This is a genomic window from Leucobacter muris (genome assembly GCF_004028235.1).
In the GTDB taxonomy this organism is placed as follows: Bacteria; Actinomycetota; Actinomycetes; order Actinomycetales; family Microbacteriaceae; genus Leucobacter; species Leucobacter muris.
In genome coordinates this window covers 1,919,035-1,976,705 of the sequence record NZ_CP035037.1, presented here as the reverse complement: position 1 = coordinate 1,976,705, position 57,671 = coordinate 1,919,035, and the positions used below count along the sequence as shown (strand labels likewise).

42 protein-coding genes, 3 rRNA genes and 1 pseudogene (2 of these 46 only partly in view) are annotated in these 57,671 nt (G+C 69.2%); 39 read left to right on the top strand and 7 right to left on the bottom strand.

Annotated features, from left to right (window positions below; translation table 11 throughout):
• The 5 genes and pseudogenes from Leucomu_RS15500 to Leucomu_RS09245 all read left to right on the top strand — a co-directional run.
• Window positions 1-358, top strand: a pseudogene (locus Leucomu_RS15500) (MFS transporter); its annotated part reaches 239 nt to the left of the window's first position; the annotation flags it as partial.
• A gap of 226 nt (window positions 359-584) precedes the next feature.
• On the top strand, window positions 585-1,112 hold the full coding sequence (locus Leucomu_RS15495; protein WP_228407049.1) for an MFS transporter: 528 nt from the start codon (window positions 585-587) through the stop codon (window positions 1,110-1,112).
• A gap of 218 nt (window positions 1,113-1,330) precedes the next feature.
• Window positions 1,331-2,857, top strand: a complete 1,527-nt coding sequence (gene gltX, locus Leucomu_RS09255) for a glutamate--tRNA ligase (protein WP_128387034.1) — start codon at window positions 1,331-1,333, stop codon at window positions 2,855-2,857.
• A gap of 2 nt (window positions 2,858-2,859) precedes the next feature.
• On the top strand, window positions 2,860-3,915 hold the full coding sequence (locus tag Leucomu_RS09250) for an NAD(P)/FAD-dependent oxidoreductase (RefSeq protein WP_228407048.1): 1,056 nt from the start codon (window positions 2,860-2,862) through the stop codon (window positions 3,913-3,915).
• Window positions 3,908-4,648 carry a queuosine precursor transporter gene (locus Leucomu_RS09245; RefSeq protein ID WP_194294543.1) on the top strand — a complete coding sequence of 247 codons (741 nt, stop codon included), beginning with the start codon at window positions 3,908-3,910 and terminating at the stop codon, window positions 4,646-4,648. The genes Leucomu_RS09250 and Leucomu_RS09245 overlap by 8 nt, the downstream gene beginning before the upstream one ends.
• Before the next feature lie 135 nt (window positions 4,649-4,783).
• Here the strand turns inward: Leucomu_RS09245 and tgt are convergent, their stop codons facing one another.
• Window positions 4,784-6,121 carry a tRNA guanosine(34) transglycosylase Tgt gene (gene tgt / locus Leucomu_RS09240; RefSeq protein ID WP_128387033.1) on the bottom strand — a complete coding sequence of 446 codons (1,338 nt, stop codon included), beginning with the start codon at window positions 6,119-6,121 and terminating at the stop codon, window positions 4,784-4,786.
• Between the two features lie 644 nt (window positions 6,122-6,765).
• Here tgt and Leucomu_RS09235 point away from each other — a divergent pair.
• The 9 genes from Leucomu_RS09235 (at window position 6,766) to mnhG (ending at window position 18,690) form a co-directional block, all read left to right on the top strand.
• Window positions 6,766-8,294 (top strand): 16S ribosomal RNA (locus Leucomu_RS09235).
• Between the two features lie 479 nt (window positions 8,295-8,773).
• Window positions 8,774-11,880: ribosomal RNA gene (locus Leucomu_RS09230) — 23S ribosomal RNA — on the top strand.
• A gap of 163 nt (window positions 11,881-12,043) precedes the next feature.
• A 5S ribosomal RNA gene (gene rrf / locus Leucomu_RS09225) occupies window positions 12,044-12,160 on the top strand.
• Together the 16S, 23S and 5S rRNA genes form the textbook arrangement of a ribosomal RNA operon.
• 194 nt (window positions 12,161-12,354) lie before the next feature.
• Complete coding sequence (locus Leucomu_RS09220; protein WP_267128407.1) at window positions 12,355-15,231, top strand: Na+/H+ antiporter subunit A; 2,877 nt, start codon at window positions 12,355-12,357, stop codon at window positions 15,229-15,231.
• The gene (locus Leucomu_RS09215; RefSeq protein ID WP_017884479.1) at window positions 15,228-15,779 is read left to right on the top strand and encodes a Na(+)/H(+) antiporter subunit C; all 552 of its coding nucleotides are present in this window, start codon (window positions 15,228-15,230) and stop codon (window positions 15,777-15,779) included. The genes Leucomu_RS09220 and Leucomu_RS09215 overlap by 4 nt, the downstream gene beginning before the upstream one ends.
• Window positions 15,776-17,434, top strand: coding sequence for a Na+/H+ antiporter subunit D (locus Leucomu_RS09210; RefSeq protein ID WP_128387031.1), 1,659 nt, complete (start codon window positions 15,776-15,778; stop codon window positions 17,432-17,434). Before Leucomu_RS09215 ends, Leucomu_RS09210 begins: the two co-directional genes overlap by 4 nt.
• Window positions 17,431-17,997 carry a Na+/H+ antiporter subunit E gene (locus Leucomu_RS09205; RefSeq protein WP_128387030.1) on the top strand — a complete coding sequence of 189 codons (567 nt, stop codon included), beginning with the start codon at window positions 17,431-17,433 and terminating at the stop codon, window positions 17,995-17,997. The genes Leucomu_RS09210 and Leucomu_RS09205 overlap by 4 nt, the downstream gene beginning before the upstream one ends.
• Window positions 17,994-18,311 carry a monovalent cation/H+ antiporter complex subunit F gene (locus tag Leucomu_RS09200; protein ID WP_017884482.1) on the top strand — a complete coding sequence of 106 codons (318 nt, stop codon included), beginning with the start codon at window positions 17,994-17,996 and terminating at the stop codon, window positions 18,309-18,311. Before Leucomu_RS09205 ends, Leucomu_RS09200 begins: the two co-directional genes overlap by 4 nt.
• Window positions 18,304-18,690: a monovalent cation/H(+) antiporter subunit G gene (gene mnhG / locus Leucomu_RS09195; protein ID WP_128387029.1), complete on the top strand. Its 387-nt coding sequence runs from the start codon at window positions 18,304-18,306 to the stop codon at window positions 18,688-18,690. Before Leucomu_RS09200 ends, mnhG begins: the two co-directional genes overlap by 8 nt.
• A gap of 36 nt (window positions 18,691-18,726) precedes the next feature.
• Here mnhG and aceB read toward each other — a convergent pair whose 3' ends face one another.
• Window positions 18,727-20,379, bottom strand: a complete 1,653-nt coding sequence (aceB, locus tag Leucomu_RS09190) for a malate synthase A (RefSeq protein WP_017884484.1) — start codon at window positions 20,377-20,379, stop codon at window positions 18,727-18,729.
• Window positions 20,380-20,528: 149 nt separating this feature from the next.
• On the opposite strand from aceB, the gene Leucomu_RS09185 reads away from it, so the two are divergent.
• From Leucomu_RS09185 to Leucomu_RS09170, 4 genes are all read left to right on the top strand, one after another.
• Window positions 20,529-22,067 carry an XRE family transcriptional regulator gene (locus tag Leucomu_RS09185; RefSeq protein ID WP_017884485.1) on the top strand — a complete coding sequence of 513 codons (1,539 nt, stop codon included), beginning with the start codon at window positions 20,529-20,531 and terminating at the stop codon, window positions 22,065-22,067.
• Window positions 22,068-22,169: 102 nt separating this feature from the next.
• Window positions 22,170-22,634 carry an FHA domain-containing protein gene (locus Leucomu_RS09180; RefSeq protein WP_017884486.1) on the top strand — a complete coding sequence of 155 codons (465 nt, stop codon included), beginning with the start codon at window positions 22,170-22,172 and terminating at the stop codon, window positions 22,632-22,634.
• A gap of 1 nt (window position 22,635) precedes the next feature.
• Window positions 22,636-23,316, top strand: a complete 681-nt coding sequence (gene ftsR, locus Leucomu_RS09175; RefSeq protein ID WP_128387028.1) for a transcriptional regulator FtsR — start codon at window positions 22,636-22,638, stop codon at window positions 23,314-23,316.
• A 156-nt stretch (window positions 23,317-23,472) separates the two neighbouring features.
• Window positions 23,473-24,105: a MerR family transcriptional regulator gene (locus Leucomu_RS09170; RefSeq protein WP_017884488.1), complete on the top strand. Its 633-nt coding sequence runs from the start codon at window positions 23,473-23,475 to the stop codon at window positions 24,103-24,105.
• An 83-nt stretch (window positions 24,106-24,188) separates the two neighbouring features.
• Here Leucomu_RS09170 and Leucomu_RS09165 read toward each other — a convergent pair whose 3' ends face one another.
• On the bottom strand, window positions 24,189-25,034 hold the full coding sequence (locus tag Leucomu_RS09165; protein ID WP_051066202.1) for a ParA family protein: 846 nt from the start codon (window positions 25,032-25,034) through the stop codon (window positions 24,189-24,191).
• A 205-nt stretch (window positions 25,035-25,239) separates the two neighbouring features.
• On the opposite strand from Leucomu_RS09165, the gene Leucomu_RS09160 reads away from it, so the two are divergent.
• Together Leucomu_RS09160 and def are read left to right on the top strand one after the other, a co-directional pair.
• A complete protein-coding gene (locus Leucomu_RS09160; protein WP_128387027.1) occupies window positions 25,240-28,638 on the top strand; it encodes a pyruvate carboxylase in 3,399 nt (1,132 codons plus the stop codon).
• Window positions 28,639-28,812: 174 nt separating this feature from the next.
• Window positions 28,813-29,304 (top strand): peptide deformylase, encoded by a 492-nt coding sequence (gene def, locus Leucomu_RS09155; protein ID WP_128387026.1) that lies wholly within the window; start codon window positions 28,813-28,815, stop codon window positions 29,302-29,304.
• A 128-nt stretch (window positions 29,305-29,432) separates the two neighbouring features.
• Here def and Leucomu_RS09150 read toward each other — a convergent pair whose 3' ends face one another.
• Window positions 29,433-31,283, bottom strand: a complete 1,851-nt coding sequence (locus tag Leucomu_RS09150; protein ID WP_051066211.1) for an AMP-dependent synthetase/ligase — start codon at window positions 31,281-31,283, stop codon at window positions 29,433-29,435.
• A 117-nt stretch (window positions 31,284-31,400) separates the two neighbouring features.
• On the opposite strand from Leucomu_RS09150, the gene Leucomu_RS09145 reads away from it, so the two are divergent.
• Window positions 31,401-32,072: a lysophospholipid acyltransferase family protein gene (locus Leucomu_RS09145; protein WP_128387025.1), complete on the top strand. Its 672-nt coding sequence runs from the start codon at window positions 31,401-31,403 to the stop codon at window positions 32,070-32,072.
• Window positions 32,073-32,168: 96 nt separating this feature from the next.
• Window positions 32,169-33,530: a class II 3-deoxy-7-phosphoheptulonate synthase gene (locus Leucomu_RS09140; protein ID WP_128387024.1), complete on the top strand. Its 1,362-nt coding sequence runs from the start codon at window positions 32,169-32,171 to the stop codon at window positions 33,528-33,530.
• A gap of 156 nt (window positions 33,531-33,686) precedes the next feature.
• Here the strand turns inward: Leucomu_RS09140 and pknB are convergent, their stop codons facing one another.
• The gene (gene pknB / locus Leucomu_RS09135; RefSeq protein WP_128387023.1) at window positions 33,687-35,636 is read right to left on the bottom strand and encodes a Stk1 family PASTA domain-containing Ser/Thr kinase; all 1,950 of its coding nucleotides are present in this window, start codon (window positions 35,634-35,636) and stop codon (window positions 33,687-33,689) included.
• 94 nt (window positions 35,637-35,730) lie between these two features.
• Between pknB and Leucomu_RS09130 the strand changes: the two genes are divergently transcribed.
• Complete coding sequence (locus Leucomu_RS09130) at window positions 35,731-36,078, top strand: Rv2175c family DNA-binding protein (protein ID WP_128387022.1); 348 nt, start codon at window positions 35,731-35,733, stop codon at window positions 36,076-36,078.
• 94 nt (window positions 36,079-36,172) lie between these two features.
• Here the strand turns inward: Leucomu_RS09130 and Leucomu_RS09125 are convergent, their stop codons facing one another.
• Window positions 36,173-37,273: a polyprenyl synthetase family protein gene (locus tag Leucomu_RS09125; RefSeq protein ID WP_128387021.1), complete on the bottom strand. Its 1,101-nt coding sequence runs from the start codon at window positions 37,271-37,273 to the stop codon at window positions 36,173-36,175.
• Between the two features lie 73 nt (window positions 37,274-37,346).
• On the opposite strand from Leucomu_RS09125, the gene Leucomu_RS09120 reads away from it, so the two are divergent.
• From Leucomu_RS09120 to Leucomu_RS09070, 11 genes are all read left to right on the top strand, one after another.
• Window positions 37,347-37,736 carry a DUF3040 domain-containing protein gene (locus Leucomu_RS09120; protein ID WP_128387020.1) on the top strand — a complete coding sequence of 130 codons (390 nt, stop codon included), beginning with the start codon at window positions 37,347-37,349 and terminating at the stop codon, window positions 37,734-37,736.
• Between the two features lie 674 nt (window positions 37,737-38,410).
• On the top strand, window positions 38,411-38,842 hold the full coding sequence (gene mraZ / locus Leucomu_RS09115) for a division/cell wall cluster transcriptional repressor MraZ (protein WP_017884501.1): 432 nt from the start codon (window positions 38,411-38,413) through the stop codon (window positions 38,840-38,842).
• 12 nt (window positions 38,843-38,854) lie between these two features.
• A complete protein-coding gene (rsmH, locus tag Leucomu_RS09110) occupies window positions 38,855-39,841 on the top strand; it encodes a 16S rRNA (cytosine(1402)-N(4))-methyltransferase RsmH (protein WP_128387019.1) in 987 nt (328 codons plus the stop codon).
• Complete coding sequence (locus Leucomu_RS09105) at window positions 39,838-40,434, top strand: hypothetical protein (RefSeq protein ID WP_017884503.1); 597 nt, start codon at window positions 39,838-39,840, stop codon at window positions 40,432-40,434. Before rsmH ends, Leucomu_RS09105 begins: the two co-directional genes overlap by 4 nt.
• A 56-nt stretch (window positions 40,435-40,490) precedes the next feature.
• The gene (locus Leucomu_RS09100) at window positions 40,491-42,287 is read left to right on the top strand and encodes a peptidoglycan D,D-transpeptidase FtsI family protein (RefSeq protein ID WP_128387018.1); all 1,797 of its coding nucleotides are present in this window, start codon (window positions 40,491-40,493) and stop codon (window positions 42,285-42,287) included.
• A 26-nt stretch (window positions 42,288-42,313) separates the two neighbouring features.
• A complete protein-coding gene (locus tag Leucomu_RS09095) occupies window positions 42,314-43,870 on the top strand; it encodes a Mur ligase family protein (RefSeq protein WP_128387017.1) in 1,557 nt (518 codons plus the stop codon).
• Window positions 43,867-45,288 carry a UDP-N-acetylmuramoyl-tripeptide--D-alanyl-D-alanine ligase gene (locus tag Leucomu_RS09090; protein WP_128387016.1) on the top strand — a complete coding sequence of 474 codons (1,422 nt, stop codon included), beginning with the start codon at window positions 43,867-43,869 and terminating at the stop codon, window positions 45,286-45,288. Before Leucomu_RS09095 ends, Leucomu_RS09090 begins: the two co-directional genes overlap by 4 nt.
• On the top strand, window positions 45,285-46,370 hold the full coding sequence (gene mraY / locus Leucomu_RS09085) for a phospho-N-acetylmuramoyl-pentapeptide-transferase (RefSeq protein WP_128387015.1): 1,086 nt from the start codon (window positions 45,285-45,287) through the stop codon (window positions 46,368-46,370). The genes Leucomu_RS09090 and mraY overlap by 4 nt, the downstream gene beginning before the upstream one ends.
• An 11-nt stretch (window positions 46,371-46,381) precedes the next feature.
• Window positions 46,382-47,914 (top strand): UDP-N-acetylmuramoyl-L-alanine--D-glutamate ligase, encoded by a 1,533-nt coding sequence (gene murD, locus Leucomu_RS09080; RefSeq protein ID WP_194294542.1) that lies wholly within the window; start codon window positions 46,382-46,384, stop codon window positions 47,912-47,914.
• Window positions 47,915-47,985: 71 nt separating this feature from the next.
• Window positions 47,986-49,146: a putative lipid II flippase FtsW gene (gene ftsW / locus Leucomu_RS09075; protein WP_228407047.1), complete on the top strand. Its 1,161-nt coding sequence runs from the start codon at window positions 47,986-47,988 to the stop codon at window positions 49,144-49,146.
• Window positions 49,143-50,219 (top strand): UDP-N-acetylglucosamine--N-acetylmuramyl-(pentapeptide) pyrophosphoryl-undecaprenol N-acetylglucosamine transferase, encoded by a 1,077-nt coding sequence (locus Leucomu_RS09070; RefSeq protein WP_128387013.1) that lies wholly within the window; start codon window positions 49,143-49,145, stop codon window positions 50,217-50,219. The genes ftsW and Leucomu_RS09070 overlap by 4 nt, the downstream gene beginning before the upstream one ends.
• Window positions 50,220-50,678: 459 nt before the next feature.
• On the opposite strand, the gene Leucomu_RS09065 is transcribed toward Leucomu_RS09070, so the two are convergent.
• A complete protein-coding gene (locus tag Leucomu_RS09065) occupies window positions 50,679-51,344 on the bottom strand; it encodes an endonuclease domain-containing protein (protein ID WP_017884511.1) in 666 nt (221 codons plus the stop codon).
• Between the two features lie 601 nt (window positions 51,345-51,945).
• Here Leucomu_RS09065 and Leucomu_RS09060 point away from each other — a divergent pair.
• From Leucomu_RS09060 to Leucomu_RS09040, 5 genes are all read left to right on the top strand, one after another.
• Entirely contained in the window at window positions 51,946-53,148 is a 1,203-nt protein-coding gene (locus Leucomu_RS09060; protein ID WP_128387011.1) for an MFS transporter, read from the top strand.
• A gap of 315 nt (window positions 53,149-53,463) precedes the next feature.
• The gene (murC, locus tag Leucomu_RS09055; RefSeq protein ID WP_128387010.1) at window positions 53,464-54,903 is read left to right on the top strand and encodes a UDP-N-acetylmuramate--L-alanine ligase; all 1,440 of its coding nucleotides are present in this window, start codon (window positions 53,464-53,466) and stop codon (window positions 54,901-54,903) included.
• A gap of 32 nt (window positions 54,904-54,935) precedes the next feature.
• A complete protein-coding gene (locus Leucomu_RS09050; RefSeq protein ID WP_128387009.1) occupies window positions 54,936-56,249 on the top strand; it encodes an FtsQ-type POTRA domain-containing protein in 1,314 nt (437 codons plus the stop codon).
• A gap of 139 nt (window positions 56,250-56,388) precedes the next feature.
• Window positions 56,389-57,630 carry a cell division protein FtsZ gene (ftsZ, locus tag Leucomu_RS09045; protein ID WP_128387008.1) on the top strand — a complete coding sequence of 414 codons (1,242 nt, stop codon included), beginning with the start codon at window positions 56,389-56,391 and terminating at the stop codon, window positions 57,628-57,630.
• A 5-nt stretch (window positions 57,631-57,635) separates the two neighbouring features.
• Window positions 57,636-57,671, top strand: the beginning of a protein-coding gene (locus Leucomu_RS09040) for a YggS family pyridoxal phosphate-dependent enzyme (protein WP_128387007.1). 672 nt of this gene lie beyond the right edge of the window; the window shows 36 of its 708 coding nt (coding positions 1-36); the start codon lies at window positions 57,636-57,638; its stop codon lies off the right edge, out of view.

The following is a 57,671-nucleotide window of genomic DNA, read 5'->3' as shown; positions in this document are numbered from 1 at the left end:
CGCCGGCATCCCGCTCGCCCGGGTGGCGGCCCGCCACGGACGTCGCCGTGCGCTCGTCACCGGCAGCGCGATCGCGATGCTGGGAGCGGTCGTCGCGATCTACTCGACCGTGGTCGACCAGTGGTGGCTGCTTGCGGTGGGCATCGCCATGCTCGGCGTTGCGAGCTCGGTGCAGCTGATGTCGCGCTTCGCCGCGACCGATCTGGCGCTGCCGAAGAACCGCGCGCGCGACCTGTCGCTCGTGGCGTGGGCCATCACCGTCGGCGCCGTCGTGGGCCCGAACCTGATGGGCCCGGGGGCAGTCGTGGGGGAGGCGCTCGGCATCACCCCGCTCGCGGGGGTGTTCGCGTTCCCGTTCGTCGCGCAGGTCCTCGCGGTGCTCGTCAACTGGTTCGGCCTGCGACCGGATCCGCTGCTCACCGCGCGCCGGCTGCCGCCCGAGACCGACAGCGTGCCGACGGTGCCGGCCGCGCCCGTCGAGAGCGGCGGCGCGACCGCGGTCGTCGTCGACGGAGCGCCCCGGGCCGGCACTGGGAGGGGCTGGAGCCGGATCCCGATCCGCCCCGCGCTCGAACCGCCCCCAGGTGCTCACCGTCTTCATGATCGCGATGGCCCGGGCCATCATGGTGGCGATCATGGCGATGACGCCGCTGCACCTCATGCACCACGAGGGCACACCGCATCTCGTGGGCGTGACCCTCAGCCTGCACATCGCCGGCATGTACGCCCTCTCGCCCGTGTTCGGGGTGCTCGCGGGTCGCATCGGGCGACTGCAGGTGATCGGGATCGGCTGGGCCATGCTGCTCGGCGCCGTTGCCCTCGCCTACTTCGCGGGTCCGTCGCACGCCCTCGTGCAGATCGCGCTCGTGCTGCTCGGTCTCGGCTGGGGCGCCATCACGGTGGCGGGCGCAGCGCTGCTCACCGAGGTCACGCCGTCGGCCGACCGGCCCCGCTGGCAGGGGCGATCCGACACGATCATGAGCGCCGCGGGCGCGATCGCCGGAGCCCTCTCGGGCGTCGTGTTCGCGATCGGCGACTTCTCGTTCCTCGCGCTCGTGAGCGGGGGCCTGCTGGCGCTCGGCGCGCTCGCGATGCTGTGGGTGCGCCGCTGAGCCCCGGCGCTGCCCGCTCTCCCTCCGTTCCGCCCTGCTCCCGTCGGGCCGCCGTTCCGCCGTCTCCCCGTGGTTCCGCAACACCGTAACCGCACCGATCGACGCTCAAGCACCGATGCTCTCGGAATCGGGGTGCTCTCACGTCGATCGGTGCGGGAGCGCGACGAGGGCGCGCGCGATCGCCTCTTCGCCGCCGCTCGGGCACTAGAATGGAGACGATGTCTACGAGCAGCGTTTCCCAGTTCTCCACCGCAACCGGCAGCGACGTGCGCGTGCGCTTCTGCCCGTCCCCGACGGGCACCCCGCACGTCGGCATGGTGCGCACCGCCCTCTTCAACTGGGCGTACGCCCGGCACACGGGCGGCACCTTCGTGTTCCGCATCGAAGACACCGACGCGGCGCGCGACAGCGAGGAGAGCTACGCGCAGATCCTCGACTCCCTGCGCTGGCTCGGCCTCGACTGGGACGAGGGCATCGACGTGGGCGGCCCCCACGGGCCCTACCGCCAGTCGCAGCGCGGTGAGATCTACCAGGACGTGATCGCCCGCCTCACCGAGGCCGGCTACCTCTACGAGAGCTACTCGACCGCCGACGAGATCGACGCCCGCAACGAGGCCGCCGGCCGCCCGAAGCAGCTCGGCTACGACAACTACGATCGCGACCTCACCGTCGAGCAGCGCGAGGCGTTCCGCGCCGAGGGCCGCCAGCCCGCGCTGCGCTTCCGCGTGCCCGACACCGACCTCTCGTTCACCGACCTCGTGCGCGGCGACATCTCGTTCCCCGCCGGGTCGACGATCGACTTCGTGGTCGTGCGCCCCAACGGAGCTCCGCTGTACACGCTCGTCAACCCGGTCGACGACGCGCTCATGGGCATCACCCACGTGCTGCGCGGCGAAGATCTGCTCTCGTCGACACCGCGTCAGATCGCGCTGCACGGCGCGCTCGTCGACCTCGGCATCGAACAGGCGATCCCGCAGTTCGGCCACCTGCCCTACGTCATGGGGGAGGGCAACAAGAAGCTGTCGAAGCGCGACCCCGAGTCGAACCTGCTCCACCACCGCTCGCGCGGCTTCATCCCCGAGGGGCTGCTCAACTACCTGTCGCTGCTCGGCTGGTCGCTGGCCCCGGATCGCGACGTGTTCTCGCGCGACGAGATGGTGGCGGCGTTCGACGTCGCAGACGTCAACCCGAACCCGGCCCGCTTCGACCAGAAGAAGGCCGACGCGATCAACGCCGACCACATCCGTCTCCTCTCCGAGAGCGACTTCGAGTCGCGCATCCTGCCCTACCTGATCGCGGGCGGCGCGCTGCCGGTCGAGCCCGGTGAGCAGCAGCTCGACGTGGTGCGCCGCGCGGTGCCGCTCGTGCAGAGCCGCATCACCGTGCTCTCCGACGTGGTGGGTCTCATGGGCTTCCTGTTCACCTCCGCCGACGCCCTCGTCTACGAGGACGACGCGCTGAAGTCGCTCAAGGACGACGCCCCGCAGGTGCTCGCCGCGAGCATCTCGGCGCTCGAGGCCGTGCCCGAGACCGAGTGGCAGACCGAGCGCATCCAGGCCGCGCTGCAGGCCGCCCTCATCGACGGGCTCGGCCTCAAACCGCGCCTCGCCTTCGGGCCGCTGCGCGTCGCTGCGTCCGGCCGCCGAGTCTCCCCGCCGCTCTTCGAGTCGTTCGAGCTGCTGGGCCGCGACGAGTCGTTCGCGCGCCTGCTGCGGCTCGAGGCGCAGCTCGCGGATCGGGGGTAGCAGTGTCGGCCGGCCAGCAGTCGAAGCCTTTCGAGCCGACGGGCTCCCGGACGGGCGAGCTCGCCGACGAGCCCGACGACGGGGTGAACCGCGTCGGCGTCGCGATCATCGGTGGCGGCCCCGCCGGGCTCTCGGCCGGGCTGCAGCTCGTACGCGCCAATCGGCGCATCGCGATCCTCGACTCGAACCGCCCGCGGCACTCGGCCACACTGCAGTCCCACGGCTTCCTCACCCGTGACGGCGCGTCGCCGCTCGAACTGCGTCGGCTCGGCCGCGAGGAGTTCGAGGCGTACCCCACGGCCGTCTTCTCGCAGGCGATGACGCGCGAGGTGATCCCGCTCTCCGCCGACGAAGCGATCACGGCGGGATTCCCCGACGGCATCGGCTTCCGCGTGAGGGGCACCGGCATCCGCGGCGCCGCCGATGTCGAGTACGTCGCGCGTCGCGTGCTCATCGCCGCGGGGCTCACCGAGGATCTGCCGGCGCTTCCCATGATCCGCGCCTACTACGGCACGGCCCTGCACAGCTGCGTCGAGTGCGACGGCTTCGAGAAGACCGACAAGCCGCTCGTGCTGATCGGTGAGACGAGCGATCTCTTCGCCCGCGCCCTGCTCATCAGCCGATTCAGCTCAGACCTGATCGTCTTCACGAACGGCGCCGACACCCTGCGCCCCGAGCAGGAGGCGCAGCTCGCCTCCATCGGGGTGCGGGTCGAGCGACGCGCGATCGACGACATCGTGGGCGAGAAGGCCGAGATGACGGGGGTGCGGCTCGCCGACGGCGAGGTCGTTCCCCGCGTCGGCGGTTTCGTGCGGCCGCGCTGGCACGCTCCGGTCGAGTTCATGGGCGAGCTCGAGATCGAGCGCGACGACTGGGGGCTCGTGGTGGTCGACGAGCGCGGCGAGACCTCGGTGCGCGGCGTGTACGCGGTGGGAGACATCGTGCCGCCCGGGCCGCAGCAGCTGATCATCGCGGCCGGCAACGGCGCCCGCGTGGCGGCCAAGTTGAACATGGATATGATCCGAGGCATGCTCGGGGTGGGAATGATCGATGAGTGAGACGCAGCAGATGAACGCCGTACAGGGAACCGAGGATCCGTCGAAGTACCTCACGCCCGGCGCACGCGCCGCCTCGGCGGGAGGGCGCTACGCGCTGATCTCGGCGATCTTCGTGGGCATCCTGCTCATCTCGAACGTGGTTGCGGTCAAGCCGATCGCGTTCGGCGCGATCCCCTTCGGAGAGTTCTCGCTGCCGCTCGTGTTCGACGGCGGCGTGTTCCTCTTCCCGCTCGCCTACATCCTGGGCGACGTGCTCGCCGAGGTCTACGGGCTGAAGGCCTCGCGCCGCGCGATCCTCACGGCGTTCGGGCTCGCCCTGGTCGCGTCGCTCACGATCCTCGCCGTGCAGGTGTCGCCGCCAGCCGACGGCTGGGAGAACCAGGAGGCCTTCGCCGCGGTGCTCGGCTTCGTGCCGCGCATCGTGGCCGCGAGCCTGGTCGCGTTCCTCGCGGGGCAGCTGATGAACGCGTGGGTGCTGGATCGCATGCGCCGGCGCACCTCGGGCCGGTTCCTGCGCACCCGCCTCATCGGCTCGACCCTCGTCGGTCAGCTGATCGACACGCTGCTGTTCTGCACCATCGCGTTCGCCGGCATCATCACCGGCCTCGACTTCGTGATGTACATCGTGCTCGGCTACGTGGTGAAGGTGCTCGCCGAGATCGTGCTGCTGCCGGTGACGACGCGCGTGATCCGCGCCGTTCGCGCCGCCGAGGAACGCGGCACCGCCGCGTAGCGGACGCACTGCCGGACGAGCCGCCGGGTCGGCGCGCTCGGGGCCCTGGTCGTCGGCGGCGACCCCGCGCGCCCGACTGCCCGTCGCGCCGCGCCGCTGCCGCCGCCGCCGCGGCATGCGCGGCGGTCGGTTCGATCAGCGGGCGTAGCGCGCCGCGGCCTCCCGAGCGAACTCCATCCCGTACTGGCGGCCCAGCACCTCCTCGCGCAGCTCCACGAAGGTGCCGTCGATGATCGATGCCCGGATGCGCTCCACGAGACGCACGATGAAGCGCTCGTTGTGGATCGTCGCGAGGGTCGACGACAGCATCTCCTTCGCCTTGAAGAGGTGGTGCAGGTAGGCGGCGGTGTAGTTCTCGCACGTGTAGCAGTCGCACTCGGGGTCGAGCGGCTCGAAGCGTCGGCGCTGGGTCGCCGCCTTCGCGTTGATGCGGCCCGTGCTCGAGTACATGGTGCCGCCGCGCGCCTGCCGTGACGGGGCGACGCAGTCGAACGTGTCGGCGCCGGCCGCGATGCCGGCGAAGAGGTCGTCGGGTTCGGAGATGCCGAGCAGGTGACGGGGCTTGTTCTCGGGCAGTTCGTCGCTCACCCAGCCGCAGATCGTGCCGAGCTCCGCCTTCTCGAGCGCGCCGCCGATGCCGAACCCGTCGAACTGCTGCTCGGGGGCGTCGGCGCCGCTCATCTGGGCGAGCCCGCGGGCCGCCTTGCGGCGCAGATCCTCGTACTGGGCGCCCTGCACCACGCCGAACAGGGCCTGGTAGGGGCGGTGGGACCGCTCGGCCGTCTGCCGGGCGTGCTCGTCGAGGCACCGCACGGCCCAGCGGGCGGTGCGGTCGACGGAATCCTCCTGGTAGGCGCGGGTGTTGAACAGGGTCGTGCACTCGTCGAAGGCGAAGATGATGTCGGCGCCCAGCTGGTGCTGGATGCGCATCGACACCTCGGGGGTGAAGCGGTGGCGATCCCCGTTGAGGAACGACTTGAAGGTGACACCGTCCTCGTCGACGTGCGCGAGGCGCTCCTTGTTCTTCGCGATGACGTCGTCGCTCTGGTGCATGCCCTCGGTCATCGAGATGACCTTCTTGAAGCCGACGCCGAGCGACATCACCTGGAAGCCGCCCGAGTCGGTGAAGGTGGGGCCGTGCCAGTTCATGAAGCTGCCGAAGCCGCCGGCCTCGTCGACGATGTCGCTGCCGGGCTGCAGGAACAGGTGGTAGGCGTTCGCGAGCACGGCCTGGCCGCCGAGTCGGCCGACGGTCTCGGGCAGCAGAGCCTTCACCGTCGCCTTCGTGCCTACGGGGATGAAGGCGGGGGTCTGGATGTCGCCGTGGGGGGTGCGGATCGTGCCGGCCCGGCCGAGCGGCCGGCCGTCGCCGCCGTGATCCCCGCCCTCGTCGAGGCGATGCTCGACGGCGAACCCGAAGTCTGCGGGGGAGGGGGGAAGGGGCGATGCGGTCTGCTCAGTCACGGAGTCCATCTAAGCAGGGGAGCGGTGACAGAGGGGTCGGAACACGACGAGGGGGTATGGCGAGGAAGGGGTCGAGCGCTCGCGGTCGGTGTCGAAGATCGGGGAGCGCCCGAGCAGGGGTGTGCGCCCGTCAACCTGTAGACCGCACCCGGCCGGTCGTCGCGGCGCGCCCGGGAAACCGGCGCAGTGAACGGGAAACAGCCGATATCGGGCCAGTGCGGGGCGTAGCGGTGCCGGGCGTCGAGCAGGTGGCGAAGAGGTGAATCCGCGGAATCATGCGGCGACACGCCCGGGAAACGGTCGCGTGTTGCGGGGGCTCCTGGATCTGCGTAATGTATTCCCTTGTCAGCGCAACGAAGCCGGGCCGCAGAGCGGTTCGGTTCAAACTAATGCGCAGCGGGCACAGAATATGTGCTAGCTTAGACAGGTTGCTGTTCGGAAGGCTTTGGCTGGTACGGGTGGTGTCTGGTCTTTGAGAACTCAATAGTGTGCACTTGATTGTCATATGCCAATTATTTATCCCCGGCATCGGCTGTTTTGGTTGGTGTTGGAGATTCCTTTTTTGGATAACGAGATTGTCAGTAATGATGGTCTGTTGTCAGGTCAAACTCGCAGCTGGTTGCCTTATTCCGGTGGCTGGTCTGCATTGTTTTTTTACGGAGAGTTTGATCCTGGCTCAGGACGAACGCTGGCGGCGTGCTTAACACATGCAAGTCGAACGCTGAAGCCCGAGCTTGCTCGGGTGGATGAGTGGCGAACGGGTGAGTAACACGTGAGTAACCTGCCCATGTCTCTGGGATAAGCGCTGGAAACGGCGTCTAATACTGGATACGAGCATCCACTGCATGGTGAGGTGTTGGAAAGATTTATCGGACATGGATGGACTCGCGGCCTATCAGCTTGATGGTGAGGTAATGGCTCACCATGGCGACGACGGGTAGTCGGCCTGAGAGGGTGACCGGCCACACTGGGACTGAGACACGGCCCAGACTCCTACGGGAGGCAGCAGTGGGGAATATTGCACAATGGGCGCAAGCCTGATGCAGCAACGCCGCGTGAGGGATGACGGCCTTCGGGTTGTAAACCTCTTTTGTCAGGGAAGAAGCCTTTGGGTGACGGTACCTGGAGAAAAAGCACCGGCTAACTACGTGCCAGCAGCCGCGGTAATACGTAGGGTGCAAGCGTTGTCCGGAATTATTGGGCGTAAAGAGCTCGTAGGCGGCTTGTCGCGTCTGCTGTGAAAACCCGAGGCTCAACCTCGGGCCTGCAGTGGGTACGGGCAGGCTAGAGTGCGGTAGGGGAGATTGGAATTCCTGGTGTAGCGGTGGAATGCGCAGATATCAGGAGGAACACCGATGGCGAAGGCAGATCTCTGGGCCGCTACTGACGCTGAGGAGCGAAAGCATGGGGAGCGAACAGGATTAGATACCCTGGTAGTCCATGCCGTAAACGTTGGGAACTAGATGTAGGGCCTGTTCCACGGGTTCTGTGTCGTAGCTAACGCATTAAGTTCCCCGCCTGGGGAGTACGGCCGCAAGGCTAAAACTCAAAGGAATTGACGGGGGCCCGCACAAGCGGCGGAGCATGCGGATTAATTCGATGCAACGCGAAGAACCTTACCAAGGCTTGACATATACGAGAACACTGCAGAGATGCAGGACTCTTTGGACACTCGTATACAGGTGGTGCATGGTTGTCGTCAGCTCGTGTCGTGAGATGTTCGGTTAAGTCCGGCAACGAGCGCAACCCTCGTCCTATGTTGCCAGCACGTTATGGTGGGAACTCATGGGATACTGCCGTGGTCAACACGGAGGAAGGTGGGGATGACGTCAAATCATCATGCCCCTTATGTCTTGGGCTTCACGCATGCTACAATGGCCGATACAAAGGGCTGCGATACCGCGAGGTGGAGCGAATCCCAAAAAGTCGGTCTCAGTTCGGATTGGGGTCTGCAACTCGACCCCATGAAGTCGGAGTCGCTAGTAATCGCAGATCAGCAACGCTGCGGTGAATACGTTCCCGGGCCTTGTACACACCGCCCGTCAAGTCATGAAAGTCGGTAACACCCGAAGCCGGTGGCCTAACCCCTTGTGGGAGGGAGCTGTCGAAGGTGGGACTGGTGATTAGGACTAAGTCGTAACAAGGTAGCCGTACCGGAAGGTGCGGCTGGATCACCTCCTTTCTAAGGAGCACTCGACAGCTACGCTGTCGCAGAATGGTCAGATCATCACCGAATGTGTGGTGCTGGCTGCTCATGGGTGGAACATATGACAAGCAAGCCGGTTTGCTCGCCTGTGCTAGTACGCGGCGTCTTCATTCGTGGAGATGTTGCTGGAACGTGGGGGTGTGTGAGCGGGGTTGCGGCGAGTGCATACTATTGGGTCCTGGAGGACCAGCCGATCTGCCCCTCTTTTGGGGGGTGGGTGGACTGATTTCTTCTGGCCTGTTGTCATGGAACGTGTTGTCCATGGCGGCGGGATCGGCCGTACGTTGAGAACTACACAGTGGACGCGAGCATCTAGCCGACGTCAGTACAGGGTTCCTGCTTTTGGGTGGGAGTGTTGTGTTGGGGTTGGTTGATACTTTAATTTCATTGGTCGCACACCGGCCGCGGATCTTCGGGTTTGTGGGTGGTGTGTGTTTCGATAAATGCTTATGTGATTTCAAGTTTTTAAGAGCAAACGGTGGATGCCTTGGCATCTGGAGCCGAAGAAGGACGTAGTAATCTGCGATAAGCCTCGGGGAGCCGATAAACGTGCTATGATTCGAGGATTTCCGAATGGGGAAACCCCGCCAGGGCGCGTGCGTACCTGGTGACTCCCGCCTGAATATATAGGGCGGGTAGAGGGAACGTGGGGAAGTGAAACATCTCAGTACCCACAGGAAGAGAAAACAACATGTGATTCCGGTAGTAGTGGCGAGCGAACCCGGATGAGGCTAAACCGGTCGTGTGTGATACCTGGCAGGGGTTGCACGATCGGGGTTGCGGGACATGCCGTGAGGGGCTGCTGACCCTCGGACGTGAATGTGTAGCTATAGGAGAACCGCTTGGAACGGCGGGCCGGAGTGGGTGAGAGCCCCGTATCCGAAATGGTGGCACTGCGTGGTGTGTATCCCAAGTAGCACGGGGCCCGAGAAATCCCGTGTGAATCTGTCAGGACCACCTGATAAGCCTAAATACTCCCAGATGACCGATAGCGGACTAGTACCGTGAGGGAAAGGTGAAAAGTACCCCGGGAGGGGAGTGAAAGAGTACCTGAAACCGTTTGCTTACAATCCGTCGGAGCACCCTTGTAGGTGTGACGGCGTGCCTTTTGAAGAATGAGCCTGCGAGTTAGCGATACGTGGCGAGGTTAACCCGTGTGGGGTAGCCGTAGCGAAAGCGAGTCTGAATAGGGCAATTTTAGTCGCGTGTCCTAGACCCGAAGCGAAGTGATCTATCCATGGCCAGGCTGAAGCGCGTGTAAGAGCGCGTGGAGGGCCGAACCCACTTAGGTTGAAAACTGAGGGGATGAGCTGTGGATAGGGGTGAAAGGCCAATCAAACTTCGTGATAGCTGGTTCTCTCCGAAATGCATTTAGGTGCAGCGTTGCGTGTTTCTTGCCGGAGGTAGAGCTACTGGATGGCCGATGGGCCCTACAAGGTTACTGACGTCAGCTAAACTCCGAATGCCGGTAAGTGAGAGCGCAGCAGTGAGACTGTGGGGGATAAGCTTCATAGTCGAGAGGGAAACAACCCAGATCGCCAACTAAGGTCCCAAAGCGTGTGCTAAGTGGAAAAGGATGTGGAGTTGCTGTGACAACCAGGAGGTTGGCTTAGAAGCAGCCACCCTTGAAAGAGTGCGTAATAGCTCACTGGTCAAGTGATTCCGCGCCGACAATGTAACGGGGCTCAAGCACACCACCGAAGTTGCGGCATTCAGCGTATAGACAAGCCTTCGTGGTTCAGTTCGTTGGATGGGTAGGAGAGCGTCGTGTGGCGAGTGAAGCGGCGGAGTGATCCAGTCGTGGATGCCACACGAGTGAGAATGCAGGCATGAGTAGCGAAAGACGGGTGAGAAACCCGTCCTCCGGAAGACCAAGGGTTCCAGGGTCAAGCTAATCTGCCCTGGGTAAGTCGGGACCTAAGGCGAGGCCGACAGGCGTAGTCGATGGACAACGGGTTGATATTCCCGTACCGGCGGTAAACCGTCAAAGACCTAACCAGTAGTGCTAAACAAACCAATGCTTGGACGGATCCTTCGGGTGATGTCCGGGTTGCGGCTGTGAACCCGAAGTGGGGTGGTGAGCGTGAGGTGTGACGCAGGAAGGTAGCCAGTGCCGGGCGATGGTTGTCCCGGTGTAAGCGTGTAGCCCGAATCGGTTTAAGAGATCGGTTCTTTGGGTGAGACGCGATGCGGACCCGTATGGGGAAGCTGGTGATCCTATGCTGCCAAGAAAAGCATCGGCGCGAGGTTTGCTGTTGCCCGTACCCCAAACCGACTCAGGTGGTCAGGTAGAGAATACTCAGGAGATCGAGATAATCATGGTGAAGGAACTCGGCAAAATGCCCCCGTAACTTCGGGAGAAGGGGGGCCATCCACTTATTAGGACTTGCTCCGAAAGGGTGTGGTGGCCGCAGAGACCAGTGGGAAGCGACTGTTTACTAAAAACACAGGTCCGTGCCAACACGCAAGTGGACGTATACGGACTGACGCCTGCCCGGTGCTGGAAGGTTAAGAGGAGAGGTTAGAACTTCGGTTCGAAGCTTTGAATTTAAGCCCCAGTAAACGGCGGTGGTAACTATAACCATCCTAAGGTAGCGAAATTCCTTGTCGGGTAAGTTCCGACCTGCACGAATGGCGTAACGACTTCCCAGCTGTCTCCACCGTGAACTCGGCGAAATTGCAGTACGAGTAAAGATGCTCGTTACGCGCAGAAGGACGGAAAGACCCCGTGACCTTTACTACAGCTTGGTATTGGTGTTCGGTGTGGCTTGTGTAGGATAGGTGGGAGACTGTGAAGCTCGGACGCTAGTTCGGGTGGAGTCGTTGTTGAAATACCACTCTGGTCATATTGGATATCTAACTACGGACCCTGATCGGGTTCTGGGACAGTGCCTGGTGGGTAGTTTAACTGGGGCGGTTGCCTCCCAAAAAGTAACGGAGGCGCCCAAAGGTTCCCTCAACCTGGTTGGCAATCAGGTGGCGAGTGTAAGTGCACAAGGGAGCTTGACTGTGAGACTGACAGGTCGAGCAGGGACGAAAGTCGGGACTAGTGATCCGGCAGTGGCTTGTGGAAGCGCTGTCGCTCAACGGATAAAAGGTACCTCGGGGATAACAGGCTGATCTTGCCCAAGAGTCCATATCGACGGCATGGTTTGGCACCTCGATGTCGGCTCGTCGCATCCTGGGGCTGGAGTTGGTCCCAAGGGTTGGGCTGTTCGCCCATTAAAGCGGTACGCGAGCTGGGTTTAGAACGTCGTGAGACAGTTCGGTCCCTATCCTCTGCGCGCGTTGGAGATTTGAGAGGATCTGACCCTAGTACGAGAGGACCGGGTTGGACGGACCTCTGGTGTGCCAGTTGTTCTGCCAAGGGCATGGCTGGTTGGCTACGTTCGGGATGGATAACCGCTGAAAGCATCTAAGCGGGAAGCCGGCCTCGAGATGAGATCTCCGTACACCTTTGAGTGTGTGAGGCTCCCAGTAGATGACTGGGTTGATAGGCCAGATGTGGAAGCACGGCAACGTGTGGAGCTGACTGGTACTAATAAGCCGACGACTTGATAACACCCCGCAGCAGCATCCGGTTCCCGGATGGTGTGAGCGGAAGTAAGCAATTAACGTAACGATGTATCGCGTCCACTTTGTGGTTCCCAACAGACGGCCCGCAACCCCCACACACGCCCCGAGTATCACTCCGGGGTGGGGTTGTGTCGACATGTTGATAGAGTTACGGCGGCCATAGCGTCAGGGAAACGCCCGGTCACATTCCGAACCCGGAAGCTAAGACTGACAGCGCCGATGGTACTGCGAGGGGGACCTCGTGGGAGAGTAGGACACCGCCGGACACCTTTTCAGGAAAGCCCTGATGAGCTCGCCAGAGACGGCGGAATCATCAGGGCTTTTCGCGTTTTCGGGGTGGCCGTCGACGCCGCGCCCGGGCCCCGGCGCTATCAGGAGCCGAGCCTTCGGTTCCGATAGAATGGATCGACGAGACGACCGACGTGACGGAAGCAGGCCGCCTATGGGAGCGATGACGAGCATGCTGCTCCTCCTCGCTCTCAGCGCCGTCATCGCCCACCCGATCGTCCGTCGTTTCGGGCGACGCACCTTCGTGGCCCTCGCCATCCTGGTCACGGGCGTCTTTGCGGTGCTGCTCTGGATCTCGCAGCCCGTGTTCTCGGGCGAGGCGCTCGTCGAGACGGTGCAGTGGGTGCCGCAGCTCGACTTGAGCATCACGCTGCGACTCGACTCGGTCTCGGCGCTCTTCGCCCTGCTGGTGACGGGGGCCGGCGCCCTGGTGCTGCTCTACTGCGCGAGCTACTTCGAGGACGGCGAGCAGGGTCTCGCGCGCTTCGCCGGGGTCTTCATGGGCTTCGCGACTTCGATGCTCGGGCTCGTGCTGGCCGACGACATCTACCTGCTCTTCATCTTCTGGGAGGGCACCACGGTGTTCTCCTTCCTGCTCATCGGTCACGCGACGCGTCTGCGCACGGCCAACGCGGCGTCGCTGCAGGCCCTCATGGTGACGACGCTCGGCGGGCTCGCCATGCTGGTCGGCTTCGTGCTGCTCGCGCAGCAGGCGGGCACGCCGCTGCTGTCCGAGATCGTCGCCGACCCGCCCCAGGGGGCCGTCGCGACGACCGCCGTCTATCTGCTGCTCGTGGGCGCGCTCTCGAAATCGGCGATCTTCCCCTTCCACTTCTGGTTGCCGGGCGCGATGGCAGCGCCCACGCCGGTCAGCGCGTACCTGCACGCGGCAGCGATGGTGAAGGCCGGCATCTACCTGATCGCGCGCATCGGCCCCGGCTTCAGCGACGTGCCCGGCTACCGCGAGACGCTCGTGATCCTCGGCGCGGTCACGATGATCAACGGCGGCATCCGCGCGCTCAAGCAGTTCGACATCAAGCTGATCGTGGCCCACGGCACGGTCAGCCAACTCGGCCTGCTCGTCATGGTGTTCGGCGTCGGCGATCCGCGCGCCTCCTACGCAGGCTTCGCGCTGCTCTTCGCGCACGCGGTCGCGAAGGCCCCGCTGTTCCTCGCCGTGGGCATCATCGACCACTCCACCGGCACCCGCGACCTGCGCAAGCTCTGCGGCCTCAGCCGTCGTATGCCCGTCCTCGCGGTGCTCACCATCGCGGCCGCGGCCTCCATGGCCGGCGCGCCGCCGTTCATCGGCTTCGTCGCGAAGGAGTCGGCCTTCACCGAGCTGCTGCGCATCGGCGAGTCGGAACCCCTCGCGTACTTCGCCTTCTTCGTCGCCCTGGTGGGCAGCGTGCTCACCGTCGCCTACATGGGCCGCTTCCTCTGGGGGGCGTTCGCCGACAAACCGGGAACCAGCGAGTGCTCGATCGTGCACCGCCCGGCCCCCGTGCTCTTCGTGGCACCCGCGGCGTTCGCGCTGCTGGCACTCGCCGGCGGGCTGCTCGCGTCGCCGATCGATCCGCTGCTGCAGGCCACGGTGCCGCACGCGACCGAGCACCCCGAGCACCTCGCGCTGTGGCACGGGTTCACCCTGCCGCTCGCGGCTTCGGCCGCGGTGCTGCTGCTCGGCAGCGTGCTCGCGATGCTGCTGTCGCGTATGAGGGCGGTCATCCCGGCGCTGCCCGAGCGCTTCTCGGCGTCGCACGCCTACTGGGTGATCACCCACTGGCTCGACACGGCCGCGGTGCGGATCACCGCGATCACGCAGCGCGGATCGCTGCCGTTCTACCTCGCGGTGATCCTCATCGTGATGGTCGGCGCCCTCGGCGGCACGCTGCTCGTGACGGGGGAGTGGCCCGCGGAGATCGAGCTGATGAGCTCGCCCGTTCAGGTGCCCATCGCGATCATCATGATCGTGGCCGCGATCTTCTCGCTGCGCGCCCGCACCCGTTTCCAATCGGTCGTGCTGGTGGGCGTCACCGGGTACGGCATGGCCGCGATCTTCGCCATGCACGGCGCCCCCGACCTCGCCCTCACGCAGGCGCTCGTCGAGACGGTCACGCTGATCGCCTTCGTGCTGGTGATCCGCCGCCTGCCGCAGCGCATGGGTTCGGCGTCCAGCCGCAGGGTGCGCTGGATCCGTGTGACCATCGGTGTCGCGGTGGGGCTCGTGATCGGCGCCTTCGCCGTCGTCGCGCTCGGCTCGCGCATCGCCGAGCCGATCTCGCTGCAGATCCCCGGCCTCGCCGCGGCCGGCGGGCACGGCTACAACGCCGTGAACGTGATGCTCGTCGACATCCGCGGCTGGGACACGATGGGCGAGCTCTCCGTGATCCTCGCCGCTGCGACCGGCGTCGCCTCGCTCGTCTTCCTGCGCACCCGCGCCGATCTGCGTCCCAAACTGACGCGCCGCGCCGCGCGTTCCGAGGCGCGAGCCCACCTCATGCACGTCGCCGATCCGGATCATCCGGCGCGTCGCGTCGCGTGGCTGCTCGCGGGCCGCCACCTCGATCCGGCCCACCGGTCGATCCTGCTCGAGGTCGTCGTGAGACTCGTCTTCCACGGCCTCATTATCCTCTCGATCTACCTGCTGCTGACGGGGCACAACACCCCGGGCGGCGGTTTTGCGGGCGGCCTCGTGGCTGGGCTCGCCCTCGTGGCGCGCTATCTCGCGGGCGGGCGCTACGAGCTCGGCGCGACGGTGCCGCTCGATGCCGGTCGCATCCTCGGCACGGGCCTCGCCCTCGCCGTGTCGATGGCGCTGCTCCCGATGTTCTTCGGCCAGTCGGCCCTGGCCTCGGCCTGGGTCGACGTCGACCTCGGCCCCTTCGGAGTGGTGTCCCTCGTCACGTCGACGCTCTTCGACGTCGGCGTGTACCTCGTGGTGTTCGGCCTGATCCTCGATGTGCTCCGCAGCCTCGGCGCCGAGATCGATGAGCACGAGGAAGCCGAGACCGCATCATTCGAGGAAGAGGAGGTGCAGAGCCGATGACGATGCCGCTCGTACTCGTCGCCGCGATGGTCGTGCTCTACGCCTGCGGCGTCTACCTCATGCTCGACCGTACGCTGACGCGCCTGCTGCTCGGCTTCCTGCTGGTGGGCAACGCCACGAACCTGCTCATCTTCCTGATGTCGGGCTCCTTCGGCGCGGCGCCCATCGGCGACGGTCCCGCCGACGAGATGAGCGATCCGCTGCCGCAGGCGTTCATCCTCACGGCAATCGTGATCACCTTCGGGGTGAGCGCGTTCCTGCTGGCCCTCATCTACCGCTCGTGGCGCCTCGCGCAGGACATGGACGACCGGGTGCACGACGACGAGGCCGACCTCGAGCTCGCGACCACCGAGGCGCTCACCACCGATGAGGTCACCGACGAGGATCTCGCCGAGACCCCGGAGTTCTCGGACGACGACGAAGACGACGACTCCTCCTCCGACGACGATGAGCGTGCGTCGGCGGGCGCCGCCGGTGCGGGCGCCGACGACCGCGACGAGCGGGCCGCGGATCCCGCATCCGAACGACCGGGGGAGGACCGGCGATGATCATGCTCATCCCCCTCGTGGTGCTCGTGCCGCTCGCGAGCGCCGCGCTCGCGCTCGCCGTGCCCGGGCACCGCAAACTGCAGCAGGGCATCACCCTGCTCGCACTCACGGCCGTGCTCGTGTTGAGCGGCGCGCTCATGTGGCTCGTCGACGTGAACGGCACCGTCGTGATGGAGGTGGGCGGCTGGGCCGCCCCCTTCGGCATCGCGCTCGTGGTCGACCGCGTCTCGGCGCTCATGCTGGTCGTCTCGTCGGTGGTGCTGCTCGGGGTGTTCGTCTTCTCGATCGGGCAGGGCCTCGCCGACGGAGACGAGGAGACCCCGGTCTCCATCTACTACCCGACCTACCTCGTGCTGGGCGCGGGCGTGTTCAACGCTTTCATCGCGGGTGACCTCTTCAACCTCTACGTCGGTTTCGAGATCCTGCTGGTGTCGAGCTACGTGCTCATCACCCTCGGCGGCACCGCGCAGCGCATCCGCGCGGGCGTCACCTACGTGATCGTGTCGCTCGTCTCGTCGGTGCTGTTCCTCGCCGCGATCGCGCTCATCTACGGCGCGACCGGCACGGTCAACATGGCACAGCTGACGGTGCGCATCGCCGAGCTTCCGAGCGAGATCCAGCTGCTGCTCAACCTCGCGCTGCTCATCGCGTTCGGGATCAAGGCGGCCGTCTTCCCGCTGTCGTTCTGGCTGCCCGACTCCTACCCGACCGCACCGGCGCCCGTCACCGCGGTGTTCGCGGGTCTGCTGACGAAGGTGGGCGTCTACGCGATCATCCGCAGCCAGACGCTGCTCTTCCCCCAGTCGAGCGTGGACACCGTGCTGATGGTGGTGGCCGGGCTCACGCTGCTCGTGGGCATCCTGGGCGCCGTCTCGCAACTCGACATCAAACGACTGCTCTCGTTCACGCTCATCAGCCACATCGGCTACATGATCTTCGGCATCGGCATGGCGAACGCCGCGGGCTTCGCGGCGACGATCTACTACATCGCCCACCACATCATCGTGCAGACCACGCTGTTTCTCGCGGTGGGGCTGATCGAGCGGCAGGGCGGCACCACCTCGCTCGCCGGGCTCGGCGGCATGCTGCGCGCGGCGCCCGTGATCGCGGTGCTGTTCTTCATCCCGATGCTCAACCTGGGCGGCATCCCGCCGTTCTCGGGCTTCATCGGCAAGCTCGGGCTCTTCACGGTCGCCGCGGAACTCGCGACGCCCGCCGCCTACTGGCTCATGGGGATCGGCGCCCTCGTGTCGCTGCTCACGCTCTACGCTCTGGCGCGCGCCTGGGTGCTCGCGTTCTGGCGCCCGAAGAAGCGGGCCGAGGCCGAGGCCCGCAGCCTCAAGGCTCCCACCACCGAGGCGCTCATGCTGCGCGAGCGCGAGGAAGCGCTGCTCGAGCGGCTGCAGGACGCCCCGGACGCGACGCCCAACCAGGAGCAGAAGGAGATCCCGCGCCTCATGTTCGCCGCGACTGCGGGCATGGTGACGGTGAGCATCGCGCTCACGGTGTTCGCGGGACCGCTCTACGCCTACGCCGACCGGGCGGGCCGCGACATGGCGCTGCCCGGCGAGATGGTCGAGCTCGTGCTCGGCGACAGCCCGGGCGCGCTCGGCGGCGGCAGCGGCGACACCCGACCCGAGGAGGACGGGAGATGAGCGACACCGGATTCTCGACGCCGCGCGCGGCGCGGCGCGCCGAGTGGGGCGTGCGCCTGCACGAACTGCCGCTGCTGGTGGGGCTCGTGCTGCTGTGGACGATGCTGTGGCACGAGGTCTCGCTGCTGTCGGTGGTGAGCGGCATCGGCGTCGCCGTCGTGGTGATGCGCGTCTTCTACCTGCCACCCGTCGAGCTCGCCGGCCGCTTCAACGTCTGGTACGCGCTGCTGTACCTCGGCTACTTCCTCTGGCACCTCGCGCTCGCCTCCTGGCAGGTGGCCTGGCTCGCGGTGCGCCCAGGCCCGCCGCCCCCGTGCTCGATCATCGCCGTGCGGTTGCGCACCCGGTCCGACTTCATCCTCACGATGGTGGGCCTCACCACCTCGCTGATCCCCGGATCCCTCGTGGCCGAGGTGGATCGCTTCCGGTCGGTCCTCTACCTGCACGTGCTCAACACGCCCACGCAGAAGGAGATCACCGCGATGCGCCGCGACGCGCACCGCATCGAGCGGCTGCTCGTGATGAGCGTCGGCTCCCGAGAAGAGATGAGGGCCCTGCGATGAGCACCGCGATGACGATCCTCACCCTCGCCGCGGGCGCGGGGCTCACCTTCACGGCCCTCGCCGCGATCGTTCGCATCGTGCGCGGCCCCACGATCCTCGACCGCATGGTCGCCTCCGATGTGCTGCTGACCACCCTGATGCTGGCGGTCGGCACCGATATGGTGGTGCGCGGCCACACCGATACGATTCCGCTGATGACCGTCATCGCGGCCACCGCCACCTTCGCGACGATCGTCGTGGCGCGCTACGTGAAGCGGCGCGCCGAATCGCCCGCGACGCCGCCCGAGCCGCCGAGGGGAGCCGGCCATGTTTGACCTCGAACTCGTCGAGCAGCTCATGGACATCGCCGCCGTGGTGTGCGTGCTGCTCGCAGCCGTGCTCTCTGTCGCCGCGGGGATCGGCCTGCTGCGCTTCCCTGACGCCCTGAGCCCCCTGCACGCCGCCACGAAGCCGCAGATCTTCGGGCTGCTGCTCGTCATCGCGGCCATTGCGCTCGATCAGCGCTCCGTCACGACGCTGCTCGCGCTGATCCCGGTGTTCGTGTTCCAGTCGCTCACCGCGCCCGTCGCCGCGCACATGGTCGGTCGCGCCGCCTACCGAACGGGCCAGCTCGACAATGACACGCTCGTGATCGACGAGCTCGGGCCGGCGATCGAACAGGCGGCCAGACGCGAGGAGACCTCGGGCCGCTAGGCCCGAGGTCTCCTCACCGCTCGTCCCCGTGGAGTTCTACGCGTCCACGAGGTAGCGGCTGTAGGCGGGCACCGTGAGGAACGTCGGGAAGTCGTCGCCGAGCGCCACGTCTGCGAACAGATCTGCCGCGTCGTCGTAGCGGTCGCCCTCGAAGCGATCGAAACCGGCGACGGCCTCGCGCACCAGCTCGGAGACCCACTCGCGTGTGATGCGGGTGCCCTCGGCGGTCGACTGGTCCTGGTGGATCCACTGCCAGATCTGCGAGCGGCTGATCTCGGCGGTCGCGGCGTCCTCCATGAGGTTGTCGATGGCGACGGCGCCGAGGCCGCGCAGCCAGGCCTCGATGTAGCGGATGCCGATCGAGACGTTCTCTCGCACGCCGGCTTCGGTGATGTCGCGGCCGATGTGCACGTTGAGCAGCTGCGCCGCGGTCACCTCGACGTCGTCGCGCTGACGGTCGATCTGGTTGGGCCGGTCGCCGAGCACGGCGTCGAACTCGGCCTGCGCGACGGGGATCAGGTCGGGGTGGGCGACCCAGGTGCCGTCGAAGCCGTCGGTCGCCTCGCGCTGCTTGTCGGCGCGCACCTTCTCCTCGGCGCGGCGGGTGACTTCGGGGTCGCGGCGGTTCGGGATGAACGCGCTCATGCCGCCGATGGCGTGGGCGCCGCGCTTGTGGCAGGTCTTCACGAGCAGCTCGGTGTAGGCCCGCATGAAGGGCACCGTCATGGTGACCTCGCTGCGATCCGGCAGCACGAAGCGGGCGCCGCGGCCGCGGTAGTTCTTGATGATCGAGAAGATGTAGTCCCAGCGGCCGGCGTTGAGGCCCGCGATGTGATCCCGCATCACGTACAGGATCTCCTCCATCTCGAACGCTGCGGGCAGCGTCTCGATGAGCACCGTCGCGCGGATCGTGCCGTGGTCGAGGCCCAGCGCCTGCTCGGTGTAGGCGAAGATGTCGTCCCACAGCTTCGCCTCCTCGCTCGACTCGAGCTTCGCGATGTAGAAGTAGGGGCCGCGGCCGCGGGCGACGAGCTCGCGAGCGTTGTGGAAGGCGTAGAGCCCGAAGTCGACGAGGCTGCCGGAGGCGGCGCCCGACTGGCCCTGCGCGTCGATGAAGCGCATGTGCTTCTCGACGAGGTGCCAACCGCGGGGGCGCATCACGATGGTGGGGGTGCGCTCGGCGGTGACCCGGTACTCCTTGCCCTCGGGGCTCGTGTACTCGAGCCGGTCGCGGATCGCGTCGGAGAGCGACAGCTGCCCCCCGATGACGTTCCTCCAGGTGGGGCTGGTGGCGTCCTCCTGGTCGGCGAGCCAGACGCGCGCGCCCGAGTTCATCGCGTTGATGGTCATCTTCGGGTCGGTGGGACCGGTGATCTCCACGCGGCGATCCTCCAGGCCGGGCCCGGCGCCGGCGACGCTCCAGCTCGCGTCCTCGCGGATCGAGCGGGTGTCGTCGCGGAACTTCGGATCGCGGCCGTTGCCGATCTCGTAGCGTCGGCGCTGGCGGTCCGCGAGGCGCTCGTGCCGGGTGCTCGCGAAGCGGCTGTGCAGCTCGGTGAGGAACTGGAGGGCCTCGGCGGTGAGGATCTCGTCGCTGCGGTCGAACGGGCGGCCGATGACCTCGATGCGGGGGCCGGCGGTGGAGGAGGTGGCGGTCTGCTGCTGCGGGGCCGCCTGCGTGGTGATCATGATCGTGTCCTTTGCGTGGGAAGTCGGGAACGGATTGCGGTGTAGTTCCATCTTGAGGGGCCGCAAGCGGGTGCACGCGGTCGTTCCGGGGGTGAAGATTCGCAGTTCTTCTGCTTGTCGAAAGATTTTCGGTCTGGCACCATGGGGGCATGACGCTTCTCGACAGTGCTGAATCGCTTCGCGGCCCGCGAACGCTCGGGGGAGCCGCCGCGCTGCGCGATCCCGACGCCCTCCGCACCGCGGGCGCGGCCGCCGATCCCGACGAGGGCGGCGACGCCCTCACCCTCGGCCGCCGCATCCGCGAGCGCCGCATCCAGTTGGGTCTCACGCTCGAGCAGCTCGCCGCGGCGGTCGACCGGGCCCCCTCGCAGCTCTCTGCGATCGAGAACGGCAAGCGCGAGCCGCGCCTGCCGCTGCTGCGCGCACTCGCCGCCGAGCTCGACTCGACGGTCGACGAGCTGCTCATCGACGAGGCGCCGAGCGAGCGCGCGGCCCTCGAGATCGCGGTGGAGCGCGCGCAGCGCGGTTCGGTGTTCCAGTCGCTCGGTCTGCAGCCGATCCGGGTCTCCAAGGCGACGAGCGACGAGACGCTGCGCGCGATCCTCGGCCTGCATCAGGAGGTGGAGCGGCTCAACCACGAGCGCGCGGCGACCCCCGAGGAGGCGAGGCGGGCGAACACCGAGCTGCGCGCCGAGATGCGAGTGGCCGGCAACTACTTCCCGGATCTCGAGCGGGCGGCCTCGCAGCTGCTCGACAGCGTCGGCTACGGGGGAGGGCCGGTCTCGCAGCAGACCATCTCGGCGGTGGCCGAGCGCCTGGGGTTCAGGCTGCACTACGTCTCCGACATGCCGCACTCGACGCGATCCGTGATCGATCGGCGCAACGGGCGCATCTACCTCAGCAGCAACCTGCCGTCGCGCGACGCGCGCGCGCCGATCCTGCGCGCGCTCGCCAGCCTGGTGTGCGGGCACGAAGAGCCGCGCAGCTACGGCGACTTCCTGCGCCAGCGCGTCGAGGCCAACTACCTCGCCGGCGCCGTGCTGCTGCCGGAGAACGCGGCGGTCGAGCTGCTTTCGGAGGCGAAGCGGCAGCGGCAGATCTCGATGGAGGATCTGCGCGACGCCTTCGCGGTGTCCTACGAGATGGCCGCTCACCGCTTCACCAACCTGGCGACCGAGCGGCTCGGGCTGCAGGTGCACTTCATGAAGGCGCACGAGTCCGGCACGCTCATCAAGGCCTACGAGAACGACGGCGTGCGGTTCCCGTCGGACGCGCTCGGCAACCTCGAGGGGGCCACCGTGTGCCGCAACTGGACGGCGCGCACGATCTTCGGGCAGCCCGATCGTTTCAACCCCTGGTACCAGTACACCGACATGGCTTCCGGCGGCACCTACTGGTGCACGTCGAGGGTCGAGAAGGCGAAGGAGGGCCTCTACTCGGTGAGCGTCGGGGTGCGCTTCGAAGACGTGAAGTGGTTCCGTGGCCGGGAGACGCCGCATCGCTCGCAGTCGTTCTGCCCCGACGACCGGTGCTGCCGGCGGGCCTCGAGCGAACTCACCCGCAAGTGGGAGGCCGCGGCTTGGCCGGAGGCCGCCACCCCGACGAGCCTGCTCGCCGCGCTGCCGGTGGGCACGTTCCCGGGCGTCGATACGAACGAGGTCTACGAGTTTCTTGAGTCTCACGAGTGAATGCGGCCGCACGGGATGCGCGGGCGCCCGCGGCTGCGATAGCGTAGAGGGATCAGGCTGAACGACCGGCTCGTCGTTCCGAGAAGAGGAAATGGGTGAGACATGACTACTGAGAATCATGCCCGTCGCGCCGACCACACCGAGGCGCGCGCCACCCAGCAGTTCCGCGAAGATCTGGGTGCGATGATCCGCGCTCGCGCGACCGATCTGACGATCGACGAGCGCGAGGCCGTGGAGGCCCTGCCCTCGGGTGCGGCGCTGCTCGTCGTGCGCCGCGGCCCCGACCTCGGCGCCCGGTTCCTGCTCGACCAGGACGTCACGGTCGCGGGGCGCCACCCCGCCGTCGACATCTTCCTCGACGACGTCACGGTGTCGCGCCGTCACGCCGAGTTCCGCCGTCAGGGCACGAGCTTCTCGGTGGTCGACCTGGGCTCGCTCAACGGCACTTTCTGCGACGGCTCCCGCATCGATGGCGAGGTGCCGCTCGAGGACGGGGCCGAGGTGCAGGTGGGCAAGTTCCGCTTCACGTTCTTCGCTTCGCGCTTCGACCTGGGCGAGGTCGCCTAGTATGGCGGCCGCCGCCTCGGCCCAGTCGCAGGCAGCAGGCCTCCTCAGCATCGGGCAGGTGCTGGCGCGCCTGCAGGACGACTTCTCCGATCTCACTCCTTCGAAGCTGCGCTTCCTCGAGGAGCAGGGGCTCGTCACCCCCGAGCGCACCAAGTCGGGGTACCGCAAGTTCTCGCAGCAGCACATCGAGCGCTTGCGACTGATCCTCACGCTGCAGCGCGACCACTATCTGCCGCTGAAGGTCATCGCCGAGGTGCTCGACGAGATGGACGAGGGGCGCGATCCGATCATCCCGGGCGCGTCGCCGCGCAGCGCGTCGATGATCCTCGCACCGCAGCGGGTGCTCAGCAGCGATGAGCTGCGTCGGGCGACGGGTGCGAGCGCCCGCTTCCTGGGCGAGGCGATCGCGGCGGGGCTGCTGCCGGCGGCGGAGGTGTTCCCGCACGATGCGGTGGCGCAGCTGTCGGCTCTGCTGAAGCTCGCGGAGCGGGGGATCACCCCGCGCCATCTGCGGTCTCTGCGGGTCTCGGCCGAGCGCGAGGCCGAGCTCATCGCGCGTGCGGTCTCGACGCGCGGCGTGAAGAGCGGCACCCCGCTCGGCACGGAGGACTCGCTGGAGCTGGCGGGGCATCTCGACACGGTGCGCTCCGGCGTGTTGCGGCGGTGTTTCGCGAGCTCCTGATCCGCTCGAGTTCGGCGTGATTTCAACCTTCAAGTTCAAGTGGAGGTCGACACCCCGAAATTGACCCTCGGCGGTCGTTGCACGGTGCCGGGCATCTGGGTACCGTTAGGGGAGTTCGGTGCCCTGCGCCGCTCGGTCCGTGAAGAAAGGAAGACGATGGAGAACACTCAGCAGCCGTCTGGCGAGACGGCTTCTCCGTCGTCGGAGGCCGCGCCCGAGAGCGCGCAGAGCGCGCCCATCAGCGGCGCCGAGCCCCTCACGATCGATCCCGAGCTGCTCTTCGACGACGGGCTGCCGAAGCCCAATCAGGAGGGCGGCTTCAAGGGCGCCACCGCAGCCCGAGCCGCGGGCATCACCTATCGCCAGCTCGACTACTGGGCGCGCACCGGGCTCGTCGAGCCCACCGTGCGCGGCGCCCAAGGGTCGGGCTCGCAGCGCCTCTACGGCTTCCGCGACATCCTCGTGCTGAAGCTCGTGAAGCGGCTGCTCGACACCGGCATCTCGCTGCAGCAGATCCGCACCGCGGTCGCGCAGCTGCACGAGGCAGGCGTGCACGACCTGTCACGCACCACCCTCATGAGCGACGGCGCGAGCGTCTACCTGTGCACCTCGAACGACGAGGTCATCGACCTCGTCAGCCGCGGCCAGGGCGTCTTCGGCATCGCCGTCGGCAAGGTGCTGCGCGAGGTCGAGACCTCGCTCGTCGACATGGACGAGCACCGCGAGCAGGCCGAGAGCGCGGTCGACGAACTCGCGGCCCGCCGTCAGGTGCGCAAGAAGATCTCCTAGGCCCGGGGCGCTCCCGCTCGGCCGCAATAGCAAAGCCCGGCTCGAGACGAGCCGGGCTTTTCCAGCGTGTGACGGCTTCGCGCTCAGTCTTCGACGACCGTGGCGGTGCGCGCCGGCCGCGCCTTCGCCTCGCGCGCCGCGTCCATGCCCGCCGAGCGGAGCACACGATCGAGCACCAGGTCGAAGTTGCCCGCCATCTCCTGCGAGGCCTCGCCCGGCCACATGTGCACCGGCTTCGCGGCGCCCTGCGCCTGCTGCAGCGAGGGGCGCTCGGGCAGCTGCGGGTTGAGCACCAGCGGGCCGAACATCTCGCGCAGCTCGCGGATGCGGAACTGGTGCTCCATCGACTGCGGCTGCGTACGGTTGATCAGGATGCCGAGGGGCTGCAGCCGCGGGCTCACGCCGCGGCGGATCTCCTCGATCGCGCGCAGGGCGCGGTCGGTCGCGGCGACCGCGAAGAGGCTCGGCTCCGCGACGACGAGCACGCGGTCGCTCGCGGCCCACGCGGTGCGGGTGAGCGCGTTGAGCGACGGGGCGCAGTCGATCAGCACCAGGTCGTACTCCGCCTCGACGACCGCGAGGGCCTCCTCGAGCTTCCAGATGTCGCGGGTGGAGGGGTGCGGCCCGTCGAAGTTGATGGCGGACGGGCTGCCCACCAGCAGATCGATCGAACCGCCCTCGTGATACTCGTTCCAACCGCTGCTGGCGATCGCCGAGCGCACGGTCTTCTCTTTCGGACTCTCGAGGATGTCGGCGACCGTCGCGTACCCGTCGGGGTCGACGGCGAGGCCGGTCGAGACATCGGACTGAGGATCGAAGTCGACGACGAGCGTGCGCAGGCCCCGCGAGAAGGCGGCCGAGGCCAGGCCGAGCGTCACGGTGGTCTTGCCCACGCCGCCCTTGAGGGAACTCACACTCAAAACATGCACGTGGCAAGTTTAGTCGATACCGCACTGTGATCATCCAGAGTATGCGTGCGGCGAACGGATGAGAGCCCGATTTCACCCTGCTTTGCACCCGGCGAGGCCGTGTCGGGGTGAAGTGCGGGCGAGCCTGCCCGAGCGTGTATCTTGATATCGAACGATCCTTCGGCCTGGGCAGCCGGCAACGCTTGATACAGAGGGGTACTTCCGCATGTTCAATAAGGTTCTGGTTGCCAACCGCGGTGAGATCGCCATCCGCGCATTCCGCGCCGCTCACGAGCTGGGCGCGTCGACGGTGGCGGTGTTCCCGTACGAGGACCGCAACTCGCTGCACCGGCTGAAGGCCGACGAGGCGTATCAGATCGGAGAGGTGGGGCACCCGGTGCGCGCCTACCTCGACGTGGCCGAGATCGTGCGCGTGGCGGTCGAATCCGGGGCCGACGCGATCTACCCCGGCTACGGCTTCCTGTCCGAGAACCCCGAACTCGCCGCCGCGGCCGAGGCCGCCGGCATCCGATTCATCGGGCCCGGGCGCCAGGCGCTCGAGATGGCGGGCAACAAGGTCGCCGCGAAGGAGCACGCGATCGCGGCCGGCGTGCCCGTGCTGCAGTCGACGCCGCCCTCGACCGACGTCGACGAGCTGATCGCCGGAGCGCGCGAGATCGGCTTCCCGGTGTTCGCGAAGGCGGTCGCGGGCGGCGGCGGCCGCGGCATGCGCCGCGTGGAGCGCGAGGAGGATCTGCGCGACGCGCTCGAGGCTGCCATGCGCGAGGCCGAGTCGGCGTTCGGCGATCCGACCATGTTCATCGAGCAGGCCGTGTTGCGCCCCCGCCACATCGAGGTGCAGGTGCTGGCCGACAAGACCGGTGCGACCGTGCACCTCTTCGAGCGCGACTGCTCCGTGCAGCGCCGCCACCAGAAGGTCGTCGAGATCGCGCCCGCGCCGAACCTCGATCCCGCAGTCCGCGACGAGCTGACGCGCGACGCGATCGCGTTCGCCAAGTCGATCGGCTACGAGAACGCGGGTACGGTCGAGTTCCTGCTCGACACCGAGGGCGAGCGCGCGGGCAAGCACGTGTTCATCGAGATGAACCCGCGCATCCAGGTGGAGCACACCGTGACCGAGGAGGTCACCGACGTCGACCTGGTGCGCGCGCAGATGCGCATCGCCGCGGGCGAGACGCTCGAGCAGCTCGAACTGCGCCAGGAGGACATCCAGCTGCGCGGCGCCGCACTGCAGTGCCGCATCACCACCGAGGATCCCGCGAACGGCTTCCGCCCAGACCTCGGCCGTATCACCGCGTACCGCTCGCCGGGCGGCGGCGGGGTGCGCCTCGACGGCGGCACGATCAACGCGGGCGCGCAGATCAGCCCCCACTTCGACTCCATGCTCGCGAAGCTCACCTGCCGCGGGCGCAGCTTCGAGGACGCCGTGGTGCGCGCCCGCCGCGCGCTCGCCGAATTCCGCATCCGCGGCGTCGCCACGAACATCCCCTTCCTGCAGGCCGTGCTCGCCGACCCCGCGTTCCAGGCCGGCGACATCGCGACCTCGTTCATCGAGGAGCGCCCCGAGCTGCTCGAGATGAACAAGCCGAAGGATCGCGCCACGCGCCTGCTGCAGCACGTCGCGAACGTGACGGTCAACCAGCCCCACGGTGCGCGGCCCGGGGCCTTCGACCCGGCCGCGAAGCTGCCCGCGGCCGACTTGGGGCAGCCGGCACCGGCGGGCTACCGGCAGCGCCTGCTCGAGCTCGGCCCCGAGGGCTACGCGAAGAGCCTGCGCGAGCAGACCGCGCTGGCGGTGACCGAGACCACGTTCCGCGATGCGCACCAGTCGCTGCTCGCGACGCGCGTGCGCACGCGCGACCTCGTGCGGATCGCTCCCTACGTCGCGCGGCTCACGCCCCAGCTGTGGTCGGTCGAGGCGTGGGGCGGCGCGACCTACGACGTCGCGCTGCGCTTCCTGGGAGAGGATCCCTGGGAGCGCCTCTCGGCGCTTCGCGAGGCGCTGCCGAATGTGCCGATCCAGATGCTGCTGCGCGGCCAGAACACCGTCGGCTACACCCCCTACCCGAAGCAGGTCGCCCAGGCGTTCGTGCGCGAGGCCGCCGACACCGGGGTCGACGTGTTCCGCATCTTCGACGCGCTCAACGACGTGAACCAGATGCGGGTCGCGATCGACGCGGTGCGCGAGACCGGCACGGCGGTCGCGGAGGTCGCCATGGCATACACGGGCAACCTGCTCGACCCTGCAGAGGACAAGTACACCCTCGATTACTACCTGCGCCTCGCCGACGAGATCGTGGAGGCGGGCGCCCACGTGCTCGCGATCAAGGACATGGCCGGCCTCCTGCGACCGGCCGCCGCGGCGAAGCTCGTGGCCGCCCTGCGCGACCGCTTCGAGCTGCCCGTGCACCTGCACACCCACGACACGCCGGGCGGTCAGCTCGCCACGCTGCTCGCGGCCTCCGCGGCAGGCGTCGACGCGGTCGACGCCGCGTCGGCTCCCATGTCGGGCACCACGAGCCAGCCCTCGCTCTCGGCGCTCGTCGCCGCGCTCGCGAACACCGAGCGCGACACCGGTCTCGACGCCCGCGCCGTCTACGAGCTCGAGCCCTACTGGGACTCCGTGCGCAGCCTCTACAAGCCGTTCGAGTCGGGGCTTCCCTCGCCCACGGGGCGGGTCTACACTCACGAGATCCCGGGCGGCCAGCTCTCCAACCTGCGCCAGCAGGCGATCGCCCTCGGGCTCGCCGAGAACTTCGAGAAGATCGAGGACATGTACGCGGCGGCCGATCGCATCCTGGGGCGCATCCCCAAGGTGACCCCGTCGTCGAAGGTGGTCGGCGACCTCGCGCTGCACCTGGCGGCCGTCGACGCGGACCCCGCCGATTTCGAGCAGAACCCCGCCGGTTACGACGTGCCCGACTCGGTCGTCGGCTTCCTCGCGGGCGAGCTGGGGGAGATCCCCGGTGGCTGGCCCGAACCCTTCCGCTCGAAGGTGCTCGCGGGGCGCCGCGTCGATATCGAGGTGGCCCCGATCACCGACGAGGATCAGGCGCTGCTCGGCGGCACGAGCGTCGAGCGCCGCTCGACGCTCAACCGGCTGCTGTTCCCCGCTCCGACCCGCCAGTACGAGGCCTCTCGCGAGCAGTTCGGCGACCTGTCGGTGCTCGACACCCCCGACTACCTCTACGGGCTCGAAGCCGGTGAGGAGCGCGCGATCGACCTCGCGAGGGGCGTGCGCCTCTACGTGGGGCTCGAAGCCATCGGCGAGGCCGACGACAAGGGCGTTCGCACCGTCATGGTGCGCGTCAACGGGCAGCTGCGCCAGGTCTTCGTCAAGGATGAGAGCGTCGCGGTCGACGCGCCCGTCGCCGAGAAGGCCGACCGCACGGTTCCCGGCCACGTCGCGGCGCCCTTCTCGGGCACGGTCACCGTCAAGGTCACACCGGGCGAGAGCGTCGAGGCCGGCCAGCCCGTCGCCACCATCGAGGCGATGAAGATGGAGGCGGCGATCACCGCGCCCGTCGCGGGCACCGTCGAGCGGGTCGTCTTCACCGGCACGCGTTCGCTCGAGGCCGGCGACCTCATCGCCGTCATCGGCTGATCGCGCGCGGTCCTCTCGAGGCCGCGACCGGGTGTGCCGCGTGCGGCGTCCGCCGCCGCACGCGGCACGCCGGAGGAGGCCGGTTCGCGACGCACCCGGACGAGCGCCCCTCGACGGGCACCCTTCGACGGGCCGCGGAGCCGCGGCGACCCGGCTCGACTAAGCTGGGAGACTATGGCGATTCGAGAGATCCGACTGTTCGGCGACCCCGTGCTGCGCACCGTGTGCGACCCCATCACCGAGATCGACGACGGCGTGCGCCAGCTCGTGACCGACCTCTGCGAGACCGTCGACATGGACGGCCGCGCCGGGCTGGCCTCCACCCAGATCGGCCACACGCAGCGCGCGTTCAGCCTCAACATCGACGGCCGCGTGAGCTACGTGCTCAACCCCGAGATCGTCGAGTTCGAGGGCGAGCCGGTGCCGACGGGGGAGGGCTGCCTGTCGGTGCCCGACCTCTGGTTCGAGGTGATGCGCCATCCGCGCGCGACCGTGCGCGGCATCGACCTCGACGGCCGCGAGATCCTGATCTCGGGTGAGGGGCTGCTCGCCCAGGCGCTGCAGCACGAGTGCGACCATCTCGACGGCAAGCTCTACATCAGCCGCCTCGACCGCGACGCCCGCGGGGAGGCGATGCGCCAGATCCGCACCTCGGCCTGGTTCTGAGGCGCTGCGGCGCGGGGTGGGCCCGTCGCGGGCGCGCGCCGTTCTCGCAGGTGTGCCCGGAGACGGGCTCGCCCCGCTCTCCGGCCCGTCATCGCGGGTGCAGGAGCGGGGCGAGCGAGCCGGCCGGGTCAGCGCTGCGTGCTGACCGCCTCGGTCTGCGGGTTGTCGCCGTACAGCTTCGCGATCTCACCCGCGAAATCTCGCAGAATGTTGTCGCGCTTGATGCTCATCTTCGGGGTCAGGTGCCCGTTGGCCTCGATGAACTCGGTGGGCAGGATCACGAACTTGCGGATCGACTCGGCCCGCGAGACGTGGCGGTTGCCGTGGTCGATGGCGTTCTGCACCTCGGCGAGCACCTTCGGGTGGCGCGCCGCCTCTTCGAGCGTCATATTCGGATCCTCGCCGTTGTTGTTCAGCCACGCGGGGAGCATCTCGGGGTCGAGGGTGATGAGGGCCGAGATGAACGGCTTCTGATCGCCGACCACCACGACCTGCCCGATGATCGTGTTCGAGCGGATCGGATCCTCGAGCGCGGCCGGGGCGACGTTCTTGCCGCCGGCGGTGACGATGATCTCCTTCTTGCGGCCCGTGATCGACAGGTAGCCGTCGGAGTCGAGGGAGCCCAGGTCGCCCGTGCGGAAGAAGCCGTCATCGGTGAACACCTCGCGGGTGGCTTCGGGGTTGTTCCAGTACTCCTTGAACACGTCGATGCCCTTGACCTCGATCTCGCCGTCCTCTGCGATGCGCACGGTGTGCCCCGGGAGGGCGGGGCCGACGGTGCCGATCTTGAACTTGTCGGGCAGGTTGACGGTGACCGGCGCGGTCGTCTCGGTGAGGCCGTAGCCCTCGAGGATCTTGACGCCGAGGCTGCGGTAGAAGTGGCCGAGGTAGTGGCTGAGCGGCGCCGAGCCCGAGATCGCGTACTTGACGCGGCCGCCGAGGCGCTCGCGCAGCTTGCCGTAGACGAGCTTGTCGAACAGCTTGAACTTGAGCCCGAGCATGAAGGGCACCTTGCCGGCGTCGAGCGCCTCGGAATGCTCGACCGCCACCTTCGCGGCGGTGCGGAAGATCTTGCCCTTGCCCTCGGCCTCGGTCTTCTGCTCGGCCGAGTTGTAGACCTTCTCGAAGACGCGGGGCACCGCGAGCAGGAACGTGGGCTGGAATGAGCCGAGCGCGGGCAGCAGCTGCGTGGTGTCGGCCTGGTGCCCGACGCGCACGCCCGCATGCACGGCGAGCACCGAGATGAATCGGGCGAAGACGTGCGCGAGGGTGACGAAGAGCAGCGTCGAGGAGCCCGGCTGCTGCACGACCTCGGAGAGGGCGGCGGCCGAGTTGCGCGAGAGGTCGACGAAGTTCGAGTGCGTGAGCACGCAGCCCTTCGGCCGGCCGGTCGAACCCGAGGTGTAGATGAGGGTCGCCATGTCGGCGCCCACCGCGAGGTTGCGGCGGCGCTCGATCTCGGCGTCGTCGACCGCGAGGCCGCTCTTCGGCAGCGCCTCCAGCGCGCCCTCGTCGAAGCGCCAGTGCAGATCGACGCCGGGCGCCTCACTGCTGATCTCCTCGTAGCGCTCGGCGAGATCGGCGGTCGCGGTGATGATCGCGCGAGCGCCCGAATCCTCGAGGATCCAGTGGATCTGCAACGGAGACGAGGTCTCGTAGATCGGCACCATGACGGCACCCGCGTAGTGGATCGCGAAGTCGACGAGCGACCACTCGTAGCTCGTCTTGCACATGAAGGCGATGCGATCGCCGGGCTCGATGCCGGCCGCGACGAGGCCCTTCGCGAGGGCGACCACCTCGGCCCGGAACTCGCTCGCCGTGATGTCGCGCCAGCCGTCGCCCTGGGGCACGGCGAAGATCGCGCGGTCGGGTGTGGCCTCCACCCGCTGCTCCAGCAGGTCGGTGATGTTGTCATCCGGAACGGGCGGGATCAGAATGGGGGTCTCGGACAGATTCACGGCAGCTCCCTTGATACTCATGCATCGGTCTTCTGCGATGCGGGCGTTCCGCATCTGCTCGTATTTCACCCTATACGCATACCCGCGCACGCCTCGGGCTCGGCTATTGTGTTCGAAGTCGAGAGAAAGCTGCGGGTTGTGCTGTATTGGATCTTCAAACACCTGATCATCGGGCCGTTCCTGAAAACCGTGTACCGTCCGTGGGTAGAGGGTGCCGAGAATATTCCGGCTTCGGGCCCGGTAATTATTGTGGGAAACCACCTCTCGGTGATCGACTCGTTCTTCATGCCGCTCATGATCGATCGACGGGTCTACTTCCTCGCGAAGAGCGACTACTTCACGGGGAAGGGCCTCAAAGGCTGGCTCGTGAAGAACTTCATGCTCGGGGTGGGGCAGCTGCCGATCGACCGCTCGGGCGGCAAGGCCTCCGAGGCGTCGCTCAACACCGGCCTCGCGGTGCTGGATCGCGGCGACGTGCTCGGCATCTACCCCGAGGGCACCCGCAGCCCTGACGCGCGCCTGTACCGCGGGCGCACCGGCGTCGCCCGCCTCGTGCTCGAATCGGGCGCGCTCGTGGTGCCCGCCGTGATGATCGACACCGAGAAGGCCATGCCGATCGGCGCGAAGTTCCCGAGAATCCGCCGCATCGGCACGGTGATCGGCAAGCCGCTCGACTTCAGCCGCTTCTCCGGCATGAGCGCCGACCGCTTCGTGCTGCGCAGCGTCACCGACGAGATCATGCTCGAGATCCAGCGCCTCAGCGGTCAGCAGTACGTCGACGTCTACGCCTCCAGCGTACGCAACCGCTGAGCCGGTCCGATCCGTGCCCCGTCCCTAGTAGGCTGGAAGGGTTGCAGTCTCCGACTGCGGCGTCAGCATACCCACTCATCGACTAAGGGATCGAAGATGACGAGCCAGAACACCGATACTGCTGCCCGCGCGTTCGCGGAGCTCGACGCGTATCGCGCGCTCGAGGCGAAGCAGCAGCCCACGTGGCCCGATCCCGCAGCCGTGCAGGTGGCATCCGATGAACTCGCCGCGCAGCCCCCGCTCGTGTTCGCGGGCGAGGCCGATCAGCTGCGCACCCGCCTCGCCGCGGCCGCGCGCGGCGAGGCGTTCCTGCTGCAGGGCGGCGACTGCGCCGAGACCTTCGCCGCCGCCACGGCCGACAAGATCCGGGATCGGGTCAAGACGCTGCTGCAGATGGCCGTCGTGCTCACCTACGGCGCCTCGATGCCCGTCATCAAGGTGGGCCGCATGGCGGGCCAGTTCGCGAAGCCCCGCTCGAGCGACTCCGAGACGCGAGACGGCGTGACGCTGCCGGCGTTCCGCGGCGACCTCGTGAACGGCTACGAGTTCACGCCCGAATCCCGCACCGCCGATCCGTCGCGCCTCGTGCAGGGCTACCACGTATCGGCGTCGACCCTCAACCTGATCCGCGCCTTCACGCAGGGCGGCTTCGCCGACCTGCGCCAGGTGCACGCCTGGAACCAGGGCTTCGTGTCGAACCCGGCCAATCAGCGCTACGAGTCGCTGGCCGCCGAGATCGACCGTGCCGTGCGCTTCATGGACGCGTGCGGAGTCGACCACAGCGAGCTCAAGCAGACCGAGTTCTACGTGAGCCACGAGGCCCTGCTGCTCGACTACGAGCGCCCCCTGACGCGCATCGACTCGCGCACCGGCAAGCTCTACGACACCTCGGGCCACATGCTCTGGATCGGCGAGCGCACCCGAGAGCTCGACGGGGCGCACGTCGAGTTCCTCTCGCACGTGCGCAACCCGATCGGGGTGAAGCTCGGCCCGACCGCCTCGGTCGACGACGCGCTGCGCCTCATCGACAAGCTCGATCCCGAGCGCGAGCCCGGCCGCCTCACCTTCATCACCCGCATGGGCGCCGGCAAGATCCGCGACGTGCTGCCCGGGCTGCTCGCGGGCGTGCGGGACGCGGGGGCGACCCCGCTGTGGGTCACCGACCCCATGCACGGCAACGGCATCACCTCGTCGACGGGCTACAAGACCCGTCGCTTCGACGACGTGATGGACGAGCTGCGTGGCTTCTTCGAGGCGCACCGCGAGGTGGGCACCTTCCCCGGCGGCATCCACGTGGAGCTCACCGGCGACGACGTGACCGAGTGCCTCGGCGGCTCCGAGAACATCGACGAGCAGGCGCTGGCGACCCGCTACGAGTCGGTCTGCGACCCACGGCTCAACCACATGCAGTCGCTCGAACTGGCCTTCCAGGTCGCCGAGGAGTTGAAGCGGCTCTGACGCGCTGAGCCACCCCGTGGCCGATCTCGGCGCCCCGCTCCCTTGCGCTGCAGGAGGCGGGGCGCCGTTCTCTTCGAAGGCGGGGCGGAGCGCCGGCTTCGCGCACGATCGGGCGAGGACGAGGGCCCGGGCGAAGCTCGCGGGCGCGGGCCGCGGCTAGAGCGAGATGGTGCTCTTGACGCGGATCTCGGTGCCCGCCGGCACGCGCTCGCCGGCCGCAGGATCGGTGCCGGTCGCCTTGGCGAACCCGCGCAGCGCGTCGGGCACGAGCGTCGTGGGGGAGAAGCCGGCCGCGGCGAGCGTGTCCATCGCCTCCTGCAGACCCAGATCTGCGATGTTCGGGATCTCGAACAGCTCGGGGCCGAGCGAGACGTTCAGGCCGACGGTGTCGCCGGGGCTCACGGGATCGGTCGAGGGGATCATCGCGATGACGTGTCCCTCCGGGATCTCGGCGTGGTGCTCTTCCGCGCCGAGCCCGGTCTCGACCGAGAGGCCGCTGGCCTTGAGAGCCCGAGTCGCCTGCTCGACGGTGAGGCCCGACACCTCCGGGACGGGACCGGCCGAGACGACGAGGTCGACGCGACCCCGCTCTGCGTACGTCTCGCGCAGCGGCTCGCCGTCGTCGCCGAGCGCGGCGAGCACGGTGCCGGCCTCGGAGGCGTCGAAGCGCTCGTCGAGCACATCGCCGAACGTGAAGCCCGCCGATCTGATGGTGCGCTCGGCCTCGTCGCGCGAGAGACCGACGATGGTGGGAACCGGCAGCTGCTGGGGGCCGGTCGACTGGCACAGCCGCACCGTGCTGCCCCGGTCGAGGCGCGCCCCGGACTCGGGATCGGTGCTCACCGCCAGACCGACGGGCACGTCGAGGCTCGAGCACTCGGAGACCTCCACCAGCAGCGAGCGATCCTCGAGCGACGCCCGGGCCTCGGCCATCTCCTGACCGGCGACGTCGGGAACGGTGACGCGCGATCCGGGGCCCTGCCCGAACCACCAGCCGGTTCCCCCGGCGAGCACGACGAGCAGCGCGAGCAGGGCGGCGGTTGCGCGGCCCTTGCGGCTGCGGCGCCTGGCCGAGGCCGCGGCGCGGTCGATCGGCGAGGCGGCGGCCAGCTCGGGCTGCGGGGCCGTGCCGTCGAGCTCGTCCGGGGTGCCGGGCAGGCTCTCCAGCAGCGCCTGCTGCTGGGCTCCGTCGAGCACCGTGGTCGAGGGGGCGGGCGACTCCGCGGCGAGGTCGCGGGGCAGCACGCGGGTCGCGCCCGCCGGGGCCGCTCCCGGAATGAGCTCGGCCATGAACTCGAGCGCCTCGCCGGCGTCGCGCGGCCGGTCCTCGGGTTCCCGCCGTGTGGTCCAGCGCACCAGCTCGTCGAGCTCGGGCGTGGCCTCGGACGACTTGAGCGATGGCGCGGGCACCTCGGAGTGCGCGTGCTGATACGCGATCTGCATCGGCTGTTCGCCGGTGAACGGCTGCGAGCCGGTCAGCATCTCGTACATCATGATGCCGAAGGCGTAGAGGTCGCTGCGGGCGTCGGCCACCCCCCGGGTGACGAGCTCGGGGGAGAGGTAGGCGATCGTGCCGAGCAGCGCCTGCCCCGTGGTCGTGTTCGCACTGACCGCGCGGGCGAGGCCGAAGTCCCCGAGCTTGATGCGGCCGTCGTCGGCGAGCAGCACGTTCTCGGGCTTGAGATCCCGGTGCACGATGCCCGCGTGGTGAGCGGCCGCGAGACCCGATAGCACCGCCTCGCCGATCTCGAGCGCCTGCTCGGCGGTGAGGCGCTTCTGCTGCTTCAGCAGCTCCCGCAGTGTGATGCTCGGCAGGTACTCCATGACGAGGTAGGTGCGGCCGAGGTCGTGGCCCTGGTCGAAGACGTTCACGAGGTTCGGGTGCGAGAGGCCTGCGGCGCTGCGCGCCTCCTGCTCGAAGCGGCGCGTGAAGTTCTCGTCTTCCGCGAGGTGCTCGTGCATCACCTTCACGGCGACGCGGCGCTCGAGCCGCAGGTCGTTCGCGAGGTAGACCATCGCCATCCCGCCACGGGCGATGCGCGAACGAATCACGTATCGTCCGTCGAGCGTTTGCCCGATCAACGGGTCGGCAGGCGCAGAGGTCACGCCGAGATTCTACGGAAGAAGCATGCGCTCCCGTCGGATGCGCGCCGCGCGGCTGCGGATTGCGATCCGTCGATGACGCTGGCAGAGTTGAAGCGTGCCCCAGAACATCGCACCCGATACGCCGTTCCTCACCGTCCCGGATCTCGTCGAGCGCTTCGGCCTCGCCCCCGGAAAGATCCACCGACTCATCGAGGACCACCACCTCGCCGCCGTGCGCGTCGACGGCGTGCTCCGCGTGCCTGCCGAGTTCGTGCAGGACGACCACCCGCTGCCCCCGCTGCGCGGCACGATCCTTGTGCTGCTCGACGCCGGCTTCTCGATCGACGAGACCGTGGCGTGGTTGCTCGCGCACAACGACGAGCTGGGGGAGCGGCCGATCGACTCGCTGCGCGCCGGGCGCAAGAGCGCCGTGCGGCGGGCGACGCAGGCGCTCGCCTTCTGACGCCCGATGTCGCAGATCCCGCCTCGGTGAGGCGGAGATGCCGCATCCGATCTCACCGAAGCGGGATCCCTCACCGAAGCGCGTTCTGAGGCGCTTAGAACGTGCGCCGCGCCGCGCGCTCCGACAGGCCGATGAGTGACTGCGCCGCGTCGGGGCGGATCTGCGCCCGCTGCAGCGACGAGGTCGCCCGGTCGAGGTTGCGCGTGATCATCTCCTCGACGCGCTCGACGGCCCCGCTCTCGCGGATCGTGCGCTGCAGCATCGAGACCTGCTCACGGTCGAGCTCGCTGCCGAGCAGGTCGTCGAAGATGCGCCGCTGGGTCGTGGGCAGGTTCTCTCGGGCGAGCGTGACGAGCACCGTGCGCTTGCCCTCGCTGAGGTCGTCGGCGATCGGCTTGCCAGTGATCTCCTCGTCGCCGAACACGCCGAGCAGGTCGTCGCGCAGCTGGAAGGCGACGCCCACGGGCAGACCGAAGTCGGCGAGCGCCTGCTCGTGCTGCTCGTCGGCGCCGGCGAGCGCCGCCCCGATGAGCAGGGGCGCCTCGACGCTGTACTTCGCCGACTTGTAGACGAGCACGCGGGTGGAGCGTTCGAGCTGCTCCTCGTGCGAGGCGAACGCGGCGTACTGCTCCTCGAGCACGTCGAGGTACTGCCCGGCGGCGACCTCGCTGCGCATGCGGTTGAAGTGGTGCCGGGCGCGCCGAGCGGCTCCGCGATCGGCCGTCGCGTCGCCCGCGGCTTGCATGAGCTCGTCGGCCCACGACTGCAGCAGGTCGCCGAGCAGGATCGCGCCGGCCAGGCCGAAGTGGTCTGCCGAGCCGCGCCAGCCGTGCTGCTGATGCATGGCGGCGAAGAGCCGGTGGGTGGCGGGGCGGCCGCGGCGGGTGTCGGAGCGGTCGATGACGTCGTCGTGGATGAGGGCTGCGGCGTGGAAGAGCTCGAGTGCGCACGCGGCGTCGAGCACGGCGCCGAACTCGGCGTCGACCTCGGCCGTCAGATCGAGCGGGCGCAACGCACGGTACCCGAGCACCGCGAACTGGGCGCGGAAGCGCTTGCCTCCGGAGAGGAAGCCGAAGGCCTCGTCGAGCAGGGGCTTCGCGTCGGCTCCGAGGGGCTCGAGAGCGCGGCGGTGCCGGCCCAGAGTATCGTTGATCCGCTCCTGAATAAGGCCTGCGAGTCGCGTCGTTTCTTGCACGCGACTAGCCTAGCCGCGGCTCGGAGACAGTAGACTGTGGGAAAAGAGGTATTCGAGCGCGGGAGGGGTCGTCATGGCGTTGTCAGAACATGAACAGCGGCTGCTCGACGAGATGGAGCGCAGCTTCTATCAGAGCGAAGCCGATGTGATGCAGACCGTTCCCGGCGCTCGCCGCCGCATGAACTACCGGTCCCTCGTGCTCGGCATCGTCGTGGTGCTCGTGGGGTTGGGGGTGCTGGTCGGTGGTGTCGCGGCGCAGCAGCTGTGGCTGGGCCTCATCGGCTTCGCCGCGATGCTCGGCGGAGTGATGCTGATGTTCGTGCGCGGCTCCGAGACCAATTTGAGCGCCGATACGGTACCCGGCGAGAACCCCGGTGATTCCGGCGCCCAGAGCGCGGCCCGCGAGTCATTCAGCGAGCGCATGGAGCGCCGCTGGGACGAGCGCATGGAGGGCGAGCGCTAGCCGAAAACGCGCCAGCGTTTTCGGGTCGCGTTCGGCGGCGCTGCTGCGCCGGCCGACCGAGCGAAGCGTGAGGAGCGACTGAGCCTGGAGCAGTCTCGAGAGGGGCCGTGGTTTCGACCGCGGCCCCTCTGCTGCTGTTCGCCCGGGTCTCGGCGATGCCTCGCGGGTGCCGCGTGCTCCGCGCTGGGCCGGGCCCGCTGCCGCTGCCGCGCCGTGCCCGCCCTGCGCCGGGCCTGCGAGAGGCGCTGCCGGCCGGGGTGTCTGCTGAATCGCGAGGAGCTCCCTGCGAAGCGGGGGCGAGGGGTATGGAGCCGCCCGGGGGCGTCGGGTGAGGGGATTCGGGCCTCGGGCCCGACCTGCTTCGCGTCTTCGTGCCCGACCTGCTTCGCGTCTTCGTGCCCGTCCCTCCACTTCCCTCCACTCTTGGCCGGTGATTGCCCTGTCGAGCTGCCTCGGCGGCCGATTCGGCGTGTTCCAGCGCGCTTGCGGGGCGCGTAGCCGGCTCCCGCAGCGGGTGGCGCGCGCTCGGGAGTGTCGCCGGGAGGCCCGGTATTTCACCGGAGTTGTGGTCCTTTGGGCCAAGGGTGGCGGCTCGGTGGAGAGAAAGATCACTGAAGTGGAGGAAAGTGGAGTAGTGTGGGATTCCACAGTCGAGTCGGCGAGAGGGGGGATCCGTGTTTCTCGGTACCTTCACGCCCCGCCTCGACGAGAAGGGCCGGCTGATCCTCCCCGCCAAGTTCCGCGACGAGCTCGCCGAAGGCCTCGTCATCACCCGCGGGCAGGAGCGCTGCCTCTACGTCTTCAGCGAGAGCGAGTTCGCCGAGATGCACGACCGCATCCGGCAGGCGCCCGTCACCTCGAAGCAGGCGCGCGACTATCTGCGCGTGTTCCTCTCCGGCGCCCACCCCGAGACGCCCGACAAACAGAGCCGCATCACCATTCCGCAGGCCCTGCGCGAGTACGCCGGCCTCGACCGCGAACTCGCCGTGATCGGCGCGGGGAGCCGCGCTGAGATCTGGGACGCCGAGGCCTGGCAGACCTACCTGACCGAGCAGGAATCGGCCTTCTCCGACATCGAGGAGGAGGTGATCCCGGGCATGTTCTAGCCCGGACGCGTCATGACTCAGCACGACAACACCCACCACGACGAGCGGGATGCGAGCGAGCTGCACGTGCCCGTGCTGCTCGAGCGCTGCCTCGAACTGCTCGCGCCCGCGCTCGAGCGGCCCGGCGCCGTGGTCGTCGACGCCACCCTCGGCATGGGCGGTCACACCGAGGCCATGCTCGAAGCCCACCCCGCGCTCACCGTCATCGGGCTCGACCGCGACACTGAGGCCCTCGCACTCGCGGGCCGTCGGCTCGAACGGTTCGGCGACCGCGTCATCCGCGTGCACGCCGTGTACGACGAGATCGGAGGAGCGGTGCGCGACGCAGGCTTCGACCGCATCGACGGCGTGCTGTTCGACCTGGGCGTCTCGTCGTTGCAGCTCGACGAGGCCGACCGCGGCTTCGCCTACGCGCAGGACGCTCCGCTCGACATGCGCATGGACCAGAGCCGCGGAGAGACCGCGGCCGAGGTGCTCGCGTCGGCCCCCGAGGGCCGCCTGCGGGCGATCTTCGAGCGCTACGGAGAGGAGCCGCTCGCGGCCCGCTACGCCCGCGCGATCATCGCGGCGCGGGCCGAGGCGCCGATCGAGCGTAGCGGCCAGCTGGTCGAGGTGCTGCAGCGGGCCACGCCCGCGGCGGTGCGGGATCAGCGCCACCCGGCGAAGCGCGTCTTCCAGGCGCTGCGCATCGAGGTGAACGGCGAGCTCGCGGTGCTCGAGCGAGCGATCCCCGCCGCACTCGACCTGATCGGCCTCGGCGGGCGCGCGGTGATCATGTCCTACCAGTCGCTCGAGGACCGCCTCGTGAAGCGCGAGCTCGCGAGGCGCAGCAAGTCGACCGCCCCTCCCGGGCTTCCGGTCGAGCTGCCCGAGCACCGACCCGAGTTCCGCCTGCTCACCCGCGGCGCCGAACTCGCCGACGAAGCAGAACGGGCCCGCAATCCGCGGGCGATCCCGGTGCGGCTGCGAGCCGCTGAGCGTACGAGGGAGGTGCGATGAACAGCACGGTTCCGATCCGATTCGACGCCGCCCCCGCAAGCGGTGCTCCGGCGACCGCTCCCGCCCGCCCGGGCGCCGGTGAGCGCCACCTGCGCATCGCCGAGTCTCCGAGAGCGGTCAAGCGACGCATGGCGAGCCCGCTCATCGGCGGGCTCGTCGCCGTGGGCGTGATCCTCGTGATCCTCGCGACCCAGCTCGGACTGAGCATCGCGATCTCCCAGGGGGCCTACGAGGCCCGCGCGCTCGAGATCGAGCAGCGGGATCTCGCCCGCGTCGAGCGGGTGCTCGCGCAGCACGTCGACAAGCTCTCGTCGCCTCAGAACCTCGCCGAGAACGCCGCGGCGCTCGGCATGGTGCAGAACTCCAGGCCGGCTACGCTGCGCCTCAGCGACGGCGCGGTGCTCGGCGCCCTCGACTCGCCCACCTCCGAGGTGCGCGGCAACCTCGTGCCGAACTCGACGCTGGAGTCGATGCCCGTCGTCGACGCCGAGGGCCTGCTGGTTCCCCGCAGCGCGGTCGGCGGTGCGCAGCAGGAGCCCATCGATCCGCCGGTACGTTGGAAGGGCAAGCTGCCCGCACCGGAGACCCGCTGAGCGGCGAACCGCTGACGGGACCCGACTGAATACCGCGTACGAGAGGGAGACGGAAGATGCGACCACTCCGCGGCGCCGCTCTGAGGCGCACGATCGCGCTCGCGATCATCGTCGTGGCGGCCCTCGTCTTCCTCGTGCGCCTCGTCGACGTGCAGATGGTGTCCGCCGCCGCGCTGAACGAGGATGCGCGCGACAAGCGCGCCGTGCCGGTCAAGATCCCGAGCGTGCGCGGCGACATCGTCGACCGCGACGGCGAGGTGCTCGCGACGACCGATGAGCGCTACGACGTGCAGCTCTCGCCGAAGAACACGAAGCTGAACGGCGGCAAGTTCCCCCGCCCGGACCTCGAGCGCGGCGTGGGCACGGTCACCGTGACCGCGAAGGATGCGTTCGCCGAGATCGGAGCGATCACCGGGCAGTCCTCCGAGGAGATCCAGAAGATCGTCGACGACGCGCTCGCGGAGAACCCGAAGTCGGACTTCGCCTACGTGAAGCGCGGCATCGACCTGCCGACGCTCAACAAGCTCAAGAAGCTGCAGATCCCGTGGCTGACCTTCGACCAGCACCACACCCGCGACTACCCGAACGGCGCGGTGGCCGGCAACCTGATCGGCTTCAACGGCTTCGAGGGGGTGCCGCTCTCGGGCGTCGAGGTGTCGCAGGACGAGTGCCTCACTGGCGTCGACGGCCAGGAGACCTACGAGCGCGGCGCCGACGGCGTGGCGCTTCCGGGCAGCGTCGTCGTGACCGAGAAGGCCGTCGACGGCGGCACCGTCGACCTCACCATCGACCTCGACCTGCAGTGGGAGGCGCAGCAGGCCATCAACGCGCAGGTGCAGCGCGTGGCGGCCGACTGGGGGCTGCTCGTGGTCATGGACGTGAAGACGGGCGAGCTGGTTGCCGTCGCCGAGGACGGCTCGGTCGATCCGAACGACGTCGACGCCTCGGACCCGGCGAAACGCGAGGCGCGATCCTTCACCTCCCCCTACGAGCCCGGCTCGACCTTCAAGACGATCACGGCGGCGGCCCTCATCGATCAGGGCGTCGCCACACCGTACACGCGCAACCTCACCCCCGACTACCTCGAGCCCGAGCCCGGCGTGCGCTTCGGCGACTCCTTCAACCACCCGCCGATGCAGTGGACGCTCACCGGTATCCTCACGCAGTCGTCGAACGTGGGCACGGCGACGCTCGGCACGATGCTCGCCCCCGAGGTGCGCTACGACTACCTGCAGCGCTTCGGCGTGGGCATCGGTACGCAGGCCGGCCTACCGGTCGAGGACTCGGGCATGCTCTACGCGCCCGAGCAGTGGGACCGGCAGACCTCGTACAACACCACCTTCGGTCAGGGCCTCTCGTCGACCATCGTGCAGACCGCGGGCGTGTACCAGACCATCGCGAACGGCGGCGTGCGCGTGCCGCCGAGCCTCGTGCGCAGCTGCACCGACGGCGAGGGAGAGCGCACCGAGCTCGACCACGGCGAATCGCAGCGCGCCGTCTCCGAGGACACCTCGGCGCAGATGATGCAGATACTCGAGACCGTCGTGACCGAGGGCTGGTACAACGACATCGTCGCGATCCCCGGCTACCGCATCGCGGGCAAGACCGGAACCGCCGAGCAGGTGGATCCGGATACCGGGCGCTACCGCACCGACTACGTGCACTCCTTCGCGGGCATCTTCCCCGCCGACGATCCCCGGTACGTCGCGGTAGCATCGATAGCATTCCCGTCGGCGGGCGACGGCAGCGTCGCGGCCCTCACGGCGTTCCGCGAGGCAGCCGAGGCGACGATCCGCACCTTCCGAATCCCGCCCTCCACGGGCACCTTCGAACCGCTCCCCACGGAGTACTGACCAGACGCCCGCAGGAGGCCCCCGCAGTGAGTACCGGAGATGCCCTGAGCATCCGACCGCAGCACCCCGCACCCGTCAGGCTCGACGAGCTGGCGGTGCGCTTCGCCCTCGAACCGCGCGGTGAGACGGCGGGTCTCGCCGCGAACGGCGTCACCCTCGACTCCCGCGACGTGCGGCCCGGCGACCTCTACGCGGCCCTGCCCGGTGCGCGCCGCCACGGCGCCTCCTTCGCCCGGCAGGCCGAGGCCGCCGGGGCGGTGGCGCTGCTCACCGATGCCGAGGGGGCCGGGATCGCCCGCGAGACCGGATCCGCGCTGCCGATCCTCGTATCGGAGCAGAACCCGCGCGAGATCCTCGGCGAGGTGGCGGCGAGCGTCTACGCCACGGGCGACTTCGGCGCCAAGGTGTTCGGCATCACCGGCACGAACGGGAAGACGAGCGTGGTCTACCTGCTCGCCGAGCTGCTGCGGGCGGCCGGCTTCACGCCGGGCCTCAGCTCGACGGCCGAGCGGCGCATCGGCGACGAGGTGATCGTCTCCGACCTCACGAGCCCGGAGGCGCCCGAACTGCACGCGCTGCTCGCACGCATGGGTGAGAAGGGCGTCGACGGCGTCGCCATCGAGGTCTCGGCGCACGCCGTGGAGCGGCACCGCATCGACGGCGTGCGATTCGACGTGGTGGCCTTCAACAACTTCTCGCAGGACCACCTCGACGACTTCGGCGACATGGAGAGCTACTTCGCGGCGAAGCTCGCGCTCTTCGCCCCCGAGCACGCCGAGCGCGGCGTCGTGGTGGTCGACTCTCCCTACGGGCAGCGCATCGCCCGTGAATCGCGCATCCCCGTCACGAGGCTCGCGACCGAGTACGGGCAGGACGCCGACTGGCATCTCGCGATCACCCGGCAGACGATCGACGGGGTGTCGTTCGTGCTGCAGGGGCCTGCCGGCGCGCACTTCCGGGGCAGTGTGCCCGTCTTCGGCCGGTTCATGGCCGAGAACGCCGCGCTCGCCCTCATCATGCTCCACGAGGCAGGCATCCCGCTCGCGCAGGTCGAGGCCGGGCTCGAGCGCGGCCGGATCCCGGTCTACATCCCGGGGCGGCTCGAGCTGATGTCCGCGCCCGACGCGCAGGGCCCGCGCTTCTACGTCGACTACGGCCACACTCCGGGCGCCTTCGAAGCGATGCTCGATGCGCTCGGAGAGGTCGCCCCCGGCAGGATCGTCTTCCTGTTCGGCGCCGACGGCGACCGCGACACCTCGAAGCGCGAGGAGATGGGGCGGATCGCCGGGGCCGGATCCGACACCGTGATCGTCTGCGACTACCACCCGAGGTCGGAGCCGCCGGAGGCGATCCGCGCCCAGCTCATCGAGGGCGCCCGCTCGGCGAAGCGCGCGGAGGTGATCGAGGAGGGCGACCCCAGGGCGGCGATCCGCCTCGCCATTTCGCTCGCCCGAGCAGGGGACGTTATTCTGTATGCCGGTCCCGGACACGAGGACTACCAGGAAGTCGCCGGTCAGCATCTGCCGTACTCGGCGCGTGATGAGGTACGCGGCGCGCTCCGCGAGGCAGGATTGCTTCCGTGATTGAACTGACGCTGGAAGAGGTCGCGCGCGCGACCGGCGGGCGGCTTGCCGGACCGGAGGGCGCCGATCCCGCGGCCGTGGTCGCGGGGGAGTCGCAGACCGATTCGCGCGAGGTGCGGCCCGGCCAGATCTTCTTCGCCCGCCGCGGCGAGGAGACCGACGGCCACCTCTTCGCGGGCAAGGCCGTCGAAGCGGGCGCCGCGCTGCTCGTCGTCGAGCGCGAGCTCGACGATCGGGTGCCGCAGATCGTCGTCGACGACGCGACCGACGCGCTCGGGGCCCTCGCGACCGAGGTCGTGCGCCGGGTGCGCGACCTCGGCGACCTGACGATCGTCGGCATCACCGGATCCAACGGCAAGACGACCACCAAGAACCTCGTCGCCGAGATGGCGCAGCGGCTCGGCCCGACCGTAGCGTCGGCGAAGTCGTTCAACAACGAGGTCGGCGGCCCGCTCACCATGCTGCGCGTCGACGGGGCCACGCGCACGCTCGTCGCCGAGATGGGTGCGAGCGCCGAGGGCGAGATCGCCCGCCTCACGGCCATGGCGCCTCCGCACATCGGCGTGGTGCTCTCGGTCGGCCTCGCCCACGCCGGAGAGTTCGGCGGCATCGAGACCACGTTCCGCACGAAGAGCGAGATGGTGCGCGATCTGCCCGAGGACGCGGTGGCCGTGCTCAACCGCGACGATCCCCGCGTCGCGCAGATGGCCGAACTCACCCGCGCCCGCGTGCGCTGGTTCGGCCTGCACCCCGACGCCGACGTGCGCGCGAGCGACGTCGACTCCTCCGCCGAGGGCACCCGCTTCACCCTGCACGCCCCGCTCGCGAACGGCGAGACCGCGTCGCTGCCCGTGCGCTTCCGCGTGCTCGGCGAACACCACGTCATGAACGCGCTGGCCGCCGCGGCGGTCGGCCTCGAGCTCGGCCTCCCGCTCGCCGAGGTCGTCGAGACCCTCGAAGCCGCGACGCTCGCGGCGCCCGGGCGCATGCAGGTGCTCGGCGGCCGCGACGGCGTCACGATCATCAACGACGCCTACAACGCGAGCCCGGACTCGATGAGCGCCGCGCTGCGCACCCTCGCTCAGGTGCGCAGGCCCGACGGCCGGTCCGTCGCCGTGCTCGGCGCGATGAGCGAGCTCGGCGAGTACTCGATCGAGGAGCACATCCGCATCGGCCTGCAGGCCGTGCGACTGCGCATCTCCGAGCTGGTCGTCGTCGGCGCCGACGCGCGCCACCTGCACATCAGCGCCATCAACGAGGGATCGTGGGACGGCGAGAGCGTGTTCTTCGAGACCCGCGGCGAGGCCTACGACTACCTGACGAGCACGCTGCGGCCGAACGACACCGTGCTCGTGAAATCGTCCAATGCGGCGGGCCTGCAATCGCTCGGCGACCGACTCGGGGAGGCCTACGCATGATCGCGCTGCTGATCGCGGGCGGCTTCTCGCTGCTCTACTCGCTGCTGCTCACGCCGCTGTTCGTGCGAGGGTTCAACCGTCTGCGCTGGGGCCAGCCGATCCGGGTCGACGGCCCGAAGGAGCACGAGGTGAAGCGGGGCACCCCCACCATGGGCGGCCTCATCTTCCTCTCCGGCTCGGTCATCGCCTACTTCGTGGGCAAACTCGTGATGGGCGAGACGCCGTCGCCTTCGGCCCTGCTCGTGATCCTCATGGCCGTGGGCGCCGGCCTCGTCGGCTTCGTCGACGACTTCATGAAGGCCCGGCTGCAGAACTCGGCCGGCCTGAACGGTTGGGCGAAGATCGCCGGTCAGGTCGCGATCGCCGTCGCCTTCGCGCTGCTCGGCCTGCGCTTCGCGAACGAGGCCGGCGTCACGCCGATCTCGACGCACATCTCGGTGTTCCGCGACCTGCCGTTCGACTTCACGGTGCTCGGCCCGATCCTCGGCATCGGCCTCTTCATCATCTGGATCATGGTGATCGTCACCGCGACGACCAACGCCGTGAACGTGACCGACGGCCTCGACGGTCTCGCGGCGGGCTCGGCCATCTTCGCGTTCGGCGCCTACCTCGTCATCGGCTTCTGGCAGTCGGCGCAGAGCTGCGCCGCGACCGCGGGCGAGCTCGGCTGCTACGCCACGCGAGATCCCATGGACCTCGCCGTCATCGCGGCCGCGTTCCTCGGCGGCGTCGCCGGCTTCCTCTGGTGGAACACGAACCCAGCCAAGGTGTTCATGGGCGACACCGGGTCGATGGCCATCGGCGGTGCGATCGCCGCGTTCGCGATCCTCACCCGCACCGAGCTGCTGCTGCTGCTCGTCGGCGGCCTCTTCATCATCGAGACCGGCTCGGTGATTCTGCAGCGCCTCTACTTCAAGGTGACGAAGGGCCGGCGCATCTTCCTGATGAGCCCCATCCATCACCACTTCGAGCTCAAAGGCTGGGCCGAGGTGACGGTGGTGGTGAGGTTCTGGATCGTCGCCGGCCTGTTCGCGATCGCGGGCGTGGGCGCCTTCTACGGCGAGTGGCTGCTGCAGCAGTGACGGAGAACGGCATGACGGAGACAGCGGGGGACGACGTGAACCAGACCCAGTGGACCACGGAGCGCGTGCTCGCGCTCTCGAGCTGGCACGACGACTGGCGCGGCCTGCGGGTCGCGGTGCTCGGCCTCGGAGTCACCGGGTTCTCGGTCGCCGACACCCTGGTCGAGCTCGGCGCCCGCGTGCGCGTCGTCTACGGCGCGCCGGATCCGGATCGCGAGCGACTGCTCGACGTCATCGGCGCGGAGCGGTTCTGCGCCGAGAGCAATCCCGAGCAGCTCGGCGACCTCGCCGCCTTCGGCCCCGACCTCGTCGTCGTCTCGCCGGGATACCGGCCGGACCACCCCCTCACGGCGTGGGCGGCCCAGCGCGGCCTCCCCGTGTGGGGCGACATCGAGCTCGGCTGGCGGCTGCGTGACAAGACCCCGCGAGTGGCCGACTGGATCTGCATCACCGGCACCAACGGCAAGACCACCACCACGCAGCTCACCGCCCACATGCTCGTGGCCGGCGGCCTGCGGGCCACCCCCGCCGGCAACATCGGCACCCCGATCCTCGATGCACTGCGCGACCCGCAGGGCTACGACGCGATCGTCGTCGAGCTCTCCAGCTTCCAGCTCGAGCGTCTGGGCGAGATCTCGCCCTACGCGAGCGCCTGCCTCAACTTCGCCGACGACCACCTCGACTGGCACGGCGGCCCGGAGGCCTACTGGGCGGCGAAGGCGAAGGTCTACGAGCACACCCAGGTCGCGTGCGTCTACAACCGGGCCGACGCCGAGACCGAGCGCATGGTCGAGGAGGCCGACGTGGTCGAGGGCGCCCGAGCCGTCAGCTTCGGCCTCGACTCGCCCCCGCCGAGCGGCTTCGGCGTGGTCGAGGGCATCCTGATCGACCGCGGCTTCCACGCCGAGCGACGCGCCGAGGCCTACGAGCTCGTGACCGTCGCCGAACTCGCCGAGCGCGGCATCGCCGCCCCCCACATGGTGCAGAACGTGCTCGCGGCGAGCGCCCTCGCCCGCTCCCGAGGCGTCGAGCCCGCCGAGATCGCCCACGCGATCCTGAACTTCACGCCGGACGCCCACCGCGCCCAGCTGCTCGGCGAGCACGACGGCGTGCAGTGGATCGACGACTCGAAGGCCACGAACGCCCACGCCGCGGACGCCTCGCTGCGCGCCCTGCGGCGGGTGGTCTGGATCGTGGGCGGCCTGCTCAAGGGCGTCGACATCGGCCAGCTCGTCTCCGAGCACGCCCACCGCCTGCGCGGCGTCGTCGTGATCGGCGCCGAGCGCGACGACGTGCTCACGGCTCTCGAGCGGCACGCACCCGACGTGCCCCGCATCGAGATCTCCGACGATGCCGAGGCGCGCGAAACCGTCGAGGCCGGCCGCGCCGGCGAGGTGATGACCCGCGCGGTGCAGGCCGCCGCGTCGCTCGCGACCGAGGGCGACACGGTGCTGCTCGCCCCCGCCGCCGCATCGATGGACCAGTTCAAGGACTACCCGGATCGTGGCCGCCAGTTCCAGGCGGCCGTGCGCGAACTGGAGTGATCGGCGTGGCGCCCGAATCGACGGAATCCCGGGGGCGCGCGCCCGGTCAGGCCCGGATCAGCCTCGGCGCCATGCTGCGCACGGGATCCGACCCCACGGTCGCGGCGCTGTACGCGATCACGCTGCTGCTCGTCGGCTTCGGCCTGATCATGGTGCTCTCGTCGTCGTCGATCACGTCGTATCTCGACGATCAGGGCTTCTTCGGCGGGTTCTGGCGCCAGGCCTCGTTCGCGCTCATCGGCATCCCGCTCATGCTGATCGCCGCCGCGATGCCCGTGGTGTTCTGGAAGCGCTGGGCGTGGGTTCTGCTCGGTCTCGGCATCGCACTGCAGCTGCTCGTGTTCACGCCTCTCGGCATCGAGGTGTACGGCAATCGCAACTGGATCCAGATCGGCGGCTTCGGCGCGCAGCCCTCCGAGGCGCTCAAGCTCGCGCTCGTGGTGTGGGTGGGTGCGGTGCTGCAGCGCAAGGAGCCGCTGCTCGGGCAGATGCGGCACGAGATCATCCCCATCATCGTGCCCGGCGCCGTGCTCGCGCTGGGCGTCGTGCTGCTCGGGCGCGATCTCGGCACCGTGCTCATCATGGCCGCGATGGTGTTCGGGGCCATGTACTTCGGCGGAATCAGCTGGAAGACGCTCGGGGTCACCGCCGGCGGCGGCGCGCTCGCGGTCGTGCTCTTCGTCATCACGAGCCCCAACCGCATGCAGCGCCTGCTCAGTCACGCCGGCGGCACCGACGACTACAGCGGCATCGACTGGCAGTCGACGCACGGCATGTGGGCGCTCGCGAGCGGCGGGCTCTTCGGCGTGGGCCTCGGCAACTCGAAGGCGAAGTGGTCGTGGCTGCCCGCCGCCGACAACGACTACATCTTCGCGATCATCGGCGAGGAGCTGGGCCTCATCGGCGCACTGCTCGTGATCGTGCTGTTCATCGTGCTGACGGTCGTGATGCTGCGCGTGATCTCCCGCGCGCGGGATCGCTTCGGCAAGGCCGTCGTCGGCGGCATCATGGTGTGGATCGTGGGGCAGGCCTTCGTGAACATCGGTGTGGTCATCGGCGTGTTCCCCGTGCTGGGGGTGCCGCTGCCGCTCATCAGCGCGGGCGGAACCGCCCTCATCGCGTGTCTCGCGGCGATCGGCGTCGTCATCTCGATCGCGCGCGACGGCGCGCAGTACCAGGCGGAGCTCGAGGCCGCCGCCCCCGCACGAGGAAGGAACCGAGGCATACGATGACCAGCTATCTGCTCGCGGGCGGAGGCACCGCGGGCCACGTCAACCCCCTGCTCGCCCTCGCCGACCTCATCCGGGCCGAGGAGCCCGGCGCCGAGATCGTCGTGCTGGGCACGCGCGAGGGGCTCGAGGCCCGGCTCGTGCCGGAGCGCGGCTACGAGCTCGTGCACATCGAGCGGCTGCCGTTCCCGCGGCGCCCGAACGTCGCGGCCCTGCGCTTCCCGGCGCGGTTCGCGCGCGCGGTGCGCGAGACCCGCGCGCTGATCCGCGACCGCTCCATCGACGTGGTGGTGGGGTTCGGCGGCTACGCCTCGGCTCCCGCCTATCGCGCCGGCGCCAAGGAGGGCGTGCCCGTCGTGATCCACGAGGCCAACGCGAAGCCGGGCATGGCGAACAAGCTGGGCGCGCGCAGCACTCCCTACGTGGGCGTCACCTTCGAGGGAACCCCGATCCCGGGTGCGCGCGTGACCGGCATGCCGCTGCGCCCCGAGATCACGGGCCTCGATCGCGAGGGGCTGCGCGCCGCTGCGCGCGAGCACTTCGGCCTCGACCCCGAGAAGCGAACACTGCTCGTCACCGGCGGGTCGCTCGGCGCGCGCGCCATCAACCGAGGCGTCTCGGGATCGGCGGCCGAGATCGTCGATGCCGACATCCAGGTGCTGCACATCTGGGGCGGGCTCACCGAGGTCGAGGATCCGGGCGTGCCCGGATACACGGTGGTGCCGTACTGCGACCGCATGGATCTCGCGCTCGCCGCGTGCGACCTCGCGGTGTCGCGCGCCGGCTCGACGACCGTGAGCGAGCTCGCCGGGCTCGGCGTGCCCGCCGTCTTCGTGCCGTACAGCCACGGCAACGGCGAACAGCGCTTCAACGCGGCCGGCGTCGTGGCGGCCGGCGGCGCGCTGCTGGTCGAGGACGCCGAGCTGACCCCGGAGTGGGTGCGCGGCACGCTGATCCCGCTCGTGGGCGACGACGCACGCCTCGCGGACATGGCGGAGCGGGCCCGCGGCGCCGGAGCGCTCGACGGCACCGAGCGCCTGCTCGCGCTCGTGCGGGAGGCGCTCGAGGCCCGCTGAGGCGGGTTCCCTCAGGCCGGCGCTTCGCCGCCGAGGCCGCGGCCCTGCTGCCCCGACCGGCGTTTCGCTGCCCCGACCGGAGTTCTGCAGGCCCGACCGGCGTGTTGCCGGTCCGACCGGTGCTTTGCTGTCCCGGCGGACGCTTTGCTGTCGCGGCGGCAGTCTCAGCGGCCCAACCGACGCTTGCCGACCCGGCCCCCTCCTTCGGAGCACGCCGTTGGTTCGGACCGGATCGCGGGATTCGATCCGAACCAACGGCGTGCTCCGCAGAATGGCCCGGTGCGTGCCGCAGAACGGCCCGGTGCGTGCCGCAGAACGGCCCGGTGCACTCCGCGGAACAGTGCTCGGTGCACTCCGGAGAGCAGTGCTCGGTGCACTCCGGAGAGCAGCGCTCGGTGTGCGCCGAAGACGAGGGTCCGTGTGCGCCTGATAGGAGGCTCCGTGTGAGCCTGAGTGATGTCACGCCGACCGCCGAAGATGCAACCCCCGCGCGATCGCCGAGAGCACGGCCTCCTGCACCAGTTCCCAACGGTGCACGACGAGCGAGTAGGTCACGCGGATCACCTCGTAGCCTTGACGCCTCAACTCGGCGTCGTGCAGGATATCGCCGTCACGTTGAGCGCCCGAGTGCTGCTTGCCGTCGACCTGCACGATCAAGCGCTCGCCGATGAGCACGTCGACGCGGTGCCCGCTCAGGTGGGTCTGCACCCGGATCGGGATGCGCAGCCACCCCAGTCTGGATCTGAAGATGGTCTCCACCCCGGAGTCCGCGAAGGGCGTGGCCTTCTTCAGGAGGGCCCGCAGACGTGGGGACGGGAGGAGATCCAGCGCCGGAATCGAGGTCAGCCCCTGGTTCAGCGCGGACTCTACGATCGCGAGGGAGGCCTCGTACGGCTGGCACTCGGCTACCAGCACGAGCGTGTTCTCCAGCGGATCCTCCAGTTGGCCGGGCGCGCGGGGCACCGGCGGTGCCCGCCAGTGCACCACTCCGGGCCCGGTCACGACGTGGCTGTGCGGATTCGGAGGCGCGTAGTGGGGATGCCTGGGGGCCGCGAGGACCCAGAGCCCGGCGCGTGCGGCCTGGGAGACGCAGGTCAACAGCAGACCCCGACGCGCCGCGGTCATCAGTTCGGGGTCGGCACCGGGGAGGGCGACCCATCCCTTTCGCGGTCTTCGGACCTGTCCGTTCGAGAAGGCCGATCGGAGCTCCCCGCGGGTCACCCCGGCCCGAAGGAGGACTGACGTGCGGGTGATTCCGCCGCTGCGCCGGAGGAGTTCTGTGAGTGCCATGCCTTCGAGCGTGCCCCACGAATCGCGTCGCCTTGGGGGTATTCCCGCAATCTGTGGACAGCATGAAGGATCCGTCGCGCAGACCTCCGATGTGAGCGGAGTGCCGTGCGGCGAGGACGCCGGTCCCGCTACCGGTGATTCGGGCCCAACCGTTGTTTCGGACCGAGCCGTTGTTTCGGACCAAGTCGCCGGGTTTCATCCGAGAAACGGGCGAGGCCCGAAGAACGAGAGGCGGATCGGGATCCGTCGACCCCGGCTCTCGCGCATCGTGCAGCGCGCATCGCGACGGCGCGGAGGAGCCGCGGGCCTGCAGTAGGATCGTCACCATGTCTCGCGCGCAGCTTCTTCGCCGCCGCAACGGGGTCTGAACCGACCGGCTCCCCGTCAGCGGCAGCGTCGTCGTGCCGGTCCACACCCGCCGAGACCGGAGACCCCCATGCAGCAGCCGTCTGCCCGCCAGCCCATCCCCGTCGCCCTGTGGTGCATGCTCGGCGCCATGGTGGTGGCGCAGGCCGCCACCACCGTCGTCGCAGCGGCTCCCGCGTTCCTGATCCCGCACATGCTCGAGCGCGAGGGGATGAGCCTCGCCGCCGCGGGCCTGCTCGCCGGAGCCCCCAACCTGGGGCTGGTGCTGTCGCTCGTGGCGTGGGGCGCCGCGACCGACCGCTTCGGGGAGCGGCGCGTGATCCTGGTCGGCCTCTCGCTGACGGTCGCCGTGGTCGCCGCGTCGACGGCGGTGCACGGCTTCGCCGCGCTCGGCGTCGCGTTCGTCGCGAGCGGCGCCGTCTCCGCCTGCACGAACAGCGCCAGCGGGCGGCTCATCACCGGCTGGTTCCCGCCCGAGCGGCGCGGGCTGGCCATGGGCATCCGGCAGACCTGCCAGCCGCTCGGCATGGCGGTCGCTGCGCTCGGCGTGCCGCCGCTCGCCGAGGCCTGGGGCATCGGGCCCGCCCTCGCGCTCGGCGGCGTGCTGAGCGCGCTGAGCCTCGTGCTGTGCGCGTTCGCCGTGCGCGACCCGCGGCGCGCGGCGCGCGGGGCGCTGGCCGCGCAGGCCAGCCCCTACCGGGCGTCGTCGACGCTCGTGCGCATCCACGCGGTCTCGATGCTGCTCGTGGTGCCGCAGTTTGCGCTGTCGACCTTCGGTCTGGTCTGGTTCACCGTCGGCTTCGGCTGGAGCGCGCTCGCCGCGGGCGCCCTCGTCGCAGCGTCGCAGTTCGCCGGAGCCGCCTGCCGCATCGTGGTGGGCGCGTGGAGCGACCGCGCCATGTCGAGGCTCGGGCCGCTGCGGCTCGTCGCGATCGCGGCGATCGCGGCGATGCTGCTCGCGGCCGCGTTCGGCTGGGCCGAGTGGAGCATCCCCGCCGCGGTCGCCTATCTGCTGGCGAGCTGCGTGAGCGTGGCCGACAACGGCCTCGCCTTCACCGCCGTCGCCGAGATCGCGGGGCCCGCCTGGGCCGGTCGCGCGCTCGGGATCCAGAACACCGGACAGTTCCTCGCCGCGGCCGCCGTCGGGCCGGTCGTGGGCGCCCTCATCGGCGCGCTCGGAGTGCCGGCCGCGCTCGCGCTCGCCGCCGCGGCACCGGCGCTCGCGGTGCCGCTCGTGCCGAAGCCCGAGGCGGAGCGCTCGCTGAGGGAGTGATCCGGATCCGGTCGGCGCGCCCCGGGCTCCCGCGACCCGGCCGGGGCGGAGCCGCGATCCGGATCCGCCCCGGATCCGCCCCGGATCCGCGCCGGATCCCCGCCGGATCCCCGTGCCGGATCCTCGCCGCGGGGATCCAGCCCCGATCGGTCGTCGCGTTCTTCGGAGCTCACCGCTGTCTCGGACCGGATCACCCGCCGCAGCTCCGAAAAACGCGGGAGAACCGAAAGACCGGCGGGTGCCGACTGGCCGCCGCGATCTCAGTGAGCCGTCCCTCGAAAGCGGTACGCTGGAGTGTCTATCTGAGGAGGCCAGATGATCTACCCCGATCTCGAGATGCAGATCCCCGACGAGCTCGGCCGCGTGCACTTCGTCGGCATCGGAGGCTCGGGCATGAGCGGCATCGCGCGCATGATGCACCAGGCCGGCGTGCCGGTGACGGGATCCGATCGCAGCGCCAACTACTCGACGGAGGCGCTCGAGCAGCTCGGCATCGGGGTGAGCATCGGTCACGACGCCGCGAACGTCGGCGATGCCGACACTCTGGTGGTCACGGGGGCGCTCTGGCAGGACAACCCCGAGTACCAGCTCGCACTCTCGAGGGGGTTGCCGGTGCTGCACCGCTCGCAGGCCCTCGCCTGGCTCGCCCGCGGCAAGCGCGTGGTCTCGGTGGCGGGCGCTCACGGCAAGACCACCTCGACCGGCATGATCGTCACCGGCCTGCTGGGTCTCGGCGCCGACCCCTCCTTCGTGAACGGCGGCATCATCGAGTCGCTCGGCGTGAGCTCGGGCCCGGGCGCCGACGACCTCTTCGTGATCGAGGCCGACGAGAGCGACAAGTCGTTCCTGCTCTACGACACGGCCATCGCGCTCATCACGAACGTCGATCCCGAGCACCTCGACTTCTACGGCTCGCGCGAGGCGTTCATGCAGGCGTTCGTCGACTTCGCGCGAGGCGCCCGCGAGCAGATCGTGGTCTCGTCCGACGACCCGGGCGCGGCCGAGGTGCTCGCCGCGCTGCGGGAGGGAAGCGGAACGGCCCCGATCCGCACCTTCGGCGAGCACGCCGACGCCGACGTGCGCATCGTCTCGATCGACGCCTCGGGCCCCGTGCGCTTCGCCGTCGAGCTCGCGGGCGCCGACGGCGCGGTCGAGCGCCACGAGGCGCAGCTCTCGGTCTACGGCCGTCACAACGCGGTCAACGCCGTGGGCGCGCTCGCGGTGCTCACGGGGCTCGGTTTCGAGGCGGGCGCCGCGCTCGCCGCGATCGCCGGGTTCGGCGGCACGAAGCGCCGCTTCGAGTTCCACGCCGAGGTCGGCGGGGTGCGGGTCTACGACGACTACGCCCACCACCACACCGAGGTGTCGGCGCTGCTCGACTCGGCGCGCGCCGTGGTCGGCGAGGAGGGGCGGCTCATCGCGATCCACCAGCCCCACCTCTACAGCCGCACGAAGCTGTTCCACCGCGAGTTCGCCGAGGCGCTCGAGACGGGCGCCGACCACACCGTGGTGATCGCGGTCGACGGCGCGCGCGAGGACCCGGTGGAGGGCGTCACGGGCGCTCTCGTCGCCGACGACTTCGCCGATCAGAGCCGGGTCGCCTACCGCCCGGACTGGCAGGACGCCGCCGACTACCTCGCCGAGATCGCGCGCCCCGGCGACGTGATGGTGACGATGAGCTGCGGCACGGTCTACCGGATCATCCCGCAGGTGGTGGCCGCGCTGCGCGACCGCTTCGAGCCCGCGGGCGAGTAGGGGAGCGGTCGCGTGGCGAGGCGGGCTGATCGATGAAGCGACCGAGCGGGTTCGACCGCCTTCCCGAGCGGGGAGGGGAGCCCGAGCCGGGCGCGCCCGGACCCGAGTCCGAGCGCCCGGGCGCTGAGGCGCAGGAGCGTTCCTCGCTGCTGAGGCGTCGGCTGAGTCGCGCGGGCGGGCGGGCGGGATCGCCCACGATCGACCCGGTCCGGCAGGGTCGGGCGGGCGAGGATCGCGGCTCCGAGGATCCCGCCTCCGTCGATCCCTCCGCCCCGCCCGGCCCCGACGCAACCCGGAGCGCCGCCGGGGTCCCCGAGAGGGATCCGGCGCTGGCGCCCACGGTCGATCTGAGCGAGGTGCGCGAGGCGAGGGAGGTCGCCGAGGAAGCGCGGGCGAGCCCGGAGTTCAGGCCCGCGTCGGCGGACGCCGCCGAGCGGAGCGGCGTTCGGCTCGATGCCGATCCCGCTTCGGATTCCGCCTCGACCGAGGGTGATCCGGATCGCGGCGCTCTCGTGCGCGCCGGTCCCGCTGCGCGGTTCTCGCTCTCCCGCCTGCGCGCCGACCGGGACACCGACCCCGTGCGCGCGGCCGAGCGCCGCCTGCGCGATGCCGAGCGGCAGCATCGCGCCCAGTTGCGGTCGGAGCGGCGACGCTTCTCGGCCGACAGCCGACGCAAGCGCCGCAACTGGTTGATCGCGCTCGGAGCGGTCGCGGCGCTCGCGCTGTTCGTCGTCGCGGGGGCGTTCACCCCGATGATGGCGGTGCGCGAAATGCAGGTGGTCGGCGCGGTGAACGTGAACCAGGCCGAGGTCGAGCAGGCGCTGGCGCGCTTCGACGGCCGCCCGCTGGCACTCGTCGACGACGCGGAGGTGCACCGCGCGCTCGAGCCGTTCCCGATGATCCAGCACTACGCCGTCGAGCGCGTGCCGCCGCACACCCTCGTGGTGCGGATCGAGGAGCGCGTGCCGGTGATCTCGGTGCAGGGCGATGCGGGCTTCTCGGTCTACGACTCGGCGGGCGTGCTGCTGGCGTCGTCCGAGGCGCCGCCGGCCGGTGCGCCGGTGGCCGTCGGGGCCGTGACCGACTTCTCGTCGGACGCCTTCCGGTCGGCGGGGCACGCGCTGCGCGACATGCCGGCCGAGCTGCGAGCGCAGATCGTGTCGGTGACGGGGTCGAGCGCGCAGGACGTGACGTTCACGCTCTCGAGCGGCGTCGAGGTGCTGTGGGGCGATGCGGACCGCACGCGCTACAAGGCGGAGGTGCTCTCGCGGATGCTCGTGGCGCTCGCGGATCGCGGTGTCGCGCACATCGACGTGTCGTCGGCCGAGGCGCCCGTCTTCCGCTGATCGGATCGAATTGCTCGGATCCGCGCGGCGTGTCTGCGGCGCTCGGAGTGCGCTGGCCCATACCGTTGTGCGCAGGAAATGTATACGGCAATACTAACTTTTAACTTCAGCTAGAGGTTGAAGGTTGGAGGGGATCTACGTGTCAGGCAACCAGAACTACCTCGCGGTGATCAAGGTCGTCGGTGTCGGCGGCGGCGGCGTCAACGCCGTCAACCGCATGATCGAGCTCGGCCTGCGCGGCGTCGAGTTCATCGCCGTCAACACCGACGCCCAGGCGCTGCTGCTCAGCGACGCCGACGTCAAACTCGACATCGGGCGCGAGCTCACCCGCGGTCTCGGCGCCGGCGCCGATCCCGAGGTGGGCCGTCGCGCCGCCGAGGATCACGCCGAGGAGATCGAGGAGGCGCTCTCCGGCGCCGACATGGTCTTCGTCACCGCGGGCGAGGGCGGCGGCACCGGCACGGGTGCGGCCCCGGTCGTGGCGCGGATCGCCAAGTCGATCGGCGCCCTCACCATCGGCGTGGTCACCCGCCCCTTCAGCTTCGAGGGCAAGCGCCGCGCGGCCCAGGCCGACGCCGGCGTGCACACCCTGCGCGAGGCCGTCGACACCCTGATCGTCGTCCCCAACGACCGCCTGCTCGACATCAGCGAGCCCGGCATCAGTATGATCGAGGCCTTCGCCGCCGCCGACCAGGTGCTGCTCGCCGGCGTCTCCGGCATCACCGACCTCATCACCACCCCCGGCCTCATCAACCTCGACTTCGCCGACGTCAAATCGGTCATGCAGGGAGCCGGCGCGGCGCTCATGGGCATCGGATCCGCCCGAGGCGCCGACCGCGCGATCAAAGCCGCCGAGCTCGCCGTCGCCTCGCCGCTGCTCGAGGCCTCCGTCGAGGGCGCGCACGGCGTACTGCTGTCGATCCAGGGATCCTCGAACCTCGCCCTCAGCGAGATCTACGAGGCCTCGACGCTCGTGCAGGACGTCGTGCACCCCGAGGCGAACATCATCTTCGGCACCGTCATCGACGACACGCTCGGCGATGAGGTGCGCGTCACCGTGATCGCGGCGGGCTTCGACACCGAGCCCTCGCCGCAGGTGCAGTCCTCCGAGCAGCGAGGCCGCCGCGGCAGCCATGTCGAGAGCATCGACGACGTGCCCGCGCCGGTCGCCGGCACCGCCGCGGCCGTCGCGAACGGCGAGGCCACCGGCCTCGGCTTCAAGGGCTTCAACGCCGCGGGCGAGCGCGCCTCCGAGTCGCAGAACCCGCCCACCGGCCAGTTCGGCGAGGTGCTCTCGAACCCGCCCGTCGAGGCACAGCTGCCCGACCCCGCCTTCGACGGCGATGACGACGACCTCGACATCCCCGAGTTCCTGAGGTAGGCGGCGTGGGCGACGTCGACTTCGCGGAGTTTCCCGGGCTC

What these genes read in the sequence shown, in the direction of transcription:
- gltX (WP_128387034.1), top strand. Translation starts at nt 1,331, where the DNA reads ATGTCTACGAGCAGCGTTTCCCAGTTCTCCACCGCAACCGGCAGCGAC.
- Leucomu_RS09245 (WP_194294543.1), top strand. Translation starts at nt 3,908, where the DNA reads ATGAGTGAGACGCAGCAGATGAACGCCGTACAGGGAACCGAGGATCCG.
- tgt (WP_128387033.1), bottom strand. Translation starts at nt 6,121, where the DNA reads ATGGACTCCGTGACTGAGCAGACCGCATCGCCCCTTCCCCCCTCCCCC.
- Leucomu_RS09220 (WP_267128407.1), top strand. Translation starts at nt 12,355, where the DNA reads ATGCTGCTCCTCCTCGCTCTCAGCGCCGTCATCGCCCACCCGATCGTC.
- Leucomu_RS09215 (WP_017884479.1), top strand. Translation starts at nt 15,228, where the DNA reads ATGACGATGCCGCTCGTACTCGTCGCCGCGATGGTCGTGCTCTACGCC.
- Leucomu_RS09210 (WP_128387031.1), top strand. Translation starts at nt 15,776, where the DNA reads ATGATCATGCTCATCCCCCTCGTGGTGCTCGTGCCGCTCGCGAGCGCC.
- Leucomu_RS09205 (WP_128387030.1), top strand. Translation starts at nt 17,431, where the DNA reads ATGAGCGACACCGGATTCTCGACGCCGCGCGCGGCGCGGCGCGCCGAG.
- Leucomu_RS09200 (WP_017884482.1), top strand. Translation starts at nt 17,994, where the DNA reads ATGAGCACCGCGATGACGATCCTCACCCTCGCCGCGGGCGCGGGGCTC.
- mnhG (WP_128387029.1), top strand. Translation starts at nt 18,304, where the DNA reads ATGTTTGACCTCGAACTCGTCGAGCAGCTCATGGACATCGCCGCCGTG.
- aceB (WP_017884484.1), bottom strand. Translation starts at nt 20,379, where the DNA reads ATGATCACCACGCAGGCGGCCCCGCAGCAGCAGACCGCCACCTCCTCC.
- Leucomu_RS09185 (WP_017884485.1), top strand. Translation starts at nt 20,529, where the DNA reads ATGACGCTTCTCGACAGTGCTGAATCGCTTCGCGGCCCGCGAACGCTC.
- Leucomu_RS09180 (WP_017884486.1), top strand. Translation starts at nt 22,170, where the DNA reads ATGACTACTGAGAATCATGCCCGTCGCGCCGACCACACCGAGGCGCGC.
- ftsR (WP_128387028.1), top strand. Translation starts at nt 22,636, where the DNA reads ATGGCGGCCGCCGCCTCGGCCCAGTCGCAGGCAGCAGGCCTCCTCAGC.
- Leucomu_RS09170 (WP_017884488.1), top strand. Translation starts at nt 23,473, where the DNA reads ATGGAGAACACTCAGCAGCCGTCTGGCGAGACGGCTTCTCCGTCGTCG.
- Leucomu_RS09160 (WP_128387027.1), top strand. Translation starts at nt 25,240, where the DNA reads ATGTTCAATAAGGTTCTGGTTGCCAACCGCGGTGAGATCGCCATCCGC.
- def (WP_128387026.1), top strand. Translation starts at nt 28,813, where the DNA reads ATGGCGATTCGAGAGATCCGACTGTTCGGCGACCCCGTGCTGCGCACC.
- Leucomu_RS09150 (WP_051066211.1), bottom strand. Translation starts at nt 31,283, where the DNA reads ATGAGTATCAAGGGAGCTGCCGTGAATCTGTCCGAGACCCCCATTCTG.
- Leucomu_RS09140 (WP_128387024.1), top strand. Translation starts at nt 32,169, where the DNA reads ATGACGAGCCAGAACACCGATACTGCTGCCCGCGCGTTCGCGGAGCTC.
- Leucomu_RS09120 (WP_128387020.1), top strand. Translation starts at nt 37,347, where the DNA reads ATGGCGTTGTCAGAACATGAACAGCGGCTGCTCGACGAGATGGAGCGC.
- rsmH (WP_128387019.1), top strand. Translation starts at nt 38,855, where the DNA reads ATGACTCAGCACGACAACACCCACCACGACGAGCGGGATGCGAGCGAG.
- Leucomu_RS09105 (WP_017884503.1), top strand. Translation starts at nt 39,838, where the DNA reads ATGAACAGCACGGTTCCGATCCGATTCGACGCCGCCCCCGCAAGCGGT.
- Leucomu_RS09100 (WP_128387018.1), top strand. Translation starts at nt 40,491, where the DNA reads ATGCGACCACTCCGCGGCGCCGCTCTGAGGCGCACGATCGCGCTCGCG.
- mraY (WP_128387015.1), top strand. Translation starts at nt 45,285, where the DNA reads ATGATCGCGCTGCTGATCGCGGGCGGCTTCTCGCTGCTCTACTCGCTG.
- murD (WP_194294542.1), top strand. Translation starts at nt 46,382, where the DNA reads ATGACGGAGACAGCGGGGGACGACGTGAACCAGACCCAGTGGACCACG.
- ftsW (WP_228407047.1), top strand. Translation starts at nt 47,986, where the DNA reads ATGCTGCGCACGGGATCCGACCCCACGGTCGCGGCGCTGTACGCGATC.
- Leucomu_RS09070 (WP_128387013.1), top strand. Translation starts at nt 49,143, where the DNA reads ATGACCAGCTATCTGCTCGCGGGCGGAGGCACCGCGGGCCACGTCAAC.
- Leucomu_RS09065 (WP_017884511.1), bottom strand. Translation starts at nt 51,344, where the DNA reads ATGACCGCGGCGCGTCGGGGTCTGCTGTTGACCTGCGTCTCCCAGGCC.
- Leucomu_RS09060 (WP_128387011.1), top strand. Translation starts at nt 51,946, where the DNA reads ATGCAGCAGCCGTCTGCCCGCCAGCCCATCCCCGTCGCCCTGTGGTGC.
- murC (WP_128387010.1), top strand. Translation starts at nt 53,464, where the DNA reads ATGATCTACCCCGATCTCGAGATGCAGATCCCCGACGAGCTCGGCCGC.
- Leucomu_RS09050 (WP_128387009.1), top strand. Translation starts at nt 54,936, where the DNA reads ATGAAGCGACCGAGCGGGTTCGACCGCCTTCCCGAGCGGGGAGGGGAG.